Origin of the sequence: Kitasatospora sp. NPDC088779 (genome assembly GCF_040685395.1) — a bacterium.
Classification (GTDB): domain Bacteria; phylum Actinomycetota; class Actinomycetes; order Streptomycetales; family Streptomycetaceae; genus Kitasatospora.
This window is the reverse complement of the sequence record NZ_JBFBHW010000020.1, coordinates 55,412-112,118: the sequence shown is the minus strand read 5'-3', so window position 1 is coordinate 112,118 and position 56,707 is coordinate 55,412. Positions and strand designations below refer to the sequence as shown.

The following is a 56,707-nucleotide window of genomic DNA, read 5'->3' as shown; positions in this document are numbered from 1 at the left end:
CAGACGTCGGGCGCGCAGCCGGCGGCGGTGAGGGCGTCCAGATAGCGCTCGGGCGGGTGGACGCCGGCCCTGGCGGCGTCGTCGCCGAGGAGGCCGCGCCAGCGGGGGCTTCGCCGGAGTTCGGCGAGCAGGGTGTGGCTGGGGGCGTCGAAGTTGCCGGGGACCTGGAAGGCGACGGTGCCGCCGGGCGGCAGGGCGCCGGCCCAGCGCGGGACGAGGTCGAGGTGGCCGTCGATCCACTGCAGCGTGGCGTTGGAGACGATCAGGTCGGGTCCGGCCGGGGCCGGGTCGTAGTCGCGGGCGTCGGCGAGCAGGTAGTCGGCGGTGGGCTCACCGTCGGTGCGGGCGGTGGCGAGCATCGGGGCGGAGTTGTCGATGCCGGTGAGGCGGGCGTGCGGCCAGCGTGCGCGCAGCACGGCGGTGGAGTTGCCGGGGCCGCAGCCGATGTCGAGGATCACGGGATCGCTCGGGTTCGGGAGGGCGGGGACGCGGGCGAGCAGGTCGCGCAGCGGACGGGTGCGTTCGTCCGCGAAGCGCAGGTACTGCGCCGGGTCCCAGACGGGACTGGTCATGGTCCACCTCACAAGTATCTCGACATCAAGATATCCCAGGTAGCCTTGCTGGCACATTTCTCGACGTCAAGAGACTTCACATCGACACATCCACCGATACACTGATCGTCATGGAGGACGAGGTCGACAGGCTGGTCGCAGCGTGGCGCCGAGAGCGCCCCGACCTCGACGTGGAGCCGCTGGAGGTACTCAGCCGGGTCAGCAGACTCGCCCGGCACCTCGACCGCGCCCGCCGCACCGCCTTCGCCGAGCACGGGCTGGAGCCCTGGGAGTTCGACGTCCTGACCGCCCTGCGCCGGGCCGGCTCCCCCTACCAGCTCTCCCCCGGCCAGCTGCTCACCCAGACCCTGGTCACCTCCGGCACCATGACCAACCGCATCGACCGCCTCACCGGCAAGGGCCTGGTCAAGCGCCTGCCCGACCCGGACGACCGGCGCGGCGTGCTCGTCCGGCTCACCGACGACGGCCGCGACCGCGCCGACCAGGCACTCGCCGGACTGCTCACGCACGAACGCGAACTGCTCGCCCAGCTCAGCTCCGGCCAGCAGGGCGAACTCGCCGCGCTCCTGCGGCAGCTGGTCGCCCCGTTCGACAACATCCCGGGCTGATCCGCGCCCCGGAGTTCACGTCCGGTCCACCGCGGTCACGACGGACGGCGGCGCCGGCAGGGCCGGCTCGGCCGGGCTGACCCCGGCCCGGCGGGCCACCGCCACCGCGGCCAGCGTGGAGTGCACCCCGAGCTTGCCGAGCACGTTCTGCATGTGCGTCCGGACGGTGTGCGGCGACAGGTAGAGCCGCTCCGCGACCGCCTGCCGACCCAGGCCCGCGACCATGCAGCGCAGGATCTGCTTCTCCCGCGGAGTGAGGGTGTCGACCAGCCGCTCGCTCTCGGTGCGGTCCCGCCGGGCGGTGGTCAGCTCGCGGATCACCCCGGTCAGCAGCGCGGGCGGCAGGTGCGTCTCGTCCCGCAGCACCCCCCGGACCACGGAGAGCAGCCGGGCCAGCGAACTCTCCTTGGCCACCCAGCCGGTGGCGCCCGCGTGCAGGGCCCGGGCGGCGCGGTGCGGGTCGTCGGCGACGGCCAGCACGACCGCCCGCAGCCCCGGATGGGCGCGGCGGACCCGGGCGAGCAGGGTGATGCCGTCCGGTGCCGGAGGCGTGGTTCTGAGCTGGTCGGCCCGGTACGCGTCGGAGCGGACCGGTTCCGTGCCGCGCCCGCCCGGGCGCAACAGGTCCACCGGGCGGCCGCCGGACTGCGCCACCGGCGGGCCGACCGGGTGGCGGGGCGGCGGCACCGCCGGGGCCGGCCGCCGCCGGGCCGCGTCGGCCGCGTCCGGGCCGAGCCGGCTCCGGACACCCGCCGAAGCAGTGCCCTCGGCCCCCAGGTCGGCGTCGATCAGGACCACGTCGAAGGCCCGCCCCTCGACGGCGGCACGCTCCAGCGCCCGCTCGGCGGCGGCCCCGCTGCCGGCCGCCCCCACCTCCACGTCGGGCTCGGCGGCGAGCGCCGCGGCCAGGGCCTCGGCGAAGATCCGGTGGTCGTCGACCACCAGGACGCGGATCCGCCCCATCGTCACTACCCCCCTGCTCAGACCGGCCCGAGCCCGGGGGCGGGGACCGGCCCCGGCACCCGCGGTCTGGGCCCGTCACTCCGCCCGCCCACCGGTGGCCGGTGAGGCCGAAAAGGGCGCCGGCCCCCACCGGTACCGCACTCAGCGTACGGGCCGGGAAACCCCCTCGTGGCGGTTTGGTGAAGTTTCGTCAGGAGGTGCGCGAGTGGCGGGATTTCACGCCATCACCGGTCGAAGCGGGCAACGCCGAGGCGCCGCCCCCGAACCTCCGGGAGCGGCGCCTGCGGGGTCCTGCGGCCTACTTGCCGTGCTTCTCCAGGGCGAACTTCCAGGCGTCGGCGACGATGTCGTCCAGGTTCGGGCGGCGCGGCGTCCAGCCCAGCGCCTCGTGGGCGCGGGCCGCCGAGGCCACCAGCACGGCCGGGTCGCCGGCCCGGCGGCCGGCCGCCTGCACCGGGATCTCCCGGCCGGTGACGCGCCGGACCGACTCGATCACCTCGCGCACCGAGAAGCCGCTGCCGTTGCCCAGGTTGCAGATCAGGTGCTCGCCCGGCTTGGCCGCGTCCAGCGCCAGCAGGTGCGCGTCGGCCAGGTCCGCGACGTGGATGTAGTCGCGGATGCAGGTGCCGTCCGGGGTCGGGTAGTCCTCGCCGTACACCGCGATGTGCGGGCGCTGACCCAGCGCCGCCTGGAACACCAGCGGGATCAGGTGCGACTCGGGGTCGTGGCGCTCCCCGTACGCGCCGTACGCACCGGCCACGTTGAAGTAGCGCAGCGAGACGGCGGCCAGGCCGTGCGCGACGGCCTCGCTGGTGATCAGGTGGTCCACGGCGAGCTTGGTGGCGCCGTAGGCGTTGGTCGGCGAGGTGCGGGCGGTCTCCGCGATCGGCACGACCTCCGGCTCGCCGTAGACGGCGGCGGTGGACGAGAACACCAGCTTGCGCACACCCGCCGCGCGCATCGCCGCGACCAGCTCCAGCGAACCCGCCACGTTGTTGCGCCAGTACTTCTCCGGGTCCACGACCGACTCGCCGACCTGCGAGGAGGCGGCGAAGTGCAGCACGCCGTCGAAGGAACCGTCCAGCACCCGGCCGGCCTCCTGGACCCGACCCTCGACGAACTCGGCACCGACCGGGACGCCCTCGCGGAAACCGGTGGAGAGATCGTCCAGGACGGTCACCTGGTGCCCCGCCTCCAGCAGGTGGGCGGCCACCACGCTGCCGACGTAGCCGGCGCCACCCGTGACCAGGTACTTACTCATGATGAGACCTCCAGCGGGCGACGGTCCGCCGGTCAGCGGCGGCCGTCGATGACGTGTGTACGACTGAGGCTATTCTCCCTGCCCGCCGGAGTGCCCAGGACCATGTGAACGGGCCGCCCGGGAGCCGGTTTCACGGACCCCGAGCCCCCCTCAGCCGCCGGCCATCCGCTCCAGCAGCCCGGTACGGGCCGCCACCGCGGCCGCCTCCAGCCGGGTCCGCGCACCGAGCTTCATCAGCACCCGCTGGACGTGCGTCCGGGCGGTGCTCGCGGCGATCCGCATCCCGGCGGCGATCGCCGCCGTGTCCTCCCCGTCCGCGATCCGGGCCAGCACCTGCACCTCACGGCGGGTCAGCAGCCGCAGCAGCCGCACCGCCTCGTCGTCCGGCTCGGCGACCGGCCGCAGCAACTGGTCGAAGGCCCCGCGCAGCACGTCCACGGCCACCGCCGCCTCGCCCGCCCGGGCCCGCCCGATCGCCCGCTCGACCACCCCGATCCGCTCGTCGCTCGGCACGTACCCCGCCGCCCCGGCCGCGAACGCCCCCGCCACACCGCGCAGTTCACCCACCGGACCGAGCACGATCACGGCCACCTCGGGACGCTCCCGGCGGATCCGGCGCAGCCCGTCGAAAGCCGCCGGCTCACTCGGCGCGGACACCCCCAGCAGACACACCTCCGGCCGCCGGCCGACCACCAGATCGGCCGCGACCCCGGCCGGGCAGCCGACCGCGAGCACCCGGTGGCCGCGCAGCTGCAACGCCGTGGCCAGCGCCTCGGCCAACAGCCGGTGATCGTCGACCACCACGAGTCGAACGCCCATGACGCCCTCCCGGTCGGGGTTCGGCTCGCGCCCGCACCCCATGGGCGGGCGGCCGATGACGCACCATCACAGCGCATTCCGTACCCGACCCGCTAGGCCGCCGCGCTCGGCCTCCGCACCGGGCCCGACGGTCTGATCGGGGAACAGCAAAAGGCCCTCGCCATGAAGCGAGGGCCTTCGAATGGAGCCCCCATGCGGAATCGAACCGCAGACCTTCTCCTTACCATGGAGACGCTCTACCGACTGAGCTATAGGGGCTTGCCGGGCTTTCGCCGGGCCGGTCGAACAAGGAAGACATTACACGGCTGGCGGCCAGGAAGGGAAATCGGGTCCGCGGCCCCGGCGCACGCCGGACCGACCCCCGGCGGGCGGGCACCCGCCCCTCGGCGCGGGCCCGGCCAGCCCTCGGCGCGCGCGGCCAGCCTTCGGCGTGCGCGCGGTCAGCCTTCGGCGTGCGTCTCGTCGAACTCCTCGCGGGCGGCCAGCATCTGCCCGGTCCGCTGCTCCGTCCACCGGCCGAGCGGCGCCAGCAGTACAGCCAGCTCCCGGCCGAGCGGCAGCAGGTCGTAGACCACCCGCGGCGGCGTCTCCGGGAACACGGTGCGGCGCACCAGTCCGCTGCGCTCCAGGCTGCGCAGCGACTGGGTGAGCATCTTGCGGCTGACCCCGCCGACGCCGCGCTGCAGTTCGGAGAACCGCTGCTGCCCGCAGGCGGCGAGGCTCATCAGGATCAACATCGACCACTTGTCGGCCAGTTCGGCGAACATCGCGCGGCTGGGACAGAGCTGGGCGAAGACGTCGAGCTCCTGCTCCCGGTCCTGCCCGCCCTCCCGTTCCTGCCCCTGCCGCCCGGTGCCGCTCTCCGCCCGGGCCGCTTCCTCCGTCGTCATGCTGTCCAGGGTAGCCCCGCGGTCTCCAATCCACCCTTGGTAACCAATGGAGACTTGGTCTATATTAGAGACCAGTCGACGGGCCGGGGTGCGGCAGCAGGCCCTCGCCGCCCCTTGCCTTCCCCCTGCCTTGCCTGCGTTGCCCTGCCCCTGCCCCTGCCCGTACCCGTATAGGAGTGCCCCCGCATGACCGCCATCCGCCCGACCGTCGCCCTCGCCTACCACTCCGGCTACGGCCACACCGCCGTCATCGCCGAGGCCGTCGCCCGCGGCGGCGCCGCCGCCGGCGCCGAGGTCGTCTCGATCGCCGTCGACACCATCACCGACGAGCAGTGGGCCCAGCTCGACGCCGCGGACGCGATCGTCTTCGGCTCCCCCACCTACATGGGCACCGCCTCCGGCGCCTTCCACGTCTTCGCCGAGGCCACCAGCAAGCGCTGGTTCTCCGACGCCTGGCGGGACAAGGTCGCCGCCGGCTTCACCAACTCCGCCTCCAAGAGCGGCGACAAGGCCGGCACCCTCGGCTTCTTCCAGACCCTCGCCGCCCAGCACGGCATGAGCTGGGTCAACCTCGGCCTCAAGCCCGGCTGGAACGCCACCACCGCCACCGAGAACGACCTCAACCGCCTCGGCTTCTTCAACGGCGCCGCCGCCTCCAGCCCGTCCGACGCCGGCCCCGAGGCCGTGCACAAGGCCGACATCGCGACCGCCGAGCACCTCGGCGAGCGGGTCGCCCAGCACACCGCCGTCGTGCTGGCCGGCCGCGCCGCCCTCGCCGGCTGACCGCACCGCACGGTCGGCACCTACGCCGCCGGGTCCGCCCCCAGGAGGGGCGCCCGGCGGCGTCCGCCGTCCACCGCCCCCAACTCCGCACCACCGGTCTCCGGCAGCAGCCACAGGCACCCCAGCGCCACCACACCCAGCCCCACCAGGTACCAGCCGACCGGCTCCGCCGTCCCGTACGCCTCCGTCAGCCGCGTCGCCACCAGCGGCGTCGTCGCCCCGCCCACCACGCCGCCCAGGTTGTACGTCAACGCGGCACCCGTGTACCGCACCCGGGTCGGGAACAACTCCGGCAGGAACGCCGCCACCGGCCCCATCAGGCACCCCAGCACCACCAGCGCACCCGCCAGCGCCACGAACATCAACGGCCGGCGCACCGTCTCCAGCAGCGGGAACAGCACCAGCGACCACCCCGCCGCCAGGCCCGTCGCCCAGCACAGCGTCCGCCGCCGCCCCCAGCCGTCACTGCGCGACGCGCTCACCCACACCGTCACGCCCATGCCCAGCGCGCCCACCAGCAGCATCACCAGCACCAGCGAACTCGCCACCCCGAGCCCGGACGTCGCGTACGCCAACGCGTACGTCGTGGTCAGGTAGAACAGCGCGTACCCCACGGTGATCGCCCCACAGCCCAGCAGCACCGTGCGCCAGTGCCCGCGCAACACCTCCACCACCGGCGCCCGGTCCCTCGGCTCGTCCGGCCGGAACAGCGGCGTCTCCTCCAACCGCAGCCGCACGAACAGCCCCACCGCCACCAGCCCCAACGACGCCAGGAACGGCACCCGCCAGCCCCACTCCCGGAACGCCCGCTCGTCCAGGCCGAGTTGGACCGCCAGGAACACCCCGTTCGCCAACACGAACCCGCTCGTCGGCCCCAACTGCAGGAACGCCCCGTACCGCCCCCGCCGCCCGGCCGGCGCGTTCTCCGCGATCAGCAGCGCCGCCCCGCCCCACTCCCCGCCCAACCCCACGCCCTGACACACCCGCAACGCCACCAGGGCCGCCGGCGCCCACCACCCCCACGACCCGAACCCCGGCAACACCCCCACCGCCGCCGTCGACAGCCCCATCAACAACAGCGACACCACCAGCGTCGCCTTCCGCCCCACCCGGTCCCCGAAATGCCCGAACACCACCGCCCCCAGCGGCCGGGCCAGGAACGCCACCGCGTACACCGAGAACGCCGCCAACAGCGCCCCCACCGTGCCCAGTTCAGGAAAGAACACCGACCCGAACACCAAGGCCGCCGCCGTCCCGTACAAAAAGAAGTCGTAGAACTCGATCGCCGTACCGATCAGCGCCGCAGCCGCCGCACGCCTCAACTGCCCCGCCCGCCGGGCTTCCTCCGCATCCATACCACCACCCTGGACACCAGCCCGCCCCGCCACCAGCCCCCACCCGAGTGACCCCCGCGCACACCCCCACCCCACGCGCCCCCGGCTCAACACCGCAGGCGCACACCAGCGCAGGCCCCCGGATCACCGCACGTACGGGTCCTCCCCCGGCGGCACCGCAGGCTGTCCACTGGCCTTCCGCCGCCGCAGCACGACGAACACCGCACCGGCGACCAGCACCAACCCACCCACCACACCGGCCACGACCGGCAACGCACCACCCGAACCGGAGGACTTCTCCGCCGCCGGCCCCACCGGAGGCGCCCCCACGGCCACCTCACTCGGACTCGGGGCGGCCGAACTCGACGAGGGCGTCGAAGTAGCCGACGAGCTCGCCGAGGGCAAGGTCTGCACAACCGGAATCGGCGACACATTCGCAGGCCCAGGATCGCCAGGTTCTGTCAGCGCGACGCGAGGCCTGACAACTCCGTACCCGACATCGACACTGCGGACCGACCCATCAGTCGGTTTTCCTGCCGTGTTAATTAGCACCCGAAGAACCTGATTTTCCGTCCATTCCGGATGCGTCGACCACACCAGGGCTGCCGAAGCAGAAACGAGTGCGGCCGAGTCCGAAGTCCCGTGACTCCTGCAATAACCAGTTGAGGAAGTGCAAGCTGCAAGCATATCCATGCCGGGCGCGGAAAGAATAACCTGCGGACCCTGCTCAGACTCGGCTGTCGCAATCACATCACGATCGACTGCCCCTACCCCGACAACGCCCGGAAGAGCTCCGGGATACTCGACCGGATTGCCCTTCTGCGCTTCATTTCCGACGCTTGCCACTACAAGAACACCCTTGGCCCTCGCAGCCTCAATTACGCCATTCAGATTGACAACATCTTCCGGCGCGGGAACTGCCGCATCCATACCCTGCGAGATATTGATGACCTTGGCACCCTGATCAACCGCATAGGAAATGGCCTGGCCGATCTGGCCAAGGAATTCAGTGGATACGAGCGCACCAGAAGACCCGTTATTGATCTTCAAGGGGAGAATTTTAACCCCGGGGGCCAGGCCTTGGGCACCGGTTCCCCCCATACCTTTGCCCGTCCCGGCGATGAGGCTGGCAATCCCGGTGCCGTGCCCGTCACCGAAGGAGCCCACCCCACCAGGACTGCCGCTGAAATCCTTGCCGGGCAGGAACTGCCCCGCCAGATCTGGATGATCCAGCTTGAATCCGCCGTCGATCACGGCAATCGTGATCCCCTGCCCCTTGGTGATCTTCCACATCTCCGGTGCATGCATCGCGTCCAGATGCCACTGCTGTTGCCGGATCGTGTCTTCGGCAGCCGCCGGCACTGCGACCGGGCCGACCACAACTCCCGCCGCCAAAAGCACCGCAGCGGACATCCGCCAACGAGATCGCGTGTTCGTCCGCCCCATCACAACTCCTCGTCAATCTCTCCGTCGACCGGGGAGCGTGCCCCGAACAGGTCTGCCCGGCCACCGGGAGAGCCCAGTGGCCGGGCAGTCGTTGCCGTCCTACTCAATCACGTCCGGGTTGCTGTGCGGCGTACCGCTGGTCCAGGTCTCCTCGTCCTCGTGGAGGTAGTCGGCCCGCTTGCGGCGATCGCGCTCGTTCCGCCCGGAGTGACCCACCGTTCCAGGAGCCATCATGCCGTTCTGCCCGGAGCGGGCTTCGCCCTCAACGGCTCCCGCAGCAGCAGCCCGGTTACGCAGGCCCGTACCACCCGGCGTGAACTCCCCGCCAGCAGCCGGTCCCTTGCGGCCGCCGACCGCCCCTCCTCCGGTCGAGGTCAGGCCTCGACCCCGCGAGCTGCCGCCCGAACCAACGGCTCCGGAACCACCACCCATCCCTGGATGCATGCCGCCCACCCCGCCCGCGCTGCCGGCCGCTCCCGCCCGACCAGCCTGGGCCTCACGGGCGCCGAAGACCGTCCCGCTGGGCAGACCCGGGTTGCCACCGGACTTTCCCGGCACCGAGCCGCCGCCGAACGGAGCCGTACGGGCGGGGATCGAGCCCCCGCCCCTGCCGGAGACGGATCCGCCACCACCCTTGGCCGGGATCGACCCACCGCCGACCCCCGCCGGGAAACCGGTCACCGGGCCGCCACCCGGACCACCCGGATATCCCGGGGTGCCACCGGGGCCACCCGGGTATCCGGGAATCCCACTCGGACCGTCAGGCGAGAGACTTCCACCACCACTGGGGCCGAGCGGGCCGGTCTGACCTGGCACGGTCGGCAGGCTGTCGAGGCCGGTACCGGGACGGTGGACGGGTTCCGACGACACAGAGGGAGGCGCCGAGGAGCCCGGGCCCACCGGCGTCGGCGGCACCTGGCCACCGCTTCGCGGCGGAATCGGGTCGGCGTGGCCAGGCCCGCCGACCTGGCCTTGCGGACCCGACCCCGGACTCCGAGGCACGACCGAACCACCACCGTAGTTTCCACCTGGCGGGCGGTAGCTACCCCCGGTGCTACCGCCGCCTGTACGAGGGCTACGAACGGAGCCGCCGTAACCGCCCGAGCCACTGCCACCAGAGGCCGTCGAGGATTCGTACTTGTTGCTACTCGCATCCGGCGTACCCGGTAGAGCCACGTCCCCGAGCCCGGCCAGCTTCGTCGTCGCGGCCTCGTACGCCTGCCCCAGCTTCTCCATCTGGTGGATGGCTTCCTGGTGAGCCTTGTAGACCCGCTGGGAGGCGGCCAGAGCCTCCGTCTCGGTGACCCAGGAGCAGTTCTGCTTCTTCATCATGGCGTCGACGGTGGCGGTGGTCGGCCCGGCCGGGGTGAAGTTGGCGCTCGTGAGCGCCAACTGGTTGGGCGCCCCCTGGGTCGAGCGTGTCTTGACGATGTCGACATCGTCGTGTGGCACGTCCGGCACGGCCACCTTGGCGGTGCTGAGTGCCTCACCGGCCTGGTGCATGGCGTCGCCGGCGGTTGTGGAGTAGTCACCGAGCAACGCGGCAGACTGCTGCAGGTTGCCGGCCCAGGTCTTGAAGCTCTCGGCGGCCGGCCCTTCCCAGCTGACGTTGCCGATGTGCGATTTGAGTGCCGCGCCGAGTTCCTTCAGGACACGGCCGGCCGACTGCAGCTGGGTGCCGCGGCTCAGCACCGTCGTGGGGTCGGTGCTCTGGACCATTTTCTTGAGCTGGGCGTGTCCGACGCCCTCGAAGTTCGTTCCGTCTGCCACTACTTACTCCCCGTTTCCCCGTGGGCGCCCTCGCCGACCACCATCAGAAGCCCTCGCCGCCGGCCCGCGGCGGTGTGGGGCCGCCCGCGTTCTTCGCGACGGCGTTCTGTGCGGCCGCCGTGTCGTCCTCGTTGGCCGAGTAGTTGCCCGCCGTCGCCGCGACCGCGGTCTTCATCGCCTCGATCTGCGACACGAAGTCCTTGTGCAGCTTGACGAGCTGGGTGTGCACCTTGTCGTAGGCCGCGGTCAGGGCCGTCGCTTCGGCGAACTCCGCGCTGGCGAAGCTTCCGCCGGTCAGCTTCTGTTCCTGGAGTTTGTACGGGGCCGCCGGGGAGCCCTCCATGGCCTGGAGCAGGGCTTCGATCTTCTTGGCGAACGCGGTGAGCGTGTCGAGCTCGACCTTGACGTCCTTCTTGCCGAAGGCGGACACCAGGTCGGCGGCGCTGACGTTCGTCTGCACGGTGCTGACGAGGGGGCCGAACCCCATCATGTGGCTGAGCATAAATGGCGTGACGTCACCGGACGTGTCCGGACTGGCCCCCGTGTTCGGTGGAACCTCTCCTGCCACAGCAGTTCACCTCTCCCCCGTACGGGCGGCGGTTCGGGGTAACCCCGGGGCCGCCGCTCCGCAACATACCGTCAACTTCTCGGTCGTACAGTGCTGGTCGGTGCACCGCCCGCCCTGGGGGCGGTCTCCGCCTCCGTAATCGTAGCCACCGCCCCTGTCGGGTCGGCAGGGCCCTTGGCCCGCCTGTGCGGGATCGGTACGAACTTGACACGTGCGGCCCTCGGGGGTGTCGCGCCGGGCCCCGGTAGACTGGTCTCGCCCGGTTGGACCGGGTACGCCCCCATCTGCCGCGCAATGTCGCACAGCAGCGACCCCTGGCCGCAGAACGGACGTGACCTGATGCCCGCAGACGAGTCCGCCCCCTCCTGGTGGGCCCGTGCCGCCCGTCCTTCCCGGCCGCCGTTGCCGCTGGCGCTGATGGCCCGCGCGGCGGTGGGCATGGCGGTGCCGCTGGCCGCAGGGCTGCTGGGGCACCGGCTGGATCTGGGGGTGTTCGCCGGTCTGGGCGCGATGCACGCGACGATGAACGACCGCGCGGAGCCGAGCGGCCTGCGGGTGCCCCGGATCGCGTCGGCGGTGCTGGCTTCGGCGCTCGGCATGCTGATCGGCACCTCCCTCCAGCACGCGCACGTTTCGGCGGTGGTGCTCGGTGCGGCGCTCACGTTCACGGCGTTCGCGTCCGGCGCGCTGAGTGCGACGGGCCCGCGGGGTTCGGCGGCGGGGATGCTGCTGCTGGTGTCGGCGGCGTTGGGCAGCGGGATGCCGTTGCCGGATCCGTGGTGGGCGGCGGCGCCGATGATGCTGGCGGGTGCCGCGTTCGTGGTGGTGCTGGGTCTGCCGGGGGGCGCGCACCGCCGTCCCGCCTCGGATCCGCGCAACCGTGCGCTGGCGGCCGCGTACGAGGCGTTCGGCCGGACGCTGGCCGATTTGGGCACGCCGCAGGGCGCGGCTTCGCGCCAGGTGTTGACGGCCCGGTTGAACCAGTTGCAGGACCTCCTCCCGCGACCGCACCGCCCGGGGTCGGAGTCCGCCCGTACGGTTCGGCTGCGCCGGATGTACGAGGCGGCGTTGGCCGCCACCGAGGCGGCGACGGGCCTGTTGTGGGCGTGGCGGCCGGTGCCGCCCGAGGTCGCGGAGGTACCGCTCCGGTTGGCGGACGCGGTCCGGCGGGGCGGCGGCGAGGTCGCCGTTCCGCAGTGGCAGCCGGACACGCCGTCCCGGCAGGCCCTGGACGTGGCGTTGCGCGCGGCGGCCGACACCGTGGCCGGCCGGGAGGCGGAGGTCGGTACCGCCCCGGCACCGCCGCCCGATCCGTGGCGGCTGCGGGTGCGGCTGCTGTCGCGCGGTTCGGTCCGGTACGGGCTGCGGGTGGCGTTGTGCATCGCGGTCGGTTCGGCGGTGACGGCCAGCTACCCGCTCAGCAAGAGCTACTGGGTGCCGATGACGATCGCCTTCGTGTTGAAGCCGGATCTCGGTTCGGTGTTCCTGCGGGCGGTGAGCCGCTCGGTCGGCACGGTGCTCGGGGTGGCGGTCACGGCGGCCGTGGTGTCGCTCACGACCGACGCGTGGGTACTGACGGCGATCGCCGCGTTCTGCGTGGCCCTACTGCCGTACGCGACGGCGGCGCACTACGGGCTGAACACGGTGGCGATGACGCCGATGGCGTTGATCCTGCTCCAGTTGGGCGGGCAGAGCAGCGCGGCCGAGTTCTGGCCGCGGGTGCTGGACACGGTGCTCGCGAGCGCGATCGTGCTGCTCTTCGGCTATCTGCTGTGGCCGGAGCGTCCGCGGCACCGGATCGAGCCCCGACTGGTGGACGCGGCCACCGCGCTGCGGGCCTATCTGGACGCGGTCACCGGGGACGCGGGCCGGGCCGAGGTGTGGCTGCGCCGTACGGCGTACCGGGCGTTGGAGGACGCCCGCCAGGAGGTGCGGCAGGGGCTGGCCGAGCCGCCGCCGACGGGACGGCTGGCGGAGCAGTGGCTGCCGGCGACGGCGGCGTTGGAACGGCTGGGCGGCGCGGTGGCGGCGTTCGCGGCGCAGCTGCGGTACGGCGGCCGGGTGCCGGATCCGGCGGAGGTGGGGCGGGTGCGCCGGGCGCTGGACGAGCTGACGGCGGCGGCCCGCGAGCACCGCCCGCCGACCGGGGCGGCGGCCCGCCCGACGGCACCGCACGACCCGGCGCGCAGTGCGCTGGGCCGTGCGGCGGACGAGCTGGAGGCCCTGCTGGCCCGGTAGGGCCCGACCGGAGTCCCGGTCCCCGCCAGAGGACTCCGACCAGAAGACTCCGACCAGAACTCCAGCCAGAACCCCGATCAGGACTCCGGCCAGAACCCCGACCGGGGCTCAGACCTGCTCGGCCAGCTCCAGCCAGCTCAGCTCCAGCTCCTCCTTCTCCTCCCGGACGGCGCGCAGCTGCGCGTCCAGCTCCGCGACCTTGGAGAAGTCGGCGGCGTGCTCGGCGAGTTGGGCGTGCAGCTTGGACTCCTTCTGGTCCAGCTTGGCGATCTGCCGCTCCATCTTCTGCATCTCCTTCTTCGCCGCCCGCAGGTCACCGCCCGACAGGGCCGACGCGGCGGTCCCGGCGTCCGAACCGCCGGACGCCGCGGCCGAAGCGGTCGAGGCGGTCGAGGCGGTCGAGGCGGTCGAAGCACCCGACGCGGCCGAAGCGGCGGCGGCGATCGAGGCGGCCATCCGCGCCCGCCGCTCCAGGTACTCGTCGACGCCGCCCGGCAGCATCCGCATCTTCTGGTCGCCGAGCAGCGCGTGGACGACGTCGGTGGTCCGCTCGATGAAGAACCGGTCGTGGCTGATGACGATCATCGAGCCGGGCCAGCCGTCGAGCAGGTCCTCCAGCTGGTTGAGGGTCTCGATGTCGAGGTCGTTGGTGGGCTCGTCGAGGAACAGCACGTTGGGCTCGTCCATCAGCAGGCGCAGCAGCTGGAGCCGCCGCCGCTCGCCGCCGGACAGGTCGCCGACGGGCGTCCACTGCTTGTCCTTGCCGAAGCCGAACTGCTCGCACAGCTGGCCGGCGCTCATCTCCCGGCCCTTGCCGAGGTCGACGCGCGAGCGGACCTGCTCGACGGCCTGGAGCACCCGGATGGCCGGGTCCAGTTCGACGACCTCCTGCGACAGGTAGGCGAGCCGCACCGTCTTGCCGACCTTGATCAGACCCGACGCGGGCTGCACGTCGCCCTCGGAGGCGTACGCGTCGCGCAGGGCGCGCAGCAGCGAGGTCTTGCCGGCGCCGTTGACGCCGAGCAGGCCGATCCGCTCGCCGGGGCCGAGCTGCCAGGTGAGGTTCTCCAGCAGCAGCTTGGGGCCGGCCTTGACGGTGACGCCTTCCAGGTCGAAGACGGTCCTGCCCAGTCGCGCGTTGGCGAACTTCATCAGCTCGGACCGGTCCCGGGGCTCCGGCACGTCGGCGATCAGGGCGTTGGCGGCCTCGATCCGGTAGCGCGGCTTGGAGGTGCGGGCGGGGGCGCCGCGGCGCAGCCAGGCGAGTTCCTTGCGGGCGAGGTTCTGGCGCTTCTGCTCCTCGACGGCCTCGATCCGGGAGCGCTCGGCGCGGGCGAAGACGTAGTCGGAGTAGCCGCCCTCGTACTCGTGCACGGCGCCGCCCTGGACGTCCCACATCCGGGTGCAGACCTGGTCGAGGAACCAGCGGTCGTGGGTGACGCAGACCAGCGCGGAGCGGCGCTTCTGCAGGTGCTGGGCGAGCCAGTTGATGCCCTCGACGTCGAGGTGGTTGGTGGGCTCGTCGAGGACGATCAGGTCGGGCGAGCCGAGGAGCAGCTTGGCGAGGGCGATCCGGCGGCGCTCGCCGCCGGAGAGCGGGCCGATGACGGTGTCGAGGCCGTCGGCGAAGCCGGGCAGGTCGAGGCCGCCGAAGAGGCCTTCGACGATGTCGCGGATGCGGGCGTCGCCGAGCCACTCGTGGTCGGCCCGGTCGGCGATCACCTCGTGCCGGATGGTGGCCGTCGGGTCGAGCGAGTCGTGCTGGGTGAGGACGGCCAGCTGGAGGCCGCCGTTCCAGGTGATCCGGCCGCTGTCGGCCTCCTCCAGCTTGGCGAGCATCCGGATCAGGGTGGTCTTGCCGTCGCCGTTGCGTCCGACGACGCCGATCCGGTCGCCTTCGCTGACGCCGAGGCTGACTCCGTCCAGGAGGGCGCGGGTGCCGTAGACCTTCGTGACGGACTCGATGGTGGCGAGGTTGACGGCCACGTCTGCTGCGCTCCTGGGATTGGCGGTCTCGGGGCGGCCCGCCGGTCGCGGCCGGGCACCCCTGTCGGGGACGCCCCGATCTCCCCAGCCTAATGGGCCCGCCGAAGCGCCCTCACCGCCTGCGGCGGCGGGGGCCCCGAAACCGGCGGGCCCCGAACCGGCGAAGCCCCTACGACGCGAGCGGGGTCCCTACGACGCGGGCGCCGCCCCGGCACCGGCGGGCCCTACGGCACCAGCGCCGCCCCCGGCACCGGCCCGTACGTGGCGTGCGCGGTCCGGCAGGTGCCGGAGGCCCGCAGCGCCTCGGCGACGGCGGCGGCCGCGTCGGCGTCCTTGGCGAGGAACGCGCAGGTCGGCCCCGAGCCGGAGACGAGGGCGCCGAGCGCGCCGGCCTCGGTGCCGGCCCGCAGGGTGGCGGCGAGCGCGGGCCGCAGCGAGAGGGCGGCGGGCTGGAGGTCGTTGGCGAGGGCGGCGGCCAGGGCGACGGCATCGCCCTGGGCGAGGGCGGCGAGCAGCGCGGGGTCGGCGTCGGGGGTGCGGACGTCGGTGTCGCTGGAGCCGGTGCCGGCCTCCTCGCGCAGACGGTCGCACTCGCGGAAGACGGCGGGGGTGGAGAGGCCGCCGTCGGCGACCGCGAACACCCAGTGGAAGGCGCCGTCGACGGTGAGCGGCTGCAGGATCTCGCCCCGGCCGAGGCCCAGCGCGACGCCACCGAGCAGGGCGAACGGCACGTCGGAGCCGAGTTCGGCGGCCAGCTCCAGGAGGGTGTCGAGGGCGGTGTCGAGCTGCCAGAGCGCGTCGCAGGCGACCAGCGCGGCGGCCCCGTCGGCGCTGCCGCCGGCCATGCCGCCGGCGACCGGGATGGCCTTGGCGATGTGCAGGTGCACGCCGGGGTCGGCGATGCCGTGGTGGGCGGCGAGCAGGCGGGCGGCGCGGGCGGCGAGGTTGCTGTCGTCGAGGGGGACGACGTGGGCGTCCGGCCCGGTGCAGGAGAGCGTGACGCCCTCCCCCGCCGTGGCGGTGACCTCGTCGCCGAGGGCGACGGCGAAGAACACGTTGGCCAGGTCGTGGAACCCGTCGGCGCGCAGTCCGCCCACCCCGAGCTGGACGTTGACCTTGGCCGGAACCCGCACGGTGATCACTGGGAGTCCGCCTCCGGCTCGTGCTCGGCGATCTTCGGCTCGTGCTCGGCGATCTTCGGCTTGTGCTCGGCGATCGCGGCGAACTGCTCCACCGTGAGCATCTCGCCGCGCAGCTTGTGGTCGATCCCGGCCGCCGCGAGCGCCTGCTCGGCCCCGGCGGCGGAGCCGGCCCAGCCGGCCAGCGCGGCGCGCAGGGTCTTGCGCCGCTGGGCGAACGCGGCGTCGACGACGGCGAACACCTCCCTGCGGCTGGCGGTGGTCTTCGGCGGCTCGCGGCGGATCAGCGAGACCAGCCCGGAGTCGACGTTGGGGGCGGGCCAGAACACGTTCCGGCCGATGGCACCGGACCGCTTCACGTCGGCGTACCAGTTGGCCTTGACGGACGGGACGCCGTAGACCTTGTTGCCGGGCTTGGCGGCGAGCCGGTCGGCGACCTCGGCCTGCACCATCACCAGGGTGCGCTCGATGCTGGGGAAGGTCGCCAGCATATGCAGCAGGACGGGCACGGCCACGTTGTACGGCAGGTTGGCGACCAGCGCGGTGGGCGCCGGCCCGGGCAGCTCGGTGACCTCCATGGCGTCGCTGAACACCAGGTCGAAGCTGTCGACCTTGCCGGGCATCCGGGCCGCGACGGTCGCCGGCAGGTGCTGTGCCAGCACCGGGTCGATCTCCACCGCCGTGACGTGCGCGGCCACCTCCAGCAGCGCCAACGTCAGCGACCCGAGCCCGGGGCCGACCTCGACCACCGCGTCCTCGGCCGTCACCCCGCCTGCCCGGACGATCCGCCGCACGGTGTTGCCGTCGATGACGAAGTTCTGCCCGCGCTGCTTGGTCGGCTTCACGCCGAACGCGGCCGCCAGCTCCCGAATGTCGGCGGCGCCCAGCAGGTGGCTGTCAGGGGTGGGGTCGGTGGTGCTCACGCGCCAAGGATACGGGCGCGTGGGGCCCTCAGAGTTCGACGACCTCGGCGAGGTCGATCTCGACGGGGTACGGCACCGAGGTGCGGAGCACGCCCTCGTGCTGGGCGACGGGCAGGTAGACGCCCTTCTCGTCGTCCCGGTGGAACTCGTGCACGATCGGCAGGTTGTCGAGGCCGCGCTCGACCCGCCAGTAGTACGGGATCTTCTTCTCGGCGTACTGGCCTGGCTTGCGGAAACGGTCGGCGACCCTGGAGCCGGGTGATACGACCTCGACCGCCAGGACCACCGACTCGGGCGGGGTGCACTCCAGCTCGAAGAAGTCGAGGCCGGTCTTGTCGATGACGACGACGTCGGGCTTGGAGGTGTTGTATTCGTCGAGCAGGACGCAGCGCTCGGCGTTCACGACGTAAGGCGTGGTCCGCGCGCCGGACAACCTGATGAGCAGCTGATCGCGCACCTGGTCGTGCCACCACTTCGCCATCCCTCGGACCACGACGGCTCCGTCCACCAGTTCCCAATCGAACGGCAGGTCGAGGTCCTTGACCTGCCCGTACGTCCAGCCCTGGGACGGCGGATGCATCCAGTCGATCGGCTCGGCGGTCATCGCCACCTCCCTCACTGCACTCATGCTAGCCAGCCCAAGAAGCAGCCGGGAGTGCCGAATCGTTCCGCCGGAATCAGACTTTCGTTCGACCGGCTCAGTACCCGAAGGCCCGGGCCGTGTTCTCCGCGATCGCCGTGGACAGCTCGTCCTCGTGCAGCCCCAGCGTGCCGGCCATCGAGCGGACGGTGACCGGGATGAGGTACGGGGCGTTGGGCCGGCCGCGGTAGGGGTGGGGGGTGAGGAAGGGCGCGTCGGTCTCGACCAGGACCCGGTCGAGGGGGGTGGCGGCGAGGGCGTCGCGCAGCGGCTGGTTGGCCTTGAAGGTGACCGGGCCGGCGAAGGACAGGTACCAGCCGTGTTCGGCGCAGACCTTGGCCATCTCGGCGTCGCCGGAGTAGCAGTGGAAGACCGTCCGCTCGGGGGCGCCTTCCGCCAGCAGGACGGCGATGACGTCCTCGTGGGCGTCGCGGTCGTGGATGACCAGGGCCTTGTCGTGCCGCTTGGCCATCTCGATGTGGCGGCGGAACGACTCCTTCTGGATCTCGACGCCCTCGGGGCCGGTGCGGAAGTAGTCGAGGCCGGTCTCGCCGACGGCGCGGACCTGCGGGAGGGCGGCGAGCCGGTCGATCTCGGCGAGCGCCTCCTCCAGCGCGGCCTCGCCGCCCGCCTTCCGCTGCTGGCCGGACCAGCCGTCCGCGTCGCCGAGGAAGATCCGCGGCGCCTCGTTGGGGTGCAGGGCGACGGCCGCGTGCACCTGCTCGTACTGGGCCGCCAGTTCGGCGGCCCAGCGCGAGCCGGGCACGTCGCAGCCCACCTGGACGACCGTGGTGACCCCGACCGAGGCGGCCCGGGCCAGTCCCTCGGCCGGGGTGCCGGCCTGCATGTCGAGGTGGGTGTGCGAGTCGGCCACCGCCACGGCCAGGGGTTCCGGCAGTGGCGGCGGGGTCGACCGGGCGTCGTCCTTGGCAGACATCAGGAGGCGGGCTTCTCTTCGAGGCGCGGGAACAGGATCTCGCCCTTGGTGACGGTGCTGCCGGCGGGCAGCCGGCCCCAGTCGGCGGTGGTGGCGATGGTCTGCGCGGCGAGCGCGCCGAGGCCGGCCTCGGCGCCGAGCGAGGTCCACAGCTTCTCGGCGGTGGACGGCATCACCGGGTTGAGCATGACGGCGGTGCCGCGCAGCGCCTCGGCGGCGGTGTAGAGGATGGTGGCGAGGCGGGCCCGGCCCTGCTCCGAGTCGTCCTTGGCCACCTTCCACGGCTCCTGCTCGGTGAGGTAGCCGTTGACCTGCTTGACGAACTCGAAGATCGCCGCGAGGCCGCCGGCGAAGTCCAGCTCCTCGCCGATCTTCCGGTCGGCGGTGGCGAGGGCCGTGGCGAGGCCGTCCGCGATGGCCTGCTCGGCGTCACCGGGGGCGGCGGCGGCCGGCAGCGCGCCGTCGAAGTACTTGCCGACCATGGCGGCGACCCGGGAGGCCAGGTTGCCGAAGTCGTTGGCGAGTTCGGAGGTGTACCGGGCGGTGAAGTCCTCCCAGGAGAACGAGCCGTCGGTGCCGAAGGGGATCGCCCGCAGGAAGTAGTAGCGGTAGGCGTCAACGCCGAAGTGCGAGGTGAGGTCGGTGGGCGAGATGCCGGTCAGGTTGGACTTGGACATCTTCTCGCCGCCGACCATCAGCCAGCCGTTGGCGACGACCCGCTTGGGCAGCGGCAGGCCCGCGGCCATCAGCATGGCGGGCCAGATCACCGCGTGGAAGCGCAGGATGTCCTTGCCCACCAGGTGGACGGAGGCCGGCCACAGTTCGGCGAAGCGCTCCGGGTCGCTGCCGTAGCCGGCCGCGGTGATGTAGTTCTGCAGCGCGTCCACCCACACGTACAGGACGTGCTTCTCGTCCCAGGGCAGCGGGACGCCCCAGTTGAAGGTGGAGCGGGAGATCGAGAGGTCCTTCAGGTCCTGCTCGACGAAGCGCAGCACCTCGTTGCGGGCCGAGGCCGGCTGGATGAAGTCCGGGTTGGCGGCGTAGAACTCCAGCAGCTTCGGGCCGTAGGCGGAGAGGCGGAAGAAGTAGTTCTCCTCCTCCAGCCATTCGACCGGCCGCTTGTGCACGGCGCAGAGCTTCTCGTCCTCGGTGGCGCCGTCGAGCAGTTCGGCCGGGAGCTTGAACTCCTCGCAGCCGACGCAGTACGGGCCGGAGTAGCCGCCCTTGTAGATCTCGTCCTTGTCGTACAGGTCCTGGACGAACTCCTGCACGCGGTCGGTGTGGCGCTGCTGGGTGGTGCGGATGAAGTCGTCGTTGGCGATCTCCAGGTGCTCCCAGAGCGGCTTCCAGGCCTCTTCGACCAGCTTGTCGCACCACTCCTGCGGGCTGACGCCGTTGGCCTCGGCGGTCCGCATGATCTTCTGACCGTGCTCGTCGGTGCCGGTCAGGTACCACACCTTCTCGCCGCGCTGGCGGTGCCAGCGGGTGAGGACGTCGCCCGCCACGGTGGTGTACGCGTGGCCCAGGTGCGGGCGATCGTTGACGTAGTAGATCGGGGTGGAAACGTAGTACGCCGGGGCGGTCGCCCCGGTGGTGCTGTGGTCTGCAGTGGCCGCCATGGTCGGAAAGCTTAGTCGGGCCCGCCCGCAGCCCTCGACCGGATTGCCACCCGCCGCCCTCGACGGATTGCCGCCCGGCCGGCGACGGCGGGGGCCGCCCGCCGCGCTGCTCGCGGCGGGCGGCCCCCGGGTGCGCTCCCGGTGCCGGCGGTCAGCCCAGCAGCCGCGACCAGAACCGGGCCCAGCGTCCGCGCGGCTTCGCGGGGTCGGTCACCGGGGCCGCCCCGGCAGGCTCGGCGTGCGCCGGGTAGCCGGGGGCGTGGTGCCAGGACTGGTCGGCGGTGGCGACCCGGCCCTCGCGCATGATCCGGACGGTGTGTCCGCCACACCCCGGGCAGGTCGGCTTGAGCAGCGGGGACGGTACCCGGACACCGTTGGCGTGGTATTCGAACACGACGTGCCCGTCCTTGCCGGCGTGGTGCTCGATGTCGTACGCCTGCTCCCAGCCGTACCCGCATCGCAGGCAGGCGAAGGAGTAGGCCTCCCGCACGGTCTCGACGGGAGTGTGCGGCCGTCCGGCCAGGCCGGGGGCGCTCAGCGCGTTGCCACCGAGGGGGCTACCGATCATCTCGCTCATAGCCGTCTCCCAGCGCCCGCCGGGCGCTCGCCCGGCTGGGTCTTTCCATTCCAGGAAATGCCCTGACGGCCTCGGCCGATGCCCTGCTTGTGAAGAGTTGGACGCGGGTTGGGAACTCCTATACGAAAGGCCTGGATCGTTCCGGAAACCGCGACCGAACTTTCAGCTCCGTGGGCGTTTACCGGGGCCTTCCCTCAAAGGTACGACTCCCCCGGGGTCACGCAACCCCCCGGAATTCACCCCTCTTTCACGGCCCCGTTCCCGCCCCCTTCGCGGCCTCGTTCTTCGCCTCGTTCTTGGCCGCCACCACCGCGTCGAACACCTCCCGCTTCGGCAGCGCGAGCTCCGCCGCGACGGCCGCGATGGCCTCCTTGCGGCGCTCCCCGGCCTCCTCCCGGACGGCCACCAGCCGGGCCAGTTCGGCGGGGGTGAGCTCCTGCGGCGCCGCCGGCGGGGCGCCCGCGACGACGACGGTGATCTCGCCCCTGACGCCTTCGGCGGCCCAGGCCGCCAGGTCGCCGAGGGGTCCGCGTTTCACCTCCTCGTACGTCTTGGTGAGCTCGCGGCAGACGGCGGCGGGCCGATCGGCGCCGAACGCCTCGGCCATCGCGGCGAGCGCCTCGGCGATCCGGTGCGGCGCCTCGAAGAAGACCATGGTGCGCGGCTCGGCCGCGATCGAGGCGAGCTGCCGGGCCCGGTCGCCGGTCTTGCGCGGCAGGAAACCCTCGAAGGTGAAGCGGTCGACGGGCAGGCCGGACAGCGCGAGCGCGGTGAGCACGGCGGACGGCCCGGGCACCGCGGTGACCTTGACGTCGGCCTCGACGGCGGCGGCGACCAGCCGGTAGCCGGGGTCGGAGACGGACGGCATGCCGGCGTCGGTGACCAGCAGCACCCGGGCGCCGCCGAGCAGTGCCTCGACCAGTTCGGGGGTGCGGCCGACCTCGTTGCCCTCGAAGTAGGAGACCACCCGCCCGGCCGGGGTCACCCCGAGCGCCTGGGTGAGCCGGCGCAGCCGCCGGGTGTCCTCGGCCGCGATCACGTCCGCCGTGGCCAGTTCGGTGAGCAGCCGGGGCGGGGCGTCCGAGACGTCGCCGATGGGGGTGCCTGCGAGAACGAGTACTCCTGTCACGGGCCCCATCCTTGCAGCTACCGCGGCCCGGGGGCTTTTGGTGACGATTCGGGCAGCTTCCGAGGGAGCGGTCACACGTGCGAGAAGCGCCCCTACGATGTGGCGGATGAACGGCGACACGGCGGCGCGCACGCCCACTGGTACAGACCACACCGCGCAGGATGGCGGCGACGTGGCCGGCCTGCCGTCCTCCGCCGTCCCGGCTCCGCGGCCCGCCGACCAGGCCGGGAGCCCCGCGCGGCCCGACCAACCCGACCAGTTCGACCGCCCGGACCAGCCCGACCAACCCGGCCGACCCGACCAACCCGGCAGCGCCGCGCGCAGCTGGCGCGAGCGGCTGGCCGGGTTCGGCTACGCCGGCCGCCCGGTGGCCCCGCTGGCCGAGCGCCTGGTCCCGCCGATGCCGGACGGCCCCGGGGTGACCCCGGCGGTGGTGCCTCCGTCGCCGCTGCTGCTGCGGCTGGGCGTGTCCGTGCCGCCGGCCGTGTGGTCGTGGCTGTGCCGCTGGTCCGGCTGGCTGGGCCCGATCGCGGTGGCGGTGTTCGCCGGGATCCTGCGCTTCACCAACCTCGGCCAGCCGCACGCGATCATCTTCGACGAGACGTACTACGCCAAGGACGCCTACGCGCTCTGGCACGGCGGCTACGAGATCAACTGGCCGGACGGCACCAACGAGCAGATCATGACGCCCGGCGCGGCCGTCCCGTACCGATCGGCGGCCTCCTACGTGGTCCATCCGCCGGTGGGCAAGTGGATCATCGGCGCCGGCGAGATGCTGTTCGGCATGAACCCCTTCGGCTGGCGGTTCGCGGTGGCCCTGCTCGGCACGCTGTCGGTGCTGATGGTGGCCAGGATCGCCCGCCGGCTGTTCCGCTCGACCCTGCTGGGCTGCGTGGCCGGCCTGCTGCTCTCGGTGGACGGCCTGCACCTGGTGCTCAGCCGCGCCGCGCTGCTGGACCTGGTGGTGATGTTCTGGATCCTCGCCGCCTTCGGTTTCCTGCTGCTGGACCGCGACCGCACCCGGGCCCGGCTGGCCGACCGGCTCGGCGGGGTGCCGGACGCGGTGCTGGCGCAGCGGGCGAACCTGGGCTGGCGCCCGTACCGGATCGCGGCCGGCGTCTGCGTCGGCCTGACCTGCGCCACCAAGTGGAGCGGCCTGTACGTGGCGGCGGCCTTCGGCGTGATGACGGTGCTGTGGGACGTCGGCGCCCGCCGCCTGGCCGGGGCCCCGCGCCCGTACCTGGCGACGCTCGCCCGGGACGTGGTGCCGGCCTTCGTGTCGGTCGTGGTGGTGTCGCTGGTCGTCTACGTCACGTCCTGGTGGGGCTGGTTCGCCAGCAGCAACGTGCCGGGCAAGGGCGGCTGGGGCCGGGACTGGGCGGTGGGCCGCTCGACCGACTACCCGTGGATACCCGAGGGGCTGCGCGCCCTGTGGCACTACCACTCGACGGTCTACGACTTCCACACCCACCTGAGCGACCCGCACACCTACCAGTCGAACCCGTGGTCCTGGCTGGTGCTGGGCCGGCCGGTCTCGTTCTTCTACGAGTCCCCCAAGCAGGGCCAGAGCGGCTGCACGGCCGCCGAGTGCGCCCGCGAGGTGCTGGGCATCGGCACCCCGCTGCTGTGGTGGGCGGCCGTGGTGGCGCTGGTGTACTGCCTGTGGCGCTGGGTGGCGCGGCGGGACTGGCGGGCGGGCGCGGTGCTGTGCGGCCTGGCCGCCGGCTACCTGCCGTGGTTCGCCTACCAGCAGCGGACGATCTTCCTCTTCTACGCGGTGGTGTTCGTCCCGTTCCTGGTGCTCGCGGTGACCATGCTGGTCGGTGCGCTGATCGGGCCTCCGGGGGCCTCCCGGGACCGCCGGATCATCGGTTCGGCGGCGGCCGGGCTGCTGGTGCTGCTGATCGTGTGGAACTTCCTCTTCTTCTTCCCGCTGTTCACCGGGCAGACGATTCCGATGGACGACTGGCGCCAGCGGATGTGGTTCAACAGCTGGATCTGATCGACACCGCTGTTCCCCGAATCGTCCGTATGCGGTGCACGACACGTACCAGATCCGTCACAACTCGCGGGCATTTCGTCGGCGCACCGATCGGCGCTGCCTAGGGTGGGGGGAACAGCGTGTCCGGCCCCGGTCGGTCGCGCCCGTCCGGCAGACCCTTGGGGGAACAGCACCATGCGCAGAGGCGCGAAGATCGGCATCATCACCGGCGTCTCCGTCGCCGTGCTCGCGGGCGGTGGCTACGGGGCGTACAGCCTGATGGGCGGCTCGGACTCCGGATCGTCCTCGGCGAAGAAGCCCCGCACGGTGGTCGCCGAGCCGCCCTCGGCCGAGCAGGCGACCAACGGTGCGAAGGACTTCCTGGCGGCCTGGGCGGCCGGCGACCTGGACAAGGCCGCCGCGCTGACGGACGACCCGGCCGCGGCCACCACCGCGCTGACGGCGTTCCGCGACCAGGTCAAGCCGAGCGCGCTGACCCTGGCCCCGGCCGGCCCGGCCACCCCGCAGGCCTTCGCGTCGGCCACCGGCACCCCCGCGCCGGCCAAGCCCTCCGCCGGAGCCTCGGCCACGTCGTCGGCGGGCGCGACCCCCGGTGCCACCGACTCGCCGTCGGCCTCCGCCTCGGCCGGCCCCGCCGGTGTGCTGATGGGCTTCAAGGCGCGCGCCGAGTTCGCCGGCACCAACCGGGTCTGGGACTACAACGGCTTCCTGAACGTCGTGAAGATGAGCGACAACACCCCGGCCGTGCACTGGGCGCCGACGGTGATCCACCCGCACCTGTCCGGCAACGAGACGATCGCCACCCAGCAGGTCTTCGCCCCGCCGTCCACCGTGGTGGACCGCAACGGCAAGCCGCTGCAGGGCGCCTCGCTCACCCCGGCGCTGCTGTCCACCCTCCAGGACAACGCCCACAAGCTGCTGCCGCCGGACCCGAACAAGGACCAGGACGCGGGCAGCGCGGTGGTGATCAGCGACCTGGCCGGAAAGGGGGCCTCGGACAAGCTGTTCACCATCGTCGAGCCCAAGCCCGGCAAGCCGTTCAAGGTGACCATCGACAACACCATCCAGGCGGCGGCCGAGAAGGCGATGACGGACCTGGGCGGCAAGTCCGGGTCGATCGCCGCGATCGAGCCGAGCACCGGCCAGGTGCTGGCCTTCGCCAACGCGCCGGCCAGCGGTCAGAACCGGGCCTTCACCGGCCTGCTCGCGCCCGGCTCGACGATGAAGATCGTCACCTCGACGGCGCTGCTGGAGGCCGGGGTCAACCCGGACACCGTGGTGGCCTGCCCGGAGAAGAGCAGCAACCCGGTCGCGATCCCGAACGACTTCCCGGGCGCCTTCCCCAACAACACGCTCCAGCAGGACTTCATGGTGTCCTGCAACACGGCCTTCATCAACCAGGGCCTGACCAGCCTCAAGCCCGAGACGCTGTCCAGCACGGCCAAGGACGTGTTCGGCATCGGCCTGGAGTGGAAGACCGGTCTGCCGAACACCGACGGCAAGGTGCCGCCGACGCCGGGCAGCAAGGACGAGCAGGCCATGAACTACATCGGCCAGGGCAAGGTCCAGATGAACCCGCTGGCCATCGCCTCGATCACCGCGACCGTCCAGAGCGGCGCGTTCAAGCAGCCGATCCTGGTCGCCGGCCTGCCGCAGCAGGCGGCGGCCCGCCAGATCGCGCCGGACGTCGCGGGCAAGCTGCGCGCGATGATGAACGCCACCGCCACCGGCGGCACGGCCAAGGACGTGATGGCCGGGATCACCGACAACGCGGGTGCCAAGACCGGCTCCGCCGAGGTCGCCGGCGCGACCACCACCAACAGCTGGTTCACCGCCTTCCGCGGCAACATCGCGGTCGCCGCCGAGGTGCAGGGCGGCGGCCACGGCGTGGACGCGGCCGGCCCGGCCGTCGCCTCGCTGCTCAAGGCCGCGGGCCGCTAGAACAACCCGTCCGGACGGAGCCCGCTCAGCCCCGTGGCAGGGCGGGCTCCGGTCTGCCCGGCAGCCGGTGCGGCGGGATCGGGCGCCGGCTGCTCCAGCGCCGGGCCGCCAGCCGCGGCCAGATCACCAGGACCACCGGCAGGGCGAGGTAGCCGAACCGCCCGGCCGGGGCGAGCATGAACGCGATCGCCAGCCCGGCGGCCAGCAGGTCGGCGGCCGCGATCGCGGACACCGGCGGCCGGGCGAGCAGCCAGATGGCCACCCCGATCCCGCCCATGGTCATCAGCGCCAGCGAGACGGAGTGCCCGGTCGGCCCGAAGCCGGCCAGCACCTTGCCGGGCAGCGGGCTGCCGGCCGGCGTGCGGATGGCGGTGAGCCCGAGCGGGAAGCGCACCACCTGCTCGCGCAGTGCGTCCGCCCGGGTCAGCGCGGAGGGCAGGAGCACGGCCAGGCCGGTACCGAGCGCGATCAGCGTGGTCCGGGCGGCGGGTCGGCGGCCGTACAGCCGCCACAGCAGCAGGGCGGCGACCGGCAGCGCCGGCCAGGCCGTCCACTTGAGGGTGCAGGCGAGGGCGAGCACCAGGCCGGCGCCGACGGTGCGGTCCCGCTCGGCGAGCGCCATGGCGAGGCAGCAGAGGCCGATCAGCGGCAGGTCCACCCCGCCGACGACGAGGGCCAGCGAGATCAGCGGCGAGGCGGTGAGCACGGCGAGCGGCAGCAGCGGCGCGCGCTCGCGGGTGGGCCGCAGCAGCCGCCAGCTGGCCAGCAGGCAGACCACGAAGGCCAGCGCGAACCAGATCCGGGCGTCCCCGGCGACCTGGGCGAGGTCGGAGCCGTCGCCCAGCAGTTGGCGCGGCATCCCGAACAGGGTCATGGCCGGCAGGTACGGGTTGTAGTCGGTGACCACCACCGGGTGCGGCAGGTACGGGCTGCCGGTGGTGAGCAGCAGGTGGGCCGAGCGTTCGACCACCATCACCTCGGACTGGTGGCGGCCCTGCACGGCGAGCAGGGCGAGCGGCGCGAGGACGGCCCCGGCGAGCGCGACCACGGCGGCGGCGCGGGCCGCGTAGCGGCGCGGCAGGGTGACGCAGAGCAGCCCGGCCAGGACGTAGGCGGGGGCCGCGATGAAACCCCACATCCGCTGGTTGGGCAGGTCGGAGACGAGCGGGAAGGCGGCCGCCCAGCCGGCCGCGATCAGGCAGCCGAGCAGTTGGACGGTGCGCATCGAGGCGAGTCGGGCGGGATTCAGCCGATCGGGCGTGGGCGGGAACGTGCTCTCGCCACGCTGGCGGGGGAACGGCCGACTGGAGAAGCCGAGGGGCGGTCGTCCTGGTCCGGACGGCGCTCCGGCAGGGGTCGGCGGGGCCGGCGTTCTGCTGCGGCCGGTGAAGCGGCCGCGCGGGCGGGAGAAGCCGGGCGTGCGGGTGCTCACCATGGTGGAAGGTTATGGGTGGTGGCCGGGCCCTGTCGCCATGGCGTGGGGCACGTAGCGGGAGGTGGCATGAGGGGGGCCGCCGGGTGTCGTGGCCGGCGGCCCCCCATGTCCGGATTCGTCCGGCTCAGCTGTTGCGGTGGCCGGTGGAGCTGTCCGCCGTGGCGGCCTGCGCCTGCTGTTCCAGCTTGGAGTGCTTGATGCTGTAGCCGAAGTAGACGACCACGGCGACGGCGAGGGCGATCGCGCCGGCCCGGAAGGTGTCGGCGTGCAGGCCGGTGATCAGGTAGGCGCAGAAGGCGACGCTGAGCAGCGGGACGACCGGGTAGCCGGGGACCTTGAAGCCGCGCGGCAGGTCGGGCTGGGTGCGGCGCAGGATGATCACGCCGATCGAGACGACCGAGAAGGCGATGAGCGTCCCGAGGCTGGTGATGTCGGCCAGTTCCTTCAGCGGGACGAAGGCGGCCAGCGCGCCGACGCCGAGGCCCACCACGAGGGTGTTCCAGACCGGGGTGCCGGTGCGCGGGGAGAGTTCGGCGAAGCGCTTGGGCAGCATGCCGTCGCGGCCCATGGAGTACAGGATGCGGGTCTGGCCGTAGATCACCACGAGGGTGATGCTGAAGATCGAGAGGATCGCGCCGATCGCGAAGACGATCGAGGGCCAGGTCTGGCCGGTGATGTCCTGGAGGATCTGGGCGAGGCCGGCCTCCTGGCCCTGGAACTTCTGCCACGGCTGGGCGCCGATGCCGGCGAGGGCGACCAGGATGTAGAGCAGGGTCACCACGACCAGCGAGATGATGATCGCCAGCGGCAGGGTGCGGCGCGGGTTCTTGACCTCCTCACCGGCGGTGGACACGGCGTCCAGGCCGATGAAGGAGAAGAAGATGCTGGAGGCGGCGACCTGCACGCCGCCGATGCCGAGCGGCATGAACGGGGTCAGGTTGCCGGAGTGGAAGCCGGTGAGCGCGACGCCGACGAACAGCAGCAGGATCAGGATCTTGATCCCGACCATGGCCGCGTTGACCTTCACCGACTCGCTGACGCCGCGGATGAGCAGCACGCAGACCATCGCGACCAGCAGCAGCGCCGGCAGGTTGAACCAGTGGGTGTCGTTCGGCGCGCCGGACAACTGCTCCGGGATGGTGAAGCCGAAGGTCAGGTCGAAGAACTTGTTCAGGTACTCGGCCCAGCTCACCGCGATCGCGGAGGCGGAGACGCCGTACTCCATCAGCAGGCAGATGCCGACGCCGAACGCGACGCCCTCGCCGAGGGTGGCGTAGGCGTAGGAGTACGAGGATCCGGAGACCGGGATCGCGGAGGCCATCTCGGCGTAGCAGAGCGCGGTGAGTCCGGCGGTGACCGCGGCGAGCACGAAGGACAGGATGACGGCCGGGCCGGCCGAGGGCACCGCGCTGCTGAGCACGAAGAAGATGCCGGTGCCGATGGTGGCGCCGATGCCGATCGAGGACAGCTGCCAGAGGCCGATCGTGCGACGCAGGTGGATGCCGGAGCGTCCGCCCTCCTCGGGCGCACCGGCCGGGAGGCCGTCCCGGCCCTCGCTCTCGGCGATGAGGGACGAGACGGGCTTGCGTCGCAGCAGACGCGCACCGAGAGAGTTGCTGGTCACAGCTGCGGTCCTTCTGGGCGGGGGAGGGTGTCCTGGCGGCCGGTCACTCGACGCGTCATGGGGTGTCATCGGGGACCAACCGAACAAAGATGGGACAGTACCCCGCGAAAGCACCAGTGTCGCAAACGAACAGTCCGGATCGGCGCATTGTACGAATTGGCGCATGAGTCTATACAAACCGGACACTTCGCAGACGGCGGATTCGCCGTCCAGCAGCTAAGGCAGCAGTTCAGCGGCCCAGCACCGCCCGCATCACCGAGCGGGCGATCGGCGCGGCCAGCCCGCCGCCGGTGACGTCCGTGGCGTCACTGTCCGCGATCACCACGGCCACCGCCACCGGCGGCACCGCGTCCGAGCCGGCGGGCTTGGCCCAGGAGATGAACCAGGCGTACGGCGTCCCGCTGTTGTCCACCCCGTGCTGCGCGGTGCCGGTCTTGCCGCCGACCACCGCGCCGCCGATCCGGGCGTTGCCGCCGGTGCCGTTCTCCACCACGTCGGTCATCAGCTTCTGCACCTGCCCGGCCACCGCCGGGGTCATCGCCCGCCGGTACACGGCGGGTTTCATCAGCTGCACCGCGGTGCCGTCGCCCTTCGTCAGTCTGTCCACGAGCTGTGGACGCATCACCGTCCCGTCGTTGGCGATCCCGGCCGCGACCATCGCCATCACCAGCGGGGTCGCCGCGGTGTCGAACTGCCCGATCGAGGAGAGCGCCACCTGCGACTGGTTCATCGTGGTGTCGAAGTTGGACCGGGCCGGGCGCACCGGCATGTCCAGCCTGGCGTCGTTGAAGCCGAAGTTCTCGGCCATCGCCACCATCGGGTCCAGCCCGGTCCGCACCCCGAGGTAGCCCAGCACGCTGTTGCAGCTGTAGACCATCGCGGTGTCCAGCGACTGGCCGGGCCGGTCGCACGCCGAGGTGTCGTTGACCAGCGGCGTGGTCGTCCCGGGCAGCACGTACGGGTACGGCGCGTCGGTCGGCGCGTCGGGGTCGGTGACCACCCCGGCCGCGAGCGCGGCCGCCGCCGTGACCACCTTGAAGGTCGAGCCCGGCGGGTAGGTCTGGCGCAGCGCCCGGTTGAGCATCGGCTGGTCGGTGTCGGCCTGCAGCCGGTTCCAGGCGGCCTGGTCGGCCGCGGCGGAGCCGGCGAAGCTGCCCGGGTCGTAGGACGGCGTGCTGGCCAGGGCGAGGATCCGGCCGGTGGCCGGCTCGATCGCGGCCACCGCGCCCTTCTGGCTGCCGAGCCCGCGCACCGCGGCCTCCTGGGCGGCCCGGTTCAGGGTGGTGTAGACGTCCCCGCCGGGGTTCTGCCTGCGGGCGACGGCGTCCCAGACCGCCCAGCCGGCCAGTCTGCTGTCCGTCCCGGACAACAGGTCGTCCTCGACCCCCTCCAGCTGGGTGTTGCCGTACGCCTGCGAGGCGAAGCCGGTGACGGCCGCGTACGTCGGACCGTCGGTGTAGGTGCGCTTGTAGTCGTACCGGCCGCCGGTGGGCTCGGAGCCGGTCACGGTGTCCGCGCCGACCCGGATGTCGCCGCGCGGCTGCGAGTACCGCTCGATGGTGAGCCGCTGGTTGGCGGCGTTGTGGTTGAGGTCCTTGGCCTGGAACACCTGCACCCGGGTGGCCTGGACGCACAGCGCCGCGACCAGCAGCAGGCAGAAGACGCCCGCGCGGCGCCCGGTGACGGAGATGCCCGGCAGGCCCTGCGGCCCGTTGCCCCGGGCGCGCGGACGGGAGCGGGTGCGCACCATCAGTCCTCCTCCGACACGGGCGCGGACACGGACACGGGCAGGACCGGGGCCGGGGCCGGGGCCGGCCGACGCGCGATGTCGCTCATCCGCACCAGCAACGCCACGATGATCCAGTTGGTGACCACCGAGGAGCCGCCCTGCGCGACGAACGGCAGCGTCATCCCGGTCAGCGGGATGAGGTCGAGCACCCCGCCGGCCACCACGAACACCTGGAGGCCGACGATCGCGGCCAGGCCGATCGCCAGCAGCCGCCCGAACGGGTCGCGCAGCGCGATGCCCGTCCGGAACCCCCGGGAGATCAGCAGCGCGTACAGCAGGAACACCGCGACGAGCCCGGTCAGGCCGAGTTCCTCGCCGATGGTGGCGAGGATGAAGTCCGACTTGGCGGCGAAGCCGATCAGCACCGAGTGCCCGTCGCCGAGCCCGGTGCCCAGTTCCCCGCCCCAGGCGAAGGCGAACAGCGACTGGGCGATCTGGTTGGCGCCCTTGCCCGCCGCGATCGAGCCCAGCGGGTCCAGCCAGTCCGTCACCCGGCTGTGCACGTGCGGCGAGAGCCAGCCCACCGTGACCGCCCCGACCGCCGCCAGGACCAGCCCGATCACGATCCACCCGGTGCGCGCGGTGGCCACGTACAGCATCACCACGAACAGGCCGAAGAACAGCAGCGAGGTGCCGAGGTCCGTCTCCAGCACCAGGACGCCGACGAACGCCGCCCAGATCAGCAGCACCGGCCCGAGCACCCGGCCGCGAGGCAGCTGCCAGCGCCAGACCCGGCGGCCGGTGAGCGCCAGCGCGTCCCGGTGCACCGCCAGGTAGGCGGCGAAGAAGACGGCCAGCAGGATCTTGGCGAACTCCCCCGGCTGGAAGGACAGCGGCCCGAGGACGATCCAGATCCGCGAGCCGTACACCGGCGGGAAGAAGATCGGCAGCACCAGCAGGACCAGCGCCACCAGCGCCCCGAGGTAGGCGTACCGCTGCAGCCGCCGGTGGTCGCGCACCAGCAGCACGACCGCGATGAACAGCGCCACCCCCAGGCTCGACCAGAGCAGCTGGGTGGAGGCCGCGCCGACGCCCGAGGTGGCGCGGTCGAGCCGGTAGATCACCACCAGGCCGATCCCGTTGAGCAGCACCGCGATCGGCAGCAGCAGCGGGTCCGCGTACCGGGCCCGCCGGCGGACCACGGCGTGCGCCAGCAGGGCGAGCACGCCGAGCGCGGCGCCGTACTCGGCCGCGTCGGCCGGCACCCTGCCGTCCAGGTTGACGCCGACCTCGACGTAGCCGAACACGGCGATCAGCACGGCGGCCAGGACCAGCAGCAGCTCGGTGGTGCGCCTGGTCGGCACCGGCCGGCTCGGCCGGGCTGCGGTTCTCGTCACGGCGGGGGGTGTCGCCACGGACCGTCCTGGGGGTCGCGGGGAGCCGGAGCGCTGTTCCGGGGGATGCCAATCGGAATGGACCGGCGACACGAAGCCGGTTCACCCAGGTTCGTCACCCTAACGAGCACTATCCATATTTATCGGCTTTTTGCTGCGGTGTGTCCGCCCTTGGCATGAATCCTCCGCTCACTCGGGCCGCCGTCCGGCCAGTGCCGCCGCCCCGGCCGCCGCCGCGGCCAGCAGGGCGGCGGCGGGCGGCAGTTCCGCCCACGGCACGGCGACCCGACCGGTGCGGGCCGCCGAGACCAGACCGCGGACCGCCGCGTTGGCCGGCGAGAGCGGCGCCACCAACGCCAACGCGGCCAACGCCAGCGCCAGCGCGATGCCGTACTGCGGCCGCGCCAGCACCGGCCGGTTCGCCAGCGCCCCGGCCGCCACCCCCAGCAGCACGCACACCACCGCGGCCGACGCCCCGGCCGCCAGCGCAGGTCCGACCGGCGGCTGCCGCTCCACCCCCGGGTTGGCCACCGTCCCGCTCAGCCACCACAGCGCCGCCACCTCGGCCGCCGCCAGCACCAGCCCGGCCGTCAGCGCCGCCAGCAGCGCGCCCAGGTGCACCCGCGGCGGCCCCGCCGCCGCGACCAGGCAGGCCCGCGAGGCCGGCGGCTCCGCCCCGAGCGCGCTGCGCACGTACCAGGCGCTCACCGGCAGCAGCACGGCCGCGCCGTAGCCGAGGTCGCCCAGCAGCGGGTTGCCCGCCGACACGCCCACCACCAGCAGCAGCGCGTACGCCAGGAACGGCGGCAGCCAGGCGTGCGAGCGCACCAGCAGTTCCAGGTGGTACCGGGTCAGCGCCCCGAGCTGCCTCACCGCCGCCCCTCCCGCTGCCGCACCGCCAGCACCCGGACGGCCGGTCGGCCGAGCAGCAGCCGGCGCAGCAGCGCTTCCGTGTGCGCGGCCGGCACGGTCAGCCGCACGGCCGTGCCGGCCAGCGGGGTGAGCCGCGGCGCCCCGGGCAGCCGGGGCGGCAGCGGGGTGCCGTCCGGGACGTCCACCTCGACCTCCGTCTCCGGGCCGCCGTCCGGCACGGGCCCCGCCTCCTCGGCGGGCCGCAGACCGCCGTCCGCGCCGACCTGGTAGGCGGCGCTGGTCAGCCCGGCCAGCCGGGCCGGGTCGTGGTCGACGAACAGCACCGCCCCGCCGTCCGCCGCCCGCTCCGCGGCCGCCTCGTCCAGCACCGCCCTGGCGTCGGGGTCGAGCCCGGTCCAGGCCTCGTCCAGCAGCAGGACCGGGGCCTGCGCGAGCAGCGCCTGCGCGACCGCGACCTTCTGGCAGGTGCCCTTCGACAGCCGGCTCAGCGGGGTGCCCGCCCGGTCCGCGATGCCGAAGCGGTCCAGCCAGTCCCCCGCCCGCCGCCGCGCCCGCTCCGCCGACAGCCCGTGCACCCGGCCCACCCGCAGCAGGTACGAGGCGGCGTCGAACGGCAGCGCGGGCGGGAAGCGTTCGGGCACGTACGCGGCACCGCCCGGGCGGGCCACCCGCCCGGCGGTCGGCCGCTCGATCCCGGCCGCCAGCCGGAGCAGCGTCGACTTGCCGCTCCCGTTCGCCCCGGCGATCCGCACCAACTCCCCCGGCCCGACGGCGAGATCGACCCCGCGCAGGACCCATCGCCCGCGCCGCCCGTACCGTTTTCCGACCCCCGTCAGCTCCACCGCGCCCCCATTCCCGCCCGGACTCGCACGAAACCCGCACGGAAGGCTATCCAGCCCGGGTAGGGCGGACGTAAGTCCGCGCAGCCCCGACCGCCTTTCCACGCGCCGGAGTTCACGCCGTGGCGAGGTGGCACACGATCCGCTCTCGTTTGGCCATCGCGAACTGATGATCCCTAGGATCACCGGGTGACTACCGGACGACGACCAAAGACCAGGCTCGGCAGCCTGCTGGGCGCCCTGGCGATAACGGGCGCCTCGCTGCTCATCGGCCTGCCCGCCCACGCCGACGAACCATCAGCCGGAGCCGCAGCGCCCAAGGAGGCCCCCAGGGTCGACCTCGTCCTGGACGTCAGCGGCTCCATGAACGAGCGGGACATCCAGGGCAAGAGCCGGATCTCGGTGGCCCAGCAGTCCCTGAACGACGTGATCGACGCGCTGCCCGCGGAGACCGAGTTCGGCATCCGCACCCTGGGCGCGAACTACCCCGGCAACGACAAGACCCAGGGCTGCCAGGACACCAAGCAGCTGTACCCGGTCGGCAAGACCAACAAGGTCGAGGCCAAGACGGCCGTCGCCACCCTGCGGCCCACCGGCTGGACCCCGATCGGCCTGGCCCTGCGCGGCGCGGCCCAGGACCTCGGCAAGGGCGAGACCACCCGCCGGGTGGTGCTGATCACCGACGGCGAGGACACCTGCACCCCGCCGGACCCCTGCGACGTCGCCCGTGAACTCGCCTCCCAGGGAATCCACCTGGTCGTCGACACCCTCGGCCTGGCCCACGACGACAAGACCCGCCAGCAGCTGCTCTGCATCGCCAACGCGACCGGCGGCACCTACACCGACGTCCGCACCCAGGAGCAGCTCACCGACAAGGTGAAGCAGCTGGTCGACCGCTCCAACGACACCTACGCGGTGACCCCGGTGAAGACCTCCGGCGCCGACAAGTGCGAGAGCGCCCCGGTGCTCGCCCCGGGCGTGTACAGCGACCGCGAGAAGTTCTCCGAGCACCGCGTCTACAAGGTCCCGGTCAAGTCCGGCCAGGAGCTGCGCGCCTCGGTCAGCGTCGGTCTGGACCGCGCGGTGGCCCGGGACTACGGCGTCCTGCTGCAGGCCACCAGCGCGACCGGCCAGGAGCTGGTCCGCGGCACCGACGCCGGCAGCAGCCGCACCGACGTGATCTCCACCGGCCTGCGCTGGTCCACCAGCGACTCCAAGGGCTACATCACCACCGGCCCGACCTCCTCGTCGAGCGCCAAGCCGGAGACCACCGTCTGCCTGGTCGTCAGCAACTCGCTGGCCCCGCAGGCCGGCGTCCAGGCCGACCCCGGCCTGCCGCTGGAGCTGACCGTCGACCTGGCCACCGCCTCGTCCGCCCCCGAGGGCGCGGCGATGGGCCTGGGCCGCGGCTGGATCCTGCTGCTCACCCTCACCCTCGCCGGACTGCTGTTCGGCCTGGTGTTCGGCTGGATCGCCCGCTGGCGGATCTCTGTCTGGCGGGAGAACTGACCATGCGACCGACCACGCGCACGACCCTTCGCGGCGCCCTCGCCGCCCTCGCCCTGCTGCCCGCCCTCGCACTGGCCGCCCCGACCGCCTCCGCCGCCTCCCCCTCGCCCTCGGCGAGCGCGAGCGCGAGCGGCGCCCCGGCCCCGGCCACCAAGGCCGGCACCTCCTTCCTGACCGCGACCAACCTCTCCCCCGGCCAGGACGCCAACGTCGCCGCCTCCACCGGTGACTACCTGTACTGGGCGTTCGGCGCCTCCGAGGGCCAGACCCCGACGATCGGCCTGACCGTCAACCTGGCCCCCGCGACCGACCGGCACGGCCCGCAGACCTGGTCCGCCGAGGTCTTCGACGGGCTCCGCCGCCGCCAGTCCTGCACCGCCGGCACCCAGAACGCCACCGGCGACCAGAACACCGGCACGCTCACGCTGAGCTGCACCCTGCGCGAGATCCGCTCCTGGGCCGAGCCGTGGTCCGGCGACCCGCTGCCCGGCACCTACTACGTGCGGCTCTCGGTCAGCGACGTCCCGCAGACCGACCTGGGCCTGGCCACCTCCGTCCAGCTGCACGTCAGTGCCAAGGGCAACGCGGACAACGCCCAGCCGGAGGGCGGCGAGCTCAAGGCCCCGCTGGTCCCGCCGGCCGGCGGCGGCGCCAGCACCGCCAAGGCGGCCGCCCCGGTGGCGGCCGAGGAGCACTGGTACACCGGCTGGTTCTCCGGCTGGAACAGCCGCTGGTACTGGACCATCGGCGGCGGCGCCCTGGCCGCCCTGGCGGGCGTCCTGGGCTACAACCTGACCCGGCACCCACGCGGCTACCGCCCGCCCCGCTACGGCGCCGTCCCGCCGCAGTCCGGCACCCCCCAGCCCGGCCCCTACGCCGGTTCCCAGCGCCCCTGACCCACCCCGCCCAACCCTGAGGGCCGACCGGACTCCCCCGGCCGGCCCTCGGCCGTTCCCGCTCCGGTTCCCGCTCCCGCCCCCGTGCGCGACCGACCGGCGACCGGGACCGTCCGAGGGCCTCGCCGCCGCCCGGGCGGCCGGCGAGCCGGGGCTCGGCCCGTGGGTGATGCTCGGCAAGACCTTCAAGGGGCTGACCGAGCGGACGCTCGCCTGGCAGACCGCCGAGTTGCTCGCCCGGGAGACCGGGCGGGACGCCCGGACGGTGCTGGTCCGGCCGGAACTGGTCGTCGAGGTCGCCTTCGACGGCCTCCAGCGCGGCCCCCGCTACCCCGCCGGGCTGGCCCTGCGGTTCACCCCGGGTGGTGCGCTACCGGCCGGACAAGAGCGCCGCCGAGGCCGACACGGTGGCCTCCGCACGGGAGTTGGCCACCGCCGAAGGCTCTTGTGAGGCCGTCCGCGCGGCCTGGTCCGCCGACCCGTCCGGCGAAGTACCGCCGGTTGAAACGCATTGCGCCGCAATGGGGGTTCACACACAGGGGCCGAGTCAGCCATTCTCGATCCGGCCACCGTACCCCTCCGTGAACGGACCAGCGACGGCTAGGTTGACCGTGACAACGAGAGGCGGCCGCCGGGCAGCCGGCGCCGCCCTGGCGAAAGGTGCCCGACATGCAGGTGAGCGTCGACCGGGACCGTTGCTGTAGCTCCGGCATGTGCGTGATGAACGCCCCCGCGGTCTTCGACCAGGACGACCGGGACAGTCTCGTGAGACTCCGTCAGACCGTTCTGCTGCCCGAGCAGTTCGACGACGTCAGACTCGCCTCCGAGCTCTGCCCGGGCCGGGCGATCACCGTCACCGGGGACGAGCCCGCACGGACCGGGGCCTGACGGACCCCCGCCGCCGGCCCCGCAGGCCGCGCCGGGAACCTTCCCGGGCCCCGAACCCCACGAGAACACCCGCGACGTGAGGAGACCCCCGCCTTGACCACCGCATCCACCACCCCCGTCCTCCCGCTGCCGGCCCGGCACTCCGGTGGCTGCCCGTTCGGCCCGCCGCCCGCGTACTCCGAGGCCGCCGCCACCGGGCCGGTGACCAGAGCCGAGCTGCCCGACGGCGACCTCTGCTGGCTGGTCACCGGCTTCGCCGAGGTCCGCACCGTGCTGTCCGACCGCCGGTTCAGTGCCGACATCCGCCACCCGGCCTTCCCGCTGCTGGTCGCCGGCGCTCGCGAGCTGATCACCGACAATCCGGACTTCCTGCGGCTGGACGACCCCGAGCACGCCCGCCAGCGCCGCATGATCACCGGGGAATTCCTGGTCAAGCGGGTGGAGGCGCTGCGCCCGGAGATCCAGCGGATCGTGGACGAGGCACTGGACCGGATGACCGCGGGCCGGACCACGGCCGACCTGGTCACCGACTTCGCGCTGCCGGTGCCCTCGCTGGTGATCTGCCTGCTGCTCGGCGTGCCGTACGAGGACCACGACCGCTTCCAGAACCTGAGCCGCACGATGCTCAGCCGGGAGAGCACCGTGGAGCAGCTCCGGGAGGCCCAGGAGGAGGTCCGGGACTACCTTCGCGACCTGACGGCCCGCAAGCGCGCACAACCGGAGGACGATGCCCTCAGCCGACTCGCGGCGCGGGACGACCTGACCCCGGACGACGTGGCCGGCATGGGCGTGCTGCTGCTGGTCGCCGGGCACGAGACGACCGCGAACATGATCTCGCTGTCGACCGCGCTGCTGCTGGAGCACCCCGAGCAGATCCCCGGCCTGGCCGACCCGGCCACCCTGCCGGGCGCGGTGGAGGAGCTGTTGCGGCTGCTGACCATCGTGCACACCGGCCTGCCCCGGGTGGCGCTGGAGGACGTGGAGCTGGGCGGCGTCACCGTCCGGGCCGGGGAGGGCGTGATGGCGATGCTCTCCACCGCCAACCGGGACGAGGCGGTGTTCGGCGGCGCCGGCCATCGGGCGACGGACGAGCTGGACCTGGACCGGGACGCCCGGCGGCACCTGGCGTTCGGCTTCGGCGTACACCAGTGCCTGGGCCAGCCGCTGGCCCGCGCCGAACTCCAGATCGCCCTGGAGACGCTGTTCCGCCGGCTGCCGGGGCTGCGGCTGACCGGCGAGCGCGAGTTCCGTACCGAGTCGTTCATCTACGGGATGCGGTCACTGCCCGTGGCTTGGTGAGCGGGGCCCAATGGAGAACTCTCACTGGAGTACCAGGCGGAGCTGTCCGGGCGATCATGTGCGGAGCCAGATGACGAGAGCGGCTGCGGTGACGGTGCCGAGGTAGACGTATCCGCGCTTGTCGTATCGGGTTGCGACCACTCGGGCGTGCTTGAGCTTGTTGATGGCCTGTTCGACGGTGTTGCGCTTCTTGTACCGCTTCTCGTCGAAGGCCGGTGGGCACCCGCCGCGTGAGCCTTTGCGCAGGCGGGCGGCCTGACCGTCCGCCTTCTCCGGGATCGTGTGCCGGATGCCGCGCCTGCGCAGGCAGGCGCGGCACGGGCCGCTGCTGTAGGCCTTGTCGGCGGCCACGCTGTCGGGCGTCTTCCGGGGCCTGCCCGGCCCTGTCCGCGGGACACGGATCTTCTCCAGTACCGGCGGACGCGTCGCCCAAGCGGTCCTGCTCGCCCTGATGGTCTTCATGATCGACCTGTTGACCATCCAGGACCGGCTCCGCACCAGCAGCCCCGGGCTGACAGCGGCGAACAGCATCGAGGACTACGACGGCCTCACGCCCGCCCCCGCAGACTTCAACGGCCTGCCCCCGCCGCACAGCTGACGAACAACTCGCAGACACCCCGAAGTGGCCTACCCCACAAAGCCGTTGGCCCGCCGCTCGACGGCGGCTTCCGCACGACCGCAACAGCTCAGCCGACCCCGAGAAAGCCCGCGCAGTCGCGTGATCTACGTCACGAAGCCCCATCGCCATCGCACGCCGCCTCGAACAGACCCGCCCAAAGCAGAAATCCCGCCCGACCGAATCGGTCGAGCGGGATCTCGTGACCACTCACGAATCAGACTCGTGAGTGGTCGTTGGGTGGAGCTGAGGGGATTCGAACCCCTGACCCCCTCGATGCGAACGAGGTGCGCTACCGGACTGCGCCACAGCCCCAACGAGAAGAAACTCTAGCACCTTCCGGAGGGGGGCCGTGACCACCCCCGGCGATGCGGCGCTGGTCCGGGGGCCGGGGAGGTCACTCGTTGGCGGCGCGGGGGCGGGCCTCCGGGGCCGACGGTTCGGCGTACTGGTCGAACAGCGGGGTGTTGCGGGCGGACTCGGCGGGGCGGCCCGCGGTCCAGGTGCCGGGGGCCGTCAGGTCGAGACCGCGGGAGACCCGGGGGGCGACCGGCGCCGTGACGTACGTCGGCAGCGGGACGGGCACCGGCTCCCAGGAGTCCGGGCCGGCCGCGCCGCGCTCGCGCATGCCGTCGACCCACTCCTCGTGCTCGGTCGCCTCGGCCACCGCGGAGGCGGACGGCGCGGAGACGGCGGCCTCGCCGGGGTCGGCGGCCAGCCGCAGGTGCGGGCGGCGCCCGGCCCGCCCCTCGGCGGCCGGGGCCTGGGCACGAACCGGGGCCTGGGCCCGGACGTGGGCCTGGGTGTGGACCTGGGTGTGAGCCTGGGTGTCAACGGCCTCGGCCGGGACGCTCCGGGCCGCGGCGCGCTGCTGCTCGCGCTTGCGCAGCCGCTCGGCCGCCTGGGCGGCCCGGGCGCGGTCGAGCTTCACCTCGTAGCGCTGGCGCTCCAGCTTGCGCAGGTGGCCGATGTACAGGGTGAGGAGGATCGCCGGGACGGCCGGGACCCAGAGGAAGGCCAGTCCGGCCACCGCCGCGACCACGGCGCCGAGCGCGAAGGCCAGGAAGAGGGCGGTGACCATCCGACGCCGGCGGGCCAGCAGCCGGGCCCGGCGCTGCGCCCCGCCGTGCGGCGCGGAGCCCGGACGCTCTCCCCGGGCGCCCCGCTCGGGCGAGGACGAGGATGCGGGCGAGGACGCGGACGCGGACGCGGGCACCGGCGCGGGCGGAGGCTCGACGGAGGGCGGGGACTCGGGCCCCACGGCGGGCGGCGCGGAGTCCGCCGCGGGGTCGCCGGAGGCGGCCCCGTCCCGTCCGGGAGGGCCGTCGCTGCTGTGCTCGTCGTCACGCGGTTCGTCGCCCAGGGCCCGGGCTGCCCGCCGCTCCAGCCCCGAACGCCCGGCCAGCAGGCGGATGGCGGTGCTGAAGCGCTCCGTCGGGCGCGCCTCGTTGAGTTCGTCCTGCCTGCGGAGCCACATCGGCACCAGATAGGCGGCCCAGGCCCCTACGATGACGGCGTAGATAAGGCCGCTACTGCTCACGATCCACACCGTACGGGCGCCGGGAAGGCCTGGCAGCAATTTGGCTCGGCGTGTCGTGTGATCAAGCTGATTCTCCGACTATTTTGCCGGTATTTGTGCCAGTCCGCCGTCGCGACGATGCCATATCGATATTTGTTTCGAACATATATTCAATTACTTGACTCGTGACCTGAACTGATCGACCGCCAGCGTTCCAGCATCCCCTCCGGCACCTCCTCGGCGGTCAGCGCGTACACCAGGTGGTCCTGCCAGGCGCCGTCGATGTGGAGATAGCGCGGGCGGATTCCCTCCGAGCGGAAGCCGAGCTTTTCCACCACCCGGCGGCTCGGGCCGTTCTCCGGACGGATGCAGACCTCGATCCGGTGCAGGCCGAGGGTGCGGAAGCAGTGGTTGACGGAAAGCGCCACGGCCGTCGGCATGATGCCCCGGCCGGCCACCGCCTCGTCGATCCAGTACCCGACGTTCGCCGAGCACATCGAGCCCCAGGTGATGCCGCCCACGGTCAGCTGGCCGACCAGCTGGCCCTTGTAGAGCACGACGAAGGGCAGCATCCGCCCGGCCGAGCCCTCACCGCGCAGGAAGCGCACCATCTGCCGGAACGTCGGGCGCGGCCCGGCGGCCTGCCCGGCCGGACCGGGCGGGACGGTCGCCTCCCAGCGGCGCAGCCAGTCCCGGTTGCGGAGGCTGACCTCCTGCCACTCGCGCTGGTCGCGGGCCCGGATCGGGCGCAGCGCGACCTCCCCCTCGTGGAGTTCTACCGGCCAACCGGCGTTCAGTGCGTTCTCCCGGAAGCTGGTGCGTCCGGCCGGGGGTGGTCCCCGCCGCCGAGCTGGTCGACGGCGTGGACGAGCAGCGGTTCGAGGACGGCCAGGCCGTCCTTGACGCCGCCGGTCGAGCCCGGCAGGTTGACGATCAGGGTACGTCCGGCGAGCCCGGCCAGCCCGCGGGAGAGCGCCGAGGTCGGCACCTTCTCCCGGCCGTACGCGCGGATGGACTCGGCGATGCCGGGGACCTGCCGGTCGATCACCCGGGCGGTCATCTCCGGGGTGAGGTCCATCGGCGAGATGCCGGTACCGCCGGTGGTGAGCACGACGTCGTAGCCGGCCGCGACGGCCTCGCGCAGGACGGCCTCCACCGGCTCGCCGTCCGGGACGACCCGGGGGCCGTCGGCGGTGAAGCCCATCGCGGTCAGGCCGGCCACCAGCAGCGGGCCGCCCCTGTCCTCGTAGACGCCGGCCGAGGCCCGGTTGGACACGGTGACCGCAAGGGCCCTCATCCGCCCGGACCCCTCGGTGGTGAGCTCGCTCCGCCCGTTCACTCGCCCGCCTCCGGCGCGAACCAGTCGCCGCTCTTGCCGCCGGTCTTGCTGAGCACCCGGACGGACTCGATGGCAGCGCCCTTGTCCACGGCCTTGACCATGTCGATGACGGTGAGGCCGGCCACCGCGACGGCGGTCAGCGCCTCCATCTCGACGCCGGTGCGGTCGGCGGTCCTCACGGTGGCGGTGATCTCGACGGCGTCGTCCGCGACCGTGAGGTCCACCGTGACGCCGGAGACGGCGATGGGGTGGCAGAGCGGGATCAGGTCGGGGGTCTTCTTGGCGCCCATGATCCCGGCGATCCGGGCCACCGCGAGGGCGTCGCCCTTGGGCACGCCCTCGCCGCGCAGCAGCTCGACCACCTTCGGGGAGACCCGGACCCGGCCGGCCGCGACGGCGGTGCGCGCGGTGGTGGCCTTCTCGGAGACGTCGACCATCCGGGCCGCGCCCTGGTCGTCGACATGGGTGAGGCGGTCGCCGGGGGGAGGTGTCGTCACGGGTGGCTCCAGGGGCACGCAGGTCGAATACCGCGCTACCGTACAGCTCCCCCGCCACACCCCGTGGGAGGGGCCTGGTCCGCGAGACATGTCCTAGGAACCGAGCAGGACCACGTCGACCTCGCTGCCGGCGGGCAGGGCGGTGACGGCCTCGGGGACGGTGATCAGGCAGTTCGCCCGGGCCAGGGCGCCCACCAGGTGCGACTCGGCGCCGCCCACCGGCTCGACGGTGCCGTCCGCCGCCGAGTAGCGGCCGCGCAGGAACTGCCGGCGGCCGGCCGGGGAGCGCAGCGCCGCCGGGCAGAGCGCGCGGACCACCGGGCGGTGGACGTCGGCGGCGCCGAGCATGGTGCGGATGACCGGGCGGACGAACAGCTCGAAGGAGATGTAGGCGCTGACCGGGTTGCCGGGCAGGGCGAGCAGCGGCACGCCGGCCGGGCCGCCGATCCGGCCGAAGCCCTGCGGCTTGCCGGGCTGCATCCGCAGCCTGCGGAAGTCGACGCCGCCGTAGGACTCGAAGACCTCCTTGACCACGTCGTACGCGCCGACGCTGACCCCGCCGCTGGTGACGATCAGGTCGGCCCGGCCGAGCTGGTCCTCCAGGACGGCGCGCAGCCGGTCGGCCTGGTCCGGGACGGCGCCGACCCGGTAGGCGATGGCGCCGGCGTCCTGGGCGGCCGCGGTGAGGGTGAAGCTGTTGGAGTCGGAGATCTGCCCGGGGCCGACCGGCTCGCCGGGCTGGACCAGCTCGCTGCCGGTGGACAGCACTACGACCCGGGGGCGCGGGCGGACCCTGACGGTGGCGCGGCCGATCGCGGCGAGCAGGCCGAGCTGGGTGGGGCCGAGCCGGGTGCCGGCCCCCAGGACCTTGGTGCCGGCCGCGACGTCGCTGCCGCGGTGGCGGATGTGGGCGCCCTCGGCGACCGGGCGCAGGACGCGGACCTCCTCGTCCTCGACGGGCGCGGTCATCGCGTCGGCGGGCACCCCGGTGCCGGTGCCGCCGTCGGTCCACTCGACCGGGGCGACGGCCTGGGCGCCGGGCGGGACGGGGGCGCCGGTCATGATCCGGGCGGCCTGGCCGGGCCCGACCCGGGGCAGTTCGCCCGCGCCGGCCGCGATGTCGCCGACGACGGCGAGCACCGAGGGGTACGGGTCGGTGGCGCCGGCGGTGTCGGCGGTGCGCACGGCGTAGCCGTCCATCGAGCTGTTGTCGAAGGGCGGCAGGTCACCATCGGCGAGGACGTCCTCGTCGAGCCGGCAGCCCTGGGCGTCGAGCAGTTGCAGCTCGATGGCGGGCAGCGGGCCGACCGCGGCCAGGACGTCGGAGAGGTGTTCGTCCACCGTCCAGAGGCGGGGGGCCGCCGGTGCCGGGTCCGTGGTCCCGTCGCAGCAGGCTGCGGCGGATCCGGTGGTGTGTTGGGTGGACCCGGTCATCGGCGGCTCGCTCTCTGTCGTCGTGTCAGTCCTGCAGCTCGGAGGCGACGAACTCGCGCAGCCAGGAGCGGAACTCCGGGCCGAGGTCCTCGCGCTCGGAGGCCAGTCGGACGATAGCGCGCAGGTAGTCCGCGCGGTCGCCGGTGTCGTAGCGGCGGCCCTTGAAGAGCACGCCGTGGACCTGGCCGCCGGCCTCCGGCTCGCGGGTGGTCAGCTCGCGCAGGGCGTCGGTGAGCTGGATCTCGCCGCCGCGGCCGGGCGGGGTCTCCCGCAGCACGTCGAAGACCAGCGGGTCGAGGACGTAGCGGCCGATGACGGCGTAGTTCGAGGGGGCCTCGTTCGTCTCGGGCTTCTCGACCAGGTCGGTCACCTGGAAGACGTCCTCGCCGAAGCCGTTCGCCTTGACGGCGGCGCAGCCGTAGAGGTGGATCTGGGAGGGGTCGACCTCCATGAGGGCGACGACCGAGCCGCCGAGCTCTTGCTGGACCTCGATCATGCGGGCGAGCAGCGGGTCGCGCGGGTCGATCAGGTCGTCGCCGAGGAGGACGGCGAAGGGCTGGCCGGCCACGTGCTGCTCGGCGACCGAGACGGCGTGGCCGAGGCCCTTCGGGTCGCCCTGGCGGACGTAGTGCATGTTGGCCAGCTCGACGGATTCGCGGACCCGGCGCAGGCGGTCCTCGTCGCCCTTGCGGGCGAGCAGCTCCTCCAGCTCGTAGGCGCGGTCGAAGTGGTCCTCCAGGGCCCGCTTGTTACGGCCGGTGACCATCAGTATGTCGGACAGCCCCGCGGAGGAGGCCTCCTCGACGACGTACTGGATGGCCGGCTTGTCGACGACGGGCAGCATCTCCTTCGGAGTGGCCTTGGTTGCCGGGAGGAAGCGGGTGCCCAGTCCGGCCGCGGGTACCACGGCCTTGGTTACCGGGATTCGGGAGTTGGTCGTCGTCATGCGTTTACCTTACTCAGGCACGTTTTCGCCCGGCCGAGCGCGGTCGACGGCTAGGACAGCACGTCGCGGGGCCCGGCCACGGCGGCAGGCGTATGGGAATTGACCGGCTGGGCGAGGGGGTCCCCGTCGGCACAGGGCGACAGACTACCCGGCTTTCCCGAACGGTCACGCTCGGCAGTCGCGTTGGGCCGCGCACCGGCGGCGGGCGGGGCGGCCGGCCGCGCCGCCGACCGGTCGCCGGGGCCCGGGCGGACCCGCCAGCAGTCGCCGCCGGCCGTCCTGGCCTCGGCGAGCGCGCGGTCGGCGGCGCGCAGCAGCACGGCGGCGTGGGTGCCGTCCTCGGGCAGCACGGCGACGCCGACGGCGGCGGTGAGGCCGTTGCCGTGGGCCGGGCGGGACTCGCGCGGGCCGGAGGACCAGTCGAGCAGCAGGTGCCGGCGGACCGACCAGACCAGGCGCTCGGCGACCTGCGCGGCGCCCTCGGCGCCGGTGTCCGGCAGCACCACCAGGAACTCCTCTCCGCTGTAGCGGCCGAGGGTGTCGGCACGGCGGATCTCCATCGCCAGCCGCTGGGCGAGGTCGCGCAGCACCGCGCCGGCGCGGCCGCGGCCGTGCTCGGCGACGACCGCGTCGAAGCCGGTGATCTCCAGCAGCAGCACGGCCAGCGGGCGCGGCCCTTCGGGCTGGTCGGTCCGCTCGGCGCGGCGGGCGCGCTCGATCTCGCGGTCCAGGGTGAGCTGCAGGTGGCGGTAGTTCCACACGCCGGTGAGCGGGTCGCAGGAGGCGGTGCGCTCCAGGTCGGCGCAGCGGGTCTCCAGTTCGGCGATCCGCTCGCGCAGCCGTTCCTGCCGGGCGGCGGCTTCGGCGCCGCCCCGGCGCAGCCGAAGCCCGAGCACGGTGGCGCCGGCCAGCGCGGGGGCGCTGAGCACGGCCAGGGCCTGGACCAGCAGCGGGGTGGACAATCGCGGCGCCCTTTCGCGTGTCAGGCTCTGCGCGTCGATGGCGCCGGCCGGCGGGACCGGTCGGCGGCACGGCTCGACGGCACAGAGTTGCGGAGGATCCGATGCACAACGAGAAGAGCGATCTGAGGACACGGCTGTTGACCCGGCGCCGCGCGCTCTCCGCCGAGGGGCGCGCGGAGGCCGCGCTCGCGCTGGCCGGGCACGCCGGGGAGCTGGCGGCGCCGGGCGCCACCGTGGCCGCGTACGTGTCGGTGGGCGCCGAGCCCGGGACCAGGCCGTTGCTGGACGCGCTGCGGGCGCGCGGGGTGCGGGTGCTGCTGCCGGTACTGCTGCCCGACAACGACCTGGACTGGGCCGCCTACCGGGGCCCGCAGGAGCTGGCCCCGGCCGGGCGCGGGCTGCTGGAGCCGGTCGGCCCTCGGCTCGGCCCGGAGGCGGTCACGGAGGCCTCCGTGGTGCTGCTGCCGGGCCTGGCGGTGGACCGGCGGGGGCTGCGGCTGGGCCGTGGCGGCGGCAGCTACGACCGGGTGCTGGCCCGGCTGGGGCGGGCGGGCGCGCGGCCGGTGCTGGCGGTTCTGCTCTACGAGCACGAGCTGCTGGACGAGGTGCCGGCCGAACCGCACGACCGCCCGGTGGACCTGGCGGTCACGCCCGCCGGGCTGCGGAGGCTGGGGTGAGACGGCGGCGGCCCCGCTCCGGGGAGGGAGCGGGGCCGCCGGGGTCGTGCGGGTCGTGCGGGTCGTGCGGGGTCAGCCGTTGGTGAGCACCAGCTTGTGCTTGGTGGCCTTCTCGACCGCGTCCGGCGTGTAGGCCCAGGTCAGCAGCTTGCCCTTGAGCCAGAGGTCGGTCTGGTCGTTGTAGTTGTCGTGGAAGGCGTGGCCGGAGGCGCCGCCGACGTTGATCCACCGCGAGGAGTCGAGGTCACTCAGGTCGATCACCATCCGCATCGACGGGATCCAGTCCACCTGGTAGCCGGCCGCCGCGTTCCAGCCGGCCGCGTCGACGGCCGCCGAGCCGCCGGAGAGCCGGTACGGGCCGCGGTTGAGCAGCCGGTGGACCGCGCCGGAGGCGATCGAGGAGTCGTCGGTGCCGAGGGTCTGCTCGCGCAGGGTCAGCTTGTGCAGGCGGCCCCAGCTCCAGGTGGAGATGTCCTTGCTGAGCAGCGAGGTGAGGTCCTGCCGGGCGTCCTTCATCGCCTCCTTGAGCAGGTTGTCCAGGCCCTTCTGCTCCTTGTGCTGGGAGTCGATGTACGTCCACCAGGAGCTGTCCGGCTTGTCCAGCTGCTGCCGGACCACCTCGGTCCAGCGGTCGCCGCCGTCCGGCTGGGCCTTGCCCGGGTCGCGGGTGCCGCACTCGGTGACGATCTTGCTGGAGCTGTCCGGCCTGGTCGGGTCGTCCTGCTGGCGGACCAGCAGGCAGTTGCCCTTGGCCCGCAGGTCGGCCGGGAACTTCTGGCCGAAGGCGAGGCTGAGCAGCTGGCGCCAGACGCCGTTGTAGTAGGCGGCGGCGGCCGAGTCGGCGTCCTGGTGGTAGTTCCAGTCCTTCAGCAGGTCCTGGGCCTCGCGCACGTACGGGTCGTCGATCTGCTGCTTGAGCAGCAGCGGGACGAGCGTCTTGGCCATGATGCTGGTGTTGTCCAGCTGCATGGTCTGCATGTCGTCCGGCGAGATCTTGCCGTTGTTCTTGAGTAGGCCCTCGATCTGGTCGGTGATCTCCTTGGCCCGGGTGCCGTACTCCCAGTCCTTGGTGAGCGAGTACTTGTAGCTCGGGTCCACCACGGCCTGGTTCGCGGTGACGATGTAGCCCGCGGACGGGTCCAGGCTGTACGGCAGGGCGGTGAAGGGGATCGAGCCCTTCCACTGGTACGTGGAGTCCCAGCCCGGGGCCGGGTAGGTGCCGTCGCCCTTGCCGCGGACCGGGATGTCGCCGGGGGCCTGGTAGCCGATGTGCTTGGCGTCGGCGTAGACCAGGTTCTGCGCGGGGACGGCGAAGTCCTTGGCGGCGGCCCGGAACTCGTCCCAGTTGCGGGCCCGGTCCAGCTCGAACACCGCGTCCATGGTCTTGCCGGGGTTCAGCGCCGTCCACTGCAGGGCGACGCCGTAGCCGCCGGTGCCGCGGTCGGGGGCGGCGCTGCCGTTGGGGGCGTACTTGCCGACGTTCTGCTGCTCGGTGCTCTGGTCGGAGATGAGCGGGGCGCCGGTCTGGGTGGTGCGGACGGTGATCGTGCGGTCGTCGCCGCCGGCGACCTTGATGGTCTCCTTGCGGAGGTCGAACTTCACGTCCTTGCCGTCGACCTGGTAGGTGTCCGGGCCGGTGACCTTCTCCAGGTAGAGGTCGGTCACGTCGGCGCCGAGGTTGGTGAAGCCCCAGGCGACGTCCTTGTTGTGGCCGATGATCACGCCGGGCATGCCGGCGAAGCTGAAGCCGGAGACGTCGTACTGGCAGGCCGGCGAGCTGGTGCGGCAGTGCAGGCCCATCTGGTACCAGACCGAGGGCAGGCCGGGGCCGAGGTGCGGGTCGTTGGCCAGCAGCGGCTTGCCGGTGGTGGTGTGGGTGCCGGCGACGACCCAGGAGTTGGAGCCGATGCCCTGGCCGGGGCGGCCGAGCAGCTGCGGCATGCCGTCGATCCGGTCGGTGAGGCCCTGGAGCAGCGCCTTGGTGGTGGCCGCGCCCTGGGTGGTGGCGGTGCCGCCGCCGGACGGGGGCGAGCCGTCGGCGGGGCGGTAGTTGTCGCCGGCCACCGTGCCGGTCTTCACGATCGTGCCGTTGCGGGTGTACGGGTAGTCGGGGTACAGCTCGGCGATCTTGTCCGGACCGAAGTCCTGGGCCAGCAGCGAGCGGTCGATCTCCTCCTGGAGGTTCCCGGAGAGGTTCCAGGCCATCGCCTTGAGCCAGGCCACTGAGTCGACCGGGCTCCACTGCTCGGGCTGGTAGTCGCCGTTGACGGCGCCGAGCAGGGCGTACTCCAGAGAGGCCTTCTCGCCGCCGGGGTGCTCGGCGAGCCAGGCGTTCACGCCGTCCGCGTAGGCCTGGAGGTTCTTCTTGGTGTCGGCCGACAGCTTGGTGTCGAACTCCTTCTGCGCCACCTGCCGCCAGCCCATGGTCCGGATGAAGGCGTCGGTGTCGACCTGGCCGTCGCCGAACATCTCGGACAGCCGGCCGGCGGTGATGTGCCGCCGGACGTCCATCTCCCAGAAGCGGTCCTGCGCCTGGACGTAGCCCTGGGCGCGGAAGAGGTCCTCGTTGGTGTCGGCGTAGAGCTGCGGGATGCCGTTGGCGTCCCGCTTGACGTCGACCGGCGCGCTCATGCCCGCCACCTTGACGGTGCCGTCGACCTCCGGGAAGGACGCGCGGACCGCGGTGACCCCGCGGTAGCCGCCGTAGCCGACGCCGGCCACCAGCAGCACGACCAGCACGATCACGATCAGACGGGCGCGCCGGAACTTCTTCGAGCGGGGCATCTGGGTCCTTGCGGTCCTGACTTCGGGGCGGGCGGGCGTGTCCAGGGCCGGGGGCCGTGACAGGGCACCACATTAGGCCGAGTCGGCCGAGCGGCGTGCACGGGGGACGCTCACCGTGGGATCGGAGGAGGTCAACGAGGAGGCCCGGAAGCGGCGGTTGGGGGCCCGAGGAGGAAAAGAAACTAAAGATATGGCAAAATGTTAGACTGAGTAACGATCCGCAACAGGAGCATTGACGCCTTCTTAACGGGTCGCGCCCTCCAGCACCACCAGACACCCCGCCCGCCCCTGCCTGCACGAGGTGCCACTGCGTGAACATCGACCACCTGAACCAGCTCCTCCTCGAGTTCTCCGTGATCCTGCTGGTCGCGGTGGTCGCCGTGCGGATATCCACCCGCTCAGGGCTACCGAGCCTGCTGATCTACCTCGGGATCGGCGTCGCCCTGGGCCAGAACGGCATCGGCGTCTCCTTCAACAACGCCGAGCTGACCCAGGTGCTCGGCTACGCGGCGCTCGTGGTGATCCTCGCCGAGGGCGGCCTCAAGACCAGCTGGCGCGAGGTCAGACCCGTGATGCCGGCCGCCACCGTGCTCGCCACCGTCGGCGTCGGGGTCAGCGTGTTCGTCACCGCGGCCGGCGCGCACTGGCTGGTCGGCCTGGACTGGCGGACCTCGATGCTGCTCGGCGCGATCGTCTCCTCCACCGACGCCGCCGCCGTCTTCTCCGTCCTGCGCATGGTCCCGCTGCCGCACCGGCTCACCGGCCTGCTGGAGGCCGAGTCCGGCTTCAACGACGCGCCCGTGGTCATCCTGGTCGTCGCCTTCGCCACCACCGGCGAGCTGGACTCCTGGTACGTCCTGGTCGGCACGATCATCGCCGAGCTGGCGATCGGCGCGGCGGTCGGCTTCGCGGTCGGCAAGCTCGGCGCGTACGGGATCAAGCACGTCGCGCTGCCCTCCTCCGGCCTGTACCCGATCGCGGTGATGGCGCTGACCGTGCTCGCCTACGCGGGCGGCGCACTGCTGCACGGCTCCGGCTTCCTCGCCGTCTACATCTGCGCGGTGATCCTCGGCAACGCCAAGCTGCCGCACGGCCCGGCCGTCCGGGGCTTCGCCGACGGCCTGGCCTGGATCGGGCAGATCGGCATGTTCGTGCTGCTCGGCCTGCTCTGCACGCCCGAGACCATGGGCTCCGCGGTGGTCCCCGCGCTGGTGATCGGCGGCGTGCTGGTCTTCCTGGCCCGGCCGCTGTCCGTGGTGCTGACGCTGACACCGTTCAAGGTTCCGGGCCGGGAGCAGGCGCTGCTCAGCTGGGCCGGGCTGCGCGGGGCGGTGCCCATCGTGCTGGCGACCATCCCGCTGGTGTCGGGCGCGCCGAAGGCCCAGGACGTCTTCAACATCGTCTTCATCCTGGTCGTCGTCTTCACCCTGCTCCAGGGCCCGACCCTGCCCTGGGTGGCCAAGCAGCTGCGGATCGGCGAGGGCTCGATGGGCCAGGACCTGGACATCGAGTCCGCCCCGCTGGAGAAGCTGCACGGGCACCTGCTGTCGGTCGCGCTCTCCCCCGGCTCCCGGATGTCCGGCGTGGAGGTCAGCGAGCTGCGGCTGCCCAAGGGGGCCGCCGTCACCCTGGTGGTGCGGGAGGGCAGCTCCTTCGTGCCGGACAAGGCGACGGTGCTGCGCGGCGGGGACGAGCTGCTGGTGGTCACCACCGACGAGGTCGGCGAGGCGGCCGAACGGCGGCTGCGGGCCGTGGACAAGGGCGGCAAGCTCGCGGGGTGGCTGAACGGGCGGTGAGACCCGCCGTCGGGCGCTGAGCCGGGAAGGTGGGCGGCGGGTGGCGACCGCAAGGCCGGAAGACCGGAAGGCCTCACCAGCTGTTCACCTTCGATGGGCAGGACAATTTTGGACGGGCCTTGTAGTCTGGGGATTCGCGCGACATCTACGCGCGTATATGTATGATGGTCAGATCACACCCAGCATCTGCCTGAAGCAGAGTTGGCGCGACCGTTCGGCGGCCGCGGTCCGGACCTCGGCCACCACGCCGGGCCGGCCCGGTATCTACCCCGGTCGACGCGCGAGAGGACGACTCTCGGCGCCGTCGGGGCCACCCCATGCCCTGCCGCGCTACCAGGCAGCAGGAAGGACCGACCGTGACGGCCCGCCGAACGGTCGACGACCCCGCGGACACCGCGACCCCGCGTGACACCGCCAACGCCACCCCTGCCGACGGCACCGCCGATGCCGCCGGCGCCCCCGCCCCCGTGCGGGTCGGGTACGGCGCGCTGCTGCGCACGCCCGGCGCCTGGACGTTCCTGGCACCGGCGTTCCTCGCGCGGCTGCCGTACGCGATGCTCAGCATGGGCATCCTGCTGCTCGTCAAGGACACCCACGGCTCGTACGGCACCGCGAGCACCGTCGCGGCCGTCGCCGCCGTCGCCCAGGCCCTGATCGGCCCGCAGACCGGCCGGCTCGCCGACCGGTACGGCCAGACCGCCGTCCTCGTCCCGACCGTCGTGGTGCACGCGGCCTCGGTCGGCGCGCTGATCGCGCTGTCGCTCGGCCACGCACCGGCCTGGAGCCTGTTCCTGGCCGCCGTCCCGGCCGGCGCGAGCGTTCCGCAGATCGGCGCCATGGTCCGGTCCCGCTGGATCGCCGAGTTCACCGCGGACGGCGCGTCCGCCTCGTCCGCGGCCAAGGTGGGCACCGCGTTCGCCTTCGAGTCCGTGACGGACGAGTTCACCTTCGTGATCGGCCCGATCCTGGCCACCGCCGTCGCCACCACGGTCAGCCCCTCGGCCGGGCTGATCGCCGAGGCCACGCTGACCCTCGTCGGCGGCCTGGCCTTCGCCGCCCAGCGGCGCACCGCGCCCGCCCGGGCGGTGCCCCAGCCCGGCGTGCGGCGCGCCTCCGCGCTCGCCTCCCCCGGCGTCCGGCTGCTGGCCGGGGCCTTCCTCGGGGTGGGCGCCGTGTTCGGCGGCATGCAGGTCTCGGTGAACGCCTTCGCCGACTCGGTCGGGCAGCACGCCGCCGCCGGCACCGTGTACGGGATCTTCGCCGGCGGCTCGATGGTGGCCGGCGTGCTGTACGGCGTGATCGCCTGGCGGCGGGCCGTGCAGCAGCGGATGATCATGAGCTACGCCCTGCTCGTGCTGGGCTGCTCGACGCTGTGGGCGATGCCCAACCTGATCGCGCTCGCCGTCGCCGGACTGGTCTGCGGCCTGGCCATCGCGCCGACCCTGATCAGCGGCTACACCCTGGTCGAGACGCTCGTCGCGGACGGCGCCAAGACCGAGGCGTTCACCTGGCTGACCGGCGCCATCGGCCTCGGCCTGGCGGTCGGCCAGATGATCGCCGGGCAGCTGATCGACGGCCACGGGCCGTCCAGCGGGTTCCTGGTGCCGGTGGCCGGCGCCGGCCTGGGCCTGATCGCGCTGGTGTCGCTGCGGCACCTGCTGACCGCGCCGGGCCAGGTGGTCGCGGCCGCACCGGAGCGCGGCGCCGCGCCGCAGCTGGTGGGCGCGGCCAAGGGCTGAGCGGGCACGCGGTGGCGCACCGCGCGAAGCCGTGGGCGGCGCGCGGTGGGGGCGGCGCGGAGCCGCGGTGGAAGAGCGTGCGCGGCTCGGCCACGGCTCATCTCACATCGGAGTCGCTGGACTGATCCAGCGGAATGCCGCATCATTGACCATCGTTAGCACTCATCAGGCGAGAGTGCCAGGAGGAAGACAAGTGCCCACGTACCAGTACCAGTGCACCGAGTGCGGCAACGGCCTGGAGGCGGTGCAGAAGTTCACCGACGAGGCGCTGACCACGTGCCCCGACTGCCAGGGACGGCTCCGCAAGGTCTTCTCGGCCGTGGGCGTCGTGTTCAAGGGCTCGGGCTTCTACCGCACCGACAGCCGTTCGTCCTCCAGCAGCACGGTGGGCGCAGGCTCCTCCGGTAGCTCCTCGGCGTCGTCGTCCGGCTCGACCCCGGCGTCGTCCTCGACGTCCTCGTCCTCCGGTTCTTCGAGCTCTTCCAGCTCCTCCAGCCCGGCTCCGGCCGCGAGCTGACCTCGGCGCCGGACGCCCAGCGCATCGACAAGGCCCGCCACCCCGCGTTCTTCGCGGGGCGGCGGGCCTTCGTCGTCCCGGTTCGCCGTCACCACTCGTCGCCCCGGTTCGTCATCCCGGGCGGGCCGGATGCACTCGTGCGGGTGTACGAATTCGTCCACAGGGCCCGAGTTGTCCACAGGCTGCGGATAAGGGCTTTCCGGGGCGGCGCGCGGCGCACATCGTAGGGGTCGCCGGAGAACGACCGGCCCGCACAGGAGCGGCCCCCACGACCTCGGTGGTGACCATGACGACCATGAGCCTCTCCGTACCGCTGCCCGCACCCGCCGTACCGCCCCGGCGGGAGGTGCCGCGCTTCCCGCCGATCCGGCGCGGGGCCGGCGGGTGGCACCGCTGGCGGCACGCCGTACGGCACCGGGCCGGGGTGCCCGCGCTGGTGCTGCTCGCGGTGGCCGCGGCGCTCGCGGTCGGGCCCGCGCGGGCCGGGCTGCCGGCGCCGCCGGGCGGCCCGGTGGGCCGGACGGGTTGTCAATCCGGCCCAACGGAAGATCACCCGTGACCGGGCAACGACTTCGTCGTTCACGGCGGCATGAAAGGCTTCAAGCAATTCCTGCTGCGTGGAAACGTCGTCGAATTCGCCGTCGCCGTCGTCATCGGCGCGGCCTTCACCAACATCGTCAACGCCTTCGTCAAGGGCGTCATCAATCCGATCGTCGGCGTCTTCGGAACGAAGGACCTGGCGTCCTACAGTTCCTGCCTCAAGGGCCCCTGCGAGCTGAACGCCACCGGCGAGGTCACGTCCGGGATCCTCATCCTGTGGGGATCGGTGCTCAGCGCCCTGCTGCAGTTCCTGATCACGGCGGCCGTCGTCTACTTCGTCCTGATCGTGCCCATGAACAGGCTGGCCGCCAGGCGGAAGAGCACCGCCGAGACGGCGGCGGAGGCCGAGGCCAAGGAGGTCCAACTGCTCACCGAGATCCGCGACGCGCTGATCGCCCCGCAGCGCTGAGCACCGCTCCTCAGTCCCCGTGGTGCGGCGGGCGCTGGCTCAGGTACCAGTCCAGCCCCCGCCCACCGCTCTCCCCCGCCCCGGGGCGCTCACCCCAACCGGTGTCGGTGTCGTCCCGGGACTGCTGGTCCAGCGGGTCCCGGAAGACCAGCCGGGCCTTCGGCGCCGCCGGCCGCTCCTCCCGCCCCTGCTGCTCCCCCTGCCCCTGCCCCTGTCCCTGCTCCCGCGCCTGCCCCTGCTCGCTCACCCTGCTCACTTCCGCTTCCCGTCGACTGCCGTCCGGATCGTCCCGTCCCTCCAGCCTAAGAGCCCCGCGACACACCCCGGGCCCTGGTGCGGAGCGCTCCGCACCAGGGCCCGGGGCCGGGTGGAGCCGCAGGCAGTTGGCTCGGGTTCTCAGGCGGCCTCGAAGCCCGCGTGGTCGGCGATCTTCTTCAGCTCGGCCAGCGCGTGCTTCTCGATCTGGCGGATCCGCTCGCGGGTGAGGCCGTGCTGCTTGCCCACCTCGGTGAGGGTGCGCTCGCGGCCGTCCTCCATCCCGTAGCGGGAGCGGATGATCGAGGCCGTGCGGTCGTCCAGCCGCCCGATCAGGCCGTCCAGCTCCTCGCGGCGGAGCATCACCATCACGGCGTCCTCGGGGGACGTCGCCCCGGTGTCCTCGACCAGGTCGCCGAACTGGGTCTCGCCCTCGTCGTCGACCGCCATGTTGAGGCTGACCGGGTCGCGGGCCCAGTCCAGCACGTCCTTGATCCGGGCCTCGGTGGTGTCCAGCTCGGCCGCGATCTCGGCCGGCTCGGCCTCGCGGCCCAGCTCCTTCGACTTCTCCCGCTGCACCCGCCGGATCCGCCCCAGCTCCTCGACCAGGTGCACGGGCAGCCGGATGGTGCGGGACTGGTCGGCGATCGACCGGGTGATCGCCTGCCGGATCCACCAGGTGGCGTAGGTGGAGAACTTGAAGCCCTTGGCGTAGTCGAACTTCTCGACGGCGCGCACCAGGCCGGCGTTGCCCTCCTGGATGAGGTCCAGCAGCGGAAGGCCACTGCGCGGGTACCGGCGGGCGACCGCCACCACGAGCCGGAGGTTGGAGCGGATGAAGACGTCCTTGGCGCGCTCGGCGTCCTCGGCTATCGCCTCCAGTTCCTCGCGCTTCACGCCCTCGGGGAACACGCCCTCCTCCAGCAGGTGCTGGGCGTACACGCCGGCCTCGATCCGCAGTGAGAGCTCGACCTCCTCGGCGGCATCGAGCAGGGGTGTCCTGGCGATCTCGTCGAGGTACATACCGACCAGGTCGCGGTCGGCCTCAAGGTTGGTCGGGCGGGCCGCGCGAGTCCGGTCGGCCCTGTCGCGAACGACGGCACGGGTGGCCATGCTTGCTCCCTTTGCTGGAATTGCCGAGGTCTGCCTGCCTGCCCCCCGAGAGGGCAAGAAGTGCGGGCCCCGCCGGGGCTCACACGTAACGATCCAACGAACAGAATCCGGACAACATTCCCAAGTCACTCAGATTCTTCCCCGCGATGCAGTACCCTGCTGGTTTTCACCCCGGCCATGGACACCCGGTGACCGGACGAACACCTTCGGTGTCGTTTCCACTACCGCTTCCGAACGCTTCCGTCACGCCCCGCACACGCGCCCGCCGCCCCACCGGCCGCCATACAGGGTGAAACCCCCGAACGGGCACGCGCGTTCCCGCGCGCCCCCGCCTTCCACCGGCGCCCGCTCCCCGGCGCACGCAGGTTCTCCCCACAAACGATGCCGAATCGCTATCACCCGTGGTCCTGATCGCCCCGGGACACTGGGAAGGTGTCAGCCATGCACCTGACCAACAGCTCGACCGCCGTCACTGCGCGTCACCGCCGCCTCTTGCGGGATTCGGCGCTCGCGGTGGTCTGTGCCGCGCTGTTCGGCCTCCTGGCCGCCCTGGTGACCCGGCACTGGCATCCGCTGGAACAGCTCGACCAGAGCTGGATCGGCGAACTGCACACCTTCGCCCGGCGGCACCGGATCTGGACCGCCTCGGTGCAGACGCTCTCCGACATCGGCGGCACGGTCACGATGCGCACCCTGCTCGGCATCGCGGCCGTCTGGCTGTGGCTGATCGGCGCCCGGGTCCTGGCCGGCTGGGTGGCCGCCCAGACCCTGGTCGGCTGGGGCGGCCAGTGGGCGCTGAAGCTGGCCGTCGACCGCCAACGGCCCTCCTTCGCCGACCCGGTCTCGCACGCCGGCGGCCCGGCCTTCCCCTCC

50 protein-coding genes, 2 tRNA genes and 2 pseudogenes (2 of these 54 cut by a window edge) are annotated in these 56,707 nt (G+C 72.8%); 18 read left to right on the top strand and 36 right to left on the bottom strand.

Features of this window, described 5'->3' with window-relative positions:
* Nucleotides 1–572: the 5' portion of a methyltransferase domain-containing protein gene (locus AB0P03_RS20845; RefSeq protein WP_363585322.1), read on the bottom strand. Its footprint begins 220 nt before the window's first position; 572 of the gene's 792 nt are visible here — the first part of the coding sequence; it begins with the start codon at nt 570–572; the stop codon falls past the left edge of the window.
* Between the two features lie 110 nt (nt 573–682).
* Between AB0P03_RS20845 and AB0P03_RS20840 the strand changes: the two genes are divergently transcribed.
* Nucleotides 683–1,180, top strand: a complete 498-nt coding sequence (locus AB0P03_RS20840) for a MarR family transcriptional regulator (protein WP_363585323.1) — start codon at nt 683–685, stop codon at nt 1,178–1,180.
* Between the two features lie 15 nt (nt 1,181–1,195).
* Here the strand turns inward: AB0P03_RS20840 and AB0P03_RS20835 are convergent, their stop codons facing one another.
* The 5 genes from AB0P03_RS20835 to AB0P03_RS20815 all read right to left on the bottom strand — a co-directional run bounded on the left by AB0P03_RS20835 (nt 1,196) and on the right by AB0P03_RS20815 (nt 5,113).
* Nucleotides 1,196–2,143 carry a response regulator transcription factor gene (locus tag AB0P03_RS20835; protein WP_363585324.1) on the bottom strand — a complete coding sequence of 316 codons (948 nt, stop codon included), beginning with the start codon at nt 2,141–2,143 and terminating at the stop codon, nt 1,196–1,198.
* A 298-nt stretch (nt 2,144–2,441) separates the two neighbouring features.
* Nucleotides 2,442–3,404, bottom strand: coding sequence for a UDP-glucose 4-epimerase GalE (gene galE / locus AB0P03_RS20830; protein ID WP_350877731.1), 963 nt, complete (start codon nt 3,402–3,404; stop codon nt 2,442–2,444).
* 150 nt (nt 3,405–3,554) lie between these two features.
* Complete coding sequence (locus AB0P03_RS20825; RefSeq protein ID WP_363585325.1) at nt 3,555–4,223, bottom strand: LuxR C-terminal-related transcriptional regulator; 669 nt, start codon at nt 4,221–4,223, stop codon at nt 3,555–3,557.
* A gap of 182 nt (nt 4,224–4,405) precedes the next feature.
* Nucleotides 4,406–4,481 (bottom strand) — tRNA-Thr (locus tag AB0P03_RS20820).
* A 182-nt stretch (nt 4,482–4,663) separates the two neighbouring features.
* The gene (locus AB0P03_RS20815; RefSeq protein WP_363585326.1) at nt 4,664–5,113 is read right to left on the bottom strand and encodes a helix-turn-helix domain-containing protein; all 450 of its coding nucleotides are present in this window, start codon (nt 5,111–5,113) and stop codon (nt 4,664–4,666) included.
* A gap of 186 nt (nt 5,114–5,299) precedes the next feature.
* Between AB0P03_RS20815 and AB0P03_RS20810 the strand changes: the two genes are divergently transcribed.
* On the top strand, nt 5,300–5,896 hold the full coding sequence (locus AB0P03_RS20810) for a flavodoxin family protein (protein WP_363630168.1): 597 nt from the start codon (nt 5,300–5,302) through the stop codon (nt 5,894–5,896).
* Between the two features lie 20 nt (nt 5,897–5,916).
* On the opposite strand, the gene AB0P03_RS20805 is transcribed toward AB0P03_RS20810, so the two are convergent.
* The 4 genes from AB0P03_RS20805 to AB0P03_RS20790 all read right to left on the bottom strand — a co-directional run bounded on the left by AB0P03_RS20805 (nt 5,917) and on the right by AB0P03_RS20790 (nt 10,936).
* A complete protein-coding gene (locus tag AB0P03_RS20805) occupies nt 5,917–7,251 on the bottom strand; it encodes an MFS transporter (RefSeq protein WP_363630166.1) in 1,335 nt (444 codons plus the stop codon).
* 123 nt (nt 7,252–7,374) lie between these two features.
* Nucleotides 7,375–8,643, bottom strand: coding sequence for a S8 family serine peptidase (locus tag AB0P03_RS20800; RefSeq protein ID WP_363630165.1), 1,269 nt, complete (start codon nt 8,641–8,643; stop codon nt 7,375–7,377).
* 132 nt (nt 8,644–8,775) lie between these two features.
* Nucleotides 8,776–10,446: a hypothetical protein gene (locus tag AB0P03_RS20795; protein ID WP_363630164.1), complete on the bottom strand. Its 1,671-nt coding sequence runs from the start codon at nt 10,444–10,446 to the stop codon at nt 8,776–8,778.
* 43 nt (nt 10,447–10,489) lie between these two features.
* On the bottom strand, nt 10,490–10,936 hold the full coding sequence (locus AB0P03_RS20790) for a hypothetical protein (protein WP_363585331.1): 447 nt from the start codon (nt 10,934–10,936) through the stop codon (nt 10,490–10,492).
* Between the two features lie 417 nt (nt 10,937–11,353).
* On the opposite strand from AB0P03_RS20790, the gene AB0P03_RS20785 reads away from it, so the two are divergent.
* Entirely contained in the window at nt 11,354–13,252 is a 1,899-nt protein-coding gene (locus AB0P03_RS20785) for an FUSC family protein (RefSeq protein ID WP_363630162.1), read from the top strand.
* A gap of 108 nt (nt 13,253–13,360) precedes the next feature.
* Here the strand turns inward: AB0P03_RS20785 and AB0P03_RS20780 are convergent, their stop codons facing one another.
* The 8 genes from AB0P03_RS20780 to rsmI all read right to left on the bottom strand — a co-directional run bounded on the left by AB0P03_RS20780 (nt 13,361) and on the right by rsmI (nt 22,211).
* The gene (locus AB0P03_RS20780) at nt 13,361–15,238 is read right to left on the bottom strand and encodes an ABC-F family ATP-binding cassette domain-containing protein (RefSeq protein WP_363630160.1); all 1,878 of its coding nucleotides are present in this window, start codon (nt 15,236–15,238) and stop codon (nt 13,361–13,363) included.
* 224 nt (nt 15,239–15,462) lie between these two features.
* Nucleotides 15,463–16,380 carry a 4-(cytidine 5'-diphospho)-2-C-methyl-D-erythritol kinase gene (locus tag AB0P03_RS20775; protein WP_363630158.1) on the bottom strand — a complete coding sequence of 306 codons (918 nt, stop codon included), beginning with the start codon at nt 16,378–16,380 and terminating at the stop codon, nt 15,463–15,465.
* Nucleotides 16,377–17,300 carry a 16S rRNA (adenine(1518)-N(6)/adenine(1519)-N(6))-dimethyltransferase RsmA gene (gene rsmA, locus AB0P03_RS20770; RefSeq protein WP_363585335.1) on the bottom strand — a complete coding sequence of 308 codons (924 nt, stop codon included), beginning with the start codon at nt 17,298–17,300 and terminating at the stop codon, nt 16,377–16,379. The genes AB0P03_RS20775 and rsmA overlap by 4 nt, the downstream gene beginning before the upstream one ends.
* Nucleotides 17,301–17,328: 28 nt before the next feature.
* Nucleotides 17,329–17,928 carry a Uma2 family endonuclease gene (locus tag AB0P03_RS20765; RefSeq protein WP_363630156.1) on the bottom strand — a complete coding sequence of 200 codons (600 nt, stop codon included), beginning with the start codon at nt 17,926–17,928 and terminating at the stop codon, nt 17,329–17,331.
* A gap of 70 nt (nt 17,929–17,998) precedes the next feature.
* Entirely contained in the window at nt 17,999–18,877 is an 879-nt protein-coding gene (locus AB0P03_RS20760) for a TatD family hydrolase (RefSeq protein ID WP_363585337.1), read from the bottom strand.
* A complete protein-coding gene (metG, locus tag AB0P03_RS20755) occupies nt 18,877–20,496 on the bottom strand; it encodes a methionine--tRNA ligase (protein WP_363619213.1) in 1,620 nt (539 codons plus the stop codon). Before metG ends, AB0P03_RS20760 begins: the two co-directional genes overlap by 1 nt.
* 151 nt (nt 20,497–20,647) lie before the next feature.
* Nucleotides 20,648–21,073, bottom strand: a complete 426-nt coding sequence (locus AB0P03_RS20750; protein WP_363585339.1) for a hypothetical protein — start codon at nt 21,071–21,073, stop codon at nt 20,648–20,650.
* Nucleotides 21,074–21,320: 247 nt separating this feature from the next.
* The gene (gene rsmI, locus AB0P03_RS20745; protein WP_363585340.1) at nt 21,321–22,211 is read right to left on the bottom strand and encodes a 16S rRNA (cytidine(1402)-2'-O)-methyltransferase; all 891 of its coding nucleotides are present in this window, start codon (nt 22,209–22,211) and stop codon (nt 21,321–21,323) included.
* A 97-nt stretch (nt 22,212–22,308) separates the two neighbouring features.
* On the opposite strand from rsmI, the gene AB0P03_RS20740 reads away from it, so the two are divergent.
* Together AB0P03_RS20740 and AB0P03_RS20735 are read left to right on the top strand one after the other, a co-directional pair.
* Nucleotides 22,309–24,204, top strand: coding sequence for a phospholipid carrier-dependent glycosyltransferase (locus AB0P03_RS20740; protein ID WP_363630154.1), 1,896 nt, complete (start codon nt 22,309–22,311; stop codon nt 24,202–24,204).
* Between the two features lie 174 nt (nt 24,205–24,378).
* A complete protein-coding gene (locus tag AB0P03_RS20735) occupies nt 24,379–26,145 on the top strand; it encodes a penicillin-binding transpeptidase domain-containing protein (RefSeq protein ID WP_363630153.1) in 1,767 nt (588 codons plus the stop codon).
* A gap of 25 nt (nt 26,146–26,170) precedes the next feature.
* Here AB0P03_RS20735 and AB0P03_RS20730 read toward each other — a convergent pair whose 3' ends face one another.
* The 6 genes from AB0P03_RS20730 to AB0P03_RS20705 form a co-directional block, all read right to left on the bottom strand.
* Nucleotides 26,171–27,580: a glycosyltransferase 87 family protein gene (locus AB0P03_RS20730; RefSeq protein ID WP_363630151.1), complete on the bottom strand. Its 1,410-nt coding sequence runs from the start codon at nt 27,578–27,580 to the stop codon at nt 26,171–26,173.
* 124 nt (nt 27,581–27,704) lie between these two features.
* Complete coding sequence (locus AB0P03_RS20725) at nt 27,705–29,204, bottom strand: amino acid permease (protein WP_363585344.1); 1,500 nt, start codon at nt 29,202–29,204, stop codon at nt 27,705–27,707.
* Nucleotides 29,205–29,433: 229 nt separating this feature from the next.
* On the bottom strand, nt 29,434–30,954 hold the full coding sequence (locus AB0P03_RS20720) for a penicillin-binding transpeptidase domain-containing protein (RefSeq protein WP_363630149.1): 1,521 nt from the start codon (nt 30,952–30,954) through the stop codon (nt 29,434–29,436).
* Nucleotides 30,954–32,330 carry an FtsW/RodA/SpoVE family cell cycle protein gene (locus AB0P03_RS20715; protein ID WP_363585346.1) on the bottom strand — a complete coding sequence of 459 codons (1,377 nt, stop codon included), beginning with the start codon at nt 32,328–32,330 and terminating at the stop codon, nt 30,954–30,956. Before AB0P03_RS20715 ends, AB0P03_RS20720 begins: the two co-directional genes overlap by 1 nt.
* Nucleotides 32,331–32,516: 186 nt before the next feature.
* Entirely contained in the window at nt 32,517–33,200 is a 684-nt protein-coding gene (locus tag AB0P03_RS20710; protein WP_363630148.1) for an ABC transporter, read from the bottom strand.
* Nucleotides 33,197–34,042, bottom strand: coding sequence for an ATP-binding cassette domain-containing protein (locus AB0P03_RS20705; protein ID WP_363630147.1), 846 nt, complete (start codon nt 34,040–34,042; stop codon nt 33,197–33,199). Before AB0P03_RS20705 ends, AB0P03_RS20710 begins: the two co-directional genes overlap by 4 nt.
* 258 nt (nt 34,043–34,300) lie before the next feature.
* Here AB0P03_RS20705 and AB0P03_RS20700 point away from each other — a divergent pair, with 258 nt between their 5' ends.
* The 5 genes and pseudogenes from AB0P03_RS20700 to AB0P03_RS20680 all read left to right on the top strand — a co-directional run bounded on the left by AB0P03_RS20700 (nt 34,301) and on the right by AB0P03_RS20680 (nt 38,631).
* Nucleotides 34,301–35,548, top strand: coding sequence for a VWA domain-containing protein (locus AB0P03_RS20700; RefSeq protein WP_350877784.1), 1,248 nt, complete (start codon nt 34,301–34,303; stop codon nt 35,546–35,548).
* A 2-nt stretch (nt 35,549–35,550) separates the two neighbouring features.
* A complete protein-coding gene (locus tag AB0P03_RS20695; RefSeq protein WP_363630145.1) occupies nt 35,551–36,444 on the top strand; it encodes a peptidase in 894 nt (297 codons plus the stop codon).
* A gap of 157 nt (nt 36,445–36,601) precedes the next feature.
* Nucleotides 36,602–36,860: pseudogene (locus tag AB0P03_RS20690) on the top strand (ATP-dependent DNA ligase); the annotation flags it as partial.
* A gap of 253 nt (nt 36,861–37,113) precedes the next feature.
* Entirely contained in the window at nt 37,114–37,332 is a 219-nt protein-coding gene (locus AB0P03_RS20685) for a ferredoxin (protein ID WP_359896573.1), read from the top strand.
* 93 nt (nt 37,333–37,425) lie between these two features.
* Nucleotides 37,426–38,631 (top strand): cytochrome P450, encoded by a 1,206-nt coding sequence (locus AB0P03_RS20680; RefSeq protein WP_363630143.1) that lies wholly within the window; start codon nt 37,426–37,428, stop codon nt 38,629–38,631.
* A gap of 54 nt (nt 38,632–38,685) precedes the next feature.
* Here AB0P03_RS20680 and AB0P03_RS20675 read toward each other — a convergent pair.
* A pseudogene (locus tag AB0P03_RS20675) lies at nt 38,686–39,048 on the bottom strand (transposase); the annotation flags it as partial.
* On the opposite strand from AB0P03_RS20675, the gene AB0P03_RS20670 reads away from it, so the two are divergent.
* A complete protein-coding gene (locus AB0P03_RS20670; protein WP_363585410.1) occupies nt 38,969–39,229 on the top strand; it encodes a hypothetical protein in 261 nt (86 codons plus the stop codon). The pseudogene AB0P03_RS20675 and the gene AB0P03_RS20670 overlap by 80 nt on opposite strands.
* A 259-nt stretch (nt 39,230–39,488) precedes the next feature.
* Here AB0P03_RS20670 and AB0P03_RS20665 read toward each other — a convergent pair.
* The 8 genes from AB0P03_RS20665 to AB0P03_RS20630 form a co-directional block, all read right to left on the bottom strand.
* Nucleotides 39,489–39,562 (bottom strand) — tRNA-Ala (locus tag AB0P03_RS20665).
* Nucleotides 39,563–39,644: 82 nt separating this feature from the next.
* On the bottom strand, nt 39,645–40,787 hold the full coding sequence (gene glpR, locus AB0P03_RS20660) for a gephyrin-like molybdotransferase receptor GlpR (RefSeq protein ID WP_363585351.1): 1,143 nt from the start codon (nt 40,785–40,787) through the stop codon (nt 39,645–39,647).
* Between the two features lie 149 nt (nt 40,788–40,936).
* Nucleotides 40,937–41,563, bottom strand: coding sequence for a GNAT family protein (locus tag AB0P03_RS20655; RefSeq protein WP_363630191.1), 627 nt, complete (start codon nt 41,561–41,563; stop codon nt 40,937–40,939).
* The gene (locus AB0P03_RS20650; protein WP_363619201.1) at nt 41,560–42,063 is read right to left on the bottom strand and encodes a MogA/MoaB family molybdenum cofactor biosynthesis protein; all 504 of its coding nucleotides are present in this window, start codon (nt 42,061–42,063) and stop codon (nt 41,560–41,562) included. The genes AB0P03_RS20655 and AB0P03_RS20650 overlap by 4 nt, the downstream gene beginning before the upstream one ends.
* A 38-nt stretch (nt 42,064–42,101) precedes the next feature.
* Entirely contained in the window at nt 42,102–42,542 is a 441-nt protein-coding gene (moaC, locus tag AB0P03_RS20645; protein ID WP_363585407.1) for a cyclic pyranopterin monophosphate synthase MoaC, read from the bottom strand.
* Nucleotides 42,543–42,695: 153 nt separating this feature from the next.
* A complete protein-coding gene (gene glp, locus AB0P03_RS20640; protein ID WP_363585353.1) occupies nt 42,696–44,036 on the bottom strand; it encodes a gephyrin-like molybdotransferase Glp in 1,341 nt (446 codons plus the stop codon).
* A gap of 25 nt (nt 44,037–44,061) precedes the next feature.
* Nucleotides 44,062–44,982: a UTP--glucose-1-phosphate uridylyltransferase GalU gene (gene galU, locus AB0P03_RS20635; protein ID WP_363585354.1), complete on the bottom strand. Its 921-nt coding sequence runs from the start codon at nt 44,980–44,982 to the stop codon at nt 44,062–44,064.
* Nucleotides 44,983–45,032: 50 nt separating this feature from the next.
* Nucleotides 45,033–45,944 carry a GGDEF domain-containing protein gene (locus AB0P03_RS20630; protein ID WP_363630141.1) on the bottom strand — a complete coding sequence of 304 codons (912 nt, stop codon included), beginning with the start codon at nt 45,942–45,944 and terminating at the stop codon, nt 45,033–45,035.
* Between the two features lie 101 nt (nt 45,945–46,045).
* Between AB0P03_RS20630 and AB0P03_RS20625 the strand changes: the two genes are divergently transcribed.
* On the top strand, nt 46,046–46,621 hold the full coding sequence (locus tag AB0P03_RS20625; protein WP_363585356.1) for a 5-formyltetrahydrofolate cyclo-ligase: 576 nt from the start codon (nt 46,046–46,048) through the stop codon (nt 46,619–46,621).
* Between the two features lie 72 nt (nt 46,622–46,693).
* On the opposite strand, the gene AB0P03_RS20620 is transcribed toward AB0P03_RS20625, so the two are convergent.
* Nucleotides 46,694–49,405: a penicillin acylase family protein gene (locus AB0P03_RS20620; RefSeq protein WP_363585357.1), complete on the bottom strand. Its 2,712-nt coding sequence runs from the start codon at nt 49,403–49,405 to the stop codon at nt 46,694–46,696.
* 311 nt (nt 49,406–49,716) lie between these two features.
* Between AB0P03_RS20620 and AB0P03_RS20615 the strand changes: the two genes are divergently transcribed.
* The 5 genes from AB0P03_RS20615 (at nt 49,717) to mscL (ending at nt 54,466) form a co-directional block, all read left to right on the top strand.
* Nucleotides 49,717–51,201: a potassium/proton antiporter gene (locus AB0P03_RS20615; protein ID WP_363585358.1), complete on the top strand. Its 1,485-nt coding sequence runs from the start codon at nt 49,717–49,719 to the stop codon at nt 51,199–51,201.
* Nucleotides 51,202–51,668: 467 nt separating this feature from the next.
* Nucleotides 51,669–52,940: an MFS transporter gene (locus AB0P03_RS20610; protein ID WP_363630189.1), complete on the top strand. Its 1,272-nt coding sequence runs from the start codon at nt 51,669–51,671 to the stop codon at nt 52,938–52,940.
* Between the two features lie 193 nt (nt 52,941–53,133).
* Nucleotides 53,134–53,457: an FmdB family zinc ribbon protein gene (locus tag AB0P03_RS20605; RefSeq protein WP_363630139.1), complete on the top strand. Its 324-nt coding sequence runs from the start codon at nt 53,134–53,136 to the stop codon at nt 53,455–53,457.
* 295 nt (nt 53,458–53,752) lie between these two features.
* Nucleotides 53,753–54,016 (top strand): hypothetical protein, encoded by a 264-nt coding sequence (locus tag AB0P03_RS20600; RefSeq protein ID WP_363630137.1) that lies wholly within the window; start codon nt 53,753–53,755, stop codon nt 54,014–54,016.
* Nucleotides 54,017–54,046: 30 nt separating this feature from the next.
* Nucleotides 54,047–54,466, top strand: a complete 420-nt coding sequence (gene mscL / locus AB0P03_RS20595; protein ID WP_363585360.1) for a large conductance mechanosensitive channel protein MscL — start codon at nt 54,047–54,049, stop codon at nt 54,464–54,466.
* Between the two features lie 10 nt (nt 54,467–54,476).
* Here the strand turns inward: mscL and AB0P03_RS20590 are convergent, their stop codons facing one another.
* Together AB0P03_RS20590 and AB0P03_RS20585 are read right to left on the bottom strand one after the other, a co-directional pair.
* Nucleotides 54,477–54,722 (bottom strand): hypothetical protein, encoded by a 246-nt coding sequence (locus AB0P03_RS20590; RefSeq protein WP_363630135.1) that lies wholly within the window; start codon nt 54,720–54,722, stop codon nt 54,477–54,479.
* Between the two features lie 140 nt (nt 54,723–54,862).
* Nucleotides 54,863–55,834: a sigma-70 family RNA polymerase sigma factor gene (locus AB0P03_RS20585; protein WP_363585362.1), complete on the bottom strand. Its 972-nt coding sequence runs from the start codon at nt 55,832–55,834 to the stop codon at nt 54,863–54,865.
* 441 nt (nt 55,835–56,275) lie between these two features.
* Between AB0P03_RS20585 and AB0P03_RS20580 the strand changes: the two genes are divergently transcribed.
* A protein-coding gene (locus AB0P03_RS20580; protein ID WP_363630133.1) for a phosphatase PAP2 family protein crosses the window boundary here: on the top strand, nt 56,276–56,707 show its 5' portion. It continues 381 nt past the right edge of the window; 432 of the gene's 813 nt are visible here — the first part of the coding sequence; the start codon lies at nt 56,276–56,278; the stop codon falls past the right edge of the window.

Coding starts and splice junctions, on each gene's coding strand:
- AB0P03_RS20840 (WP_363585323.1), top strand. CDS start 683: ATGGAGGACGAGGTCGACAGGCTGGTCGCAGCGTGGCGCCGAGAGCGC.
- AB0P03_RS20835 (WP_363585324.1), bottom strand. CDS start 2,143: ATGGGGCGGATCCGCGTCCTGGTGGTCGACGACCACCGGATCTTCGCC.
- galE (WP_350877731.1), bottom strand. CDS start 3,404: ATGAGTAAGTACCTGGTCACGGGTGGCGCCGGCTACGTCGGCAGCGTG.
- AB0P03_RS20825 (WP_363585325.1), bottom strand. CDS start 4,223: ATGGGCGTTCGACTCGTGGTGGTCGACGATCACCGGCTGTTGGCCGAG.
- AB0P03_RS20815 (WP_363585326.1), bottom strand. CDS start 5,113: ATGACGACGGAGGAAGCGGCCCGGGCGGAGAGCGGCACCGGGCGGCAG.
- AB0P03_RS20810 (WP_363630168.1), top strand. CDS start 5,300: ATGACCGCCATCCGCCCGACCGTCGCCCTCGCCTACCACTCCGGCTAC.
- AB0P03_RS20805 (WP_363630166.1), bottom strand. CDS start 7,251: ATGGATGCGGAGGAAGCCCGGCGGGCGGGGCAGTTGAGGCGTGCGGCG.
- AB0P03_RS20800 (WP_363630165.1), bottom strand. CDS start 8,643: ATGTCCGCTGCGGTGCTTTTGGCGGCGGGAGTTGTGGTCGGCCCGGTC.
- AB0P03_RS20790 (WP_363585331.1), bottom strand. CDS start 10,936: ATGATGGGGTTCGGCCCCCTCGTCAGCACCGTGCAGACGAACGTCAGC.
- AB0P03_RS20785 (WP_363630162.1), top strand. CDS start 11,354: ATGCCCGCAGACGAGTCCGCCCCCTCCTGGTGGGCCCGTGCCGCCCGT.
- AB0P03_RS20765 (WP_363630156.1), bottom strand. CDS start 17,928: ATGAGTGCAGTGAGGGAGGTGGCGATGACCGCCGAGCCGATCGACTGG.
- AB0P03_RS20760 (WP_363585337.1), bottom strand. CDS start 18,877: ATGTCTGCCAAGGACGACGCCCGGTCGACCCCGCCGCCACTGCCGGAA.
- metG (WP_363619213.1), bottom strand. CDS start 20,496: ATGGCGGCCACTGCAGACCACAGCACCACCGGGGCGACCGCCCCGGCG.
- AB0P03_RS20750 (WP_363585339.1), bottom strand. CDS start 21,073: ATGAGCGAGATGATCGGTAGCCCCCTCGGTGGCAACGCGCTGAGCGCC.
- rsmI (WP_363585340.1), bottom strand. CDS start 22,211: ATGGGGCCCGTGACAGGAGTACTCGTTCTCGCAGGCACCCCCATCGGC.
- AB0P03_RS20740 (WP_363630154.1), top strand. CDS start 22,309: ATGAACGGCGACACGGCGGCGCGCACGCCCACTGGTACAGACCACACC.
- AB0P03_RS20735 (WP_363630153.1), top strand. CDS start 24,379: ATGCGCAGAGGCGCGAAGATCGGCATCATCACCGGCGTCTCCGTCGCC.
- AB0P03_RS20730 (WP_363630151.1), bottom strand. CDS start 27,580: ATGGTGAGCACCCGCACGCCCGGCTTCTCCCGCCCGCGCGGCCGCTTC.
- AB0P03_RS20720 (WP_363630149.1), bottom strand. CDS start 30,954: ATGGTGCGCACCCGCTCCCGTCCGCGCGCCCGGGGCAACGGGCCGCAG.
- AB0P03_RS20695 (WP_363630145.1), top strand. CDS start 35,551: ATGCGACCGACCACGCGCACGACCCTTCGCGGCGCCCTCGCCGCCCTC.
- AB0P03_RS20685 (WP_359896573.1), top strand. CDS start 37,114: ATGCAGGTGAGCGTCGACCGGGACCGTTGCTGTAGCTCCGGCATGTGC.
- AB0P03_RS20650 (WP_363619201.1), bottom strand. CDS start 42,063: ATGAGGGCCCTTGCGGTCACCGTGTCCAACCGGGCCTCGGCCGGCGTC.
- moaC (WP_363585407.1), bottom strand. CDS start 42,542: ATGGTCGACGTCTCCGAGAAGGCCACCACCGCGCGCACCGCCGTCGCG.
- glp (WP_363585353.1), bottom strand. CDS start 44,036: ATGACCGGGTCCACCCAACACACCACCGGATCCGCCGCAGCCTGCTGC.
- galU (WP_363585354.1), bottom strand. CDS start 44,982: ATGACGACGACCAACTCCCGAATCCCGGTAACCAAGGCCGTGGTACCC.
- AB0P03_RS20625 (WP_363585356.1), top strand. CDS start 46,046: ATGCACAACGAGAAGAGCGATCTGAGGACACGGCTGTTGACCCGGCGC.
- AB0P03_RS20620 (WP_363585357.1), bottom strand. CDS start 49,405: ATGCCCCGCTCGAAGAAGTTCCGGCGCGCCCGTCTGATCGTGATCGTG.
- AB0P03_RS20600 (WP_363630137.1), top strand. CDS start 53,753: ATGAGCCTCTCCGTACCGCTGCCCGCACCCGCCGTACCGCCCCGGCGG.
- mscL (WP_363585360.1), top strand. CDS start 54,047: ATGAAAGGCTTCAAGCAATTCCTGCTGCGTGGAAACGTCGTCGAATTC.
- AB0P03_RS20585 (WP_363585362.1), bottom strand. CDS start 55,834: ATGGCCACCCGTGCCGTCGTTCGCGACAGGGCCGACCGGACTCGCGCG.